This window comes from Brevibacterium sp. FAM 27836 (assembly GCF_051351055.1).
Lineage (GTDB): Bacteria > Actinomycetota > Actinomycetes > Actinomycetales > Brevibacteriaceae > Brevibacterium.
Window position 1 is genome coordinate 570,309 of the sequence record NZ_CP195711.1, and the last position, 57,671, is coordinate 627,979.

48 protein-coding genes, 1 tRNA gene and 3 rRNA genes (2 of these 52 cut by a window edge) are annotated in these 57,671 nt (G+C 64.0%); 14 read left to right on the forward strand and 38 right to left on the reverse strand.

The genetic code is table 11. The features are described 5' to 3' along the window. The 3 genes in view from ACSE4D_RS02660 to ACSE4D_RS02670 are tightly spaced (at most 9 nt apart) and all read right to left on the reverse strand, a layout consistent with a single transcriptional unit that may run on beyond the window. A protein-coding gene (locus tag ACSE4D_RS02660; protein ID WP_135542095.1) for a Ppx/GppA phosphatase family protein crosses the window boundary here: on the reverse strand, positions 1-75 show its 5' end (the start). 870 nt of this gene lie to the left of the window's left edge; 75 of the gene's 945 nt are visible here — the first part of the coding sequence; it begins with the start codon at positions 73-75; the stop codon falls past the left edge of the window. A gap of 9 nt (positions 76-84) precedes the next feature. After that, positions 85-711, reverse strand: a complete 627-nt coding sequence (locus ACSE4D_RS02665; RefSeq protein WP_436326635.1) for a DUF501 domain-containing protein — start codon at positions 709-711, stop codon at positions 85-87. After that, positions 711-1,199 (reverse strand): FtsB family cell division protein, encoded by a 489-nt coding sequence (locus ACSE4D_RS02670; protein ID WP_135542100.1) that lies wholly within the window; start codon positions 1,197-1,199, stop codon positions 711-713. Before ACSE4D_RS02670 ends, ACSE4D_RS02665 begins: the two co-directional genes overlap by 1 nt. Positions 1,200-1,615: 416 nt before the next feature. Between ACSE4D_RS02670 and ACSE4D_RS02675 the strand changes: the two genes are divergently transcribed. Beyond that, a complete protein-coding gene (locus ACSE4D_RS02675; protein WP_436326636.1) occupies positions 1,616-2,626 on the forward strand; it encodes a DUF559 domain-containing protein in 1,011 nt (336 codons plus the stop codon). Between the two features lie 312 nt (positions 2,627-2,938). On the opposite strand, the gene eno is transcribed toward ACSE4D_RS02675, so the two are convergent. From eno to mfd, 5 genes are all read right to left on the reverse strand, one after another. Beyond that, positions 2,939-4,219, reverse strand: coding sequence for a phosphopyruvate hydratase (eno, locus tag ACSE4D_RS02680; RefSeq protein WP_436326637.1), 1,281 nt, complete (start codon positions 4,217-4,219; stop codon positions 2,939-2,941). A gap of 139 nt (positions 4,220-4,358) precedes the next feature. Further along, the gene (locus ACSE4D_RS02685) at positions 4,359-5,258 is read right to left on the reverse strand and encodes a tyrosine-protein phosphatase (protein WP_436326638.1); all 900 of its coding nucleotides are present in this window, start codon (positions 5,256-5,258) and stop codon (positions 4,359-4,361) included. Then, a complete protein-coding gene (locus ACSE4D_RS02690; protein WP_240690064.1) occupies positions 5,255-5,713 on the reverse strand; it encodes a MazG nucleotide pyrophosphohydrolase domain-containing protein in 459 nt (152 codons plus the stop codon). Before ACSE4D_RS02690 ends, ACSE4D_RS02685 begins: the two co-directional genes overlap by 4 nt. A 63-nt stretch (positions 5,714-5,776) precedes the next feature. After that, a complete protein-coding gene (locus tag ACSE4D_RS02695) occupies positions 5,777-5,971 on the reverse strand; it encodes a CsbD family protein (protein WP_135542107.1) in 195 nt (64 codons plus the stop codon). A gap of 114 nt (positions 5,972-6,085) precedes the next feature. Next, positions 6,086-9,676, reverse strand: coding sequence for a transcription-repair coupling factor (gene mfd, locus ACSE4D_RS02700; protein ID WP_436326639.1), 3,591 nt, complete (start codon positions 9,674-9,676; stop codon positions 6,086-6,088). A 181-nt stretch (positions 9,677-9,857) separates the two neighbouring features. Between mfd and ACSE4D_RS02705 the strand changes: the two genes are divergently transcribed. After that, positions 9,858-11,336 carry an arylsulfotransferase family protein gene (locus ACSE4D_RS02705; protein WP_426936511.1) on the forward strand — a complete coding sequence of 493 codons (1,479 nt, stop codon included), beginning with the start codon at positions 9,858-9,860 and terminating at the stop codon, positions 11,334-11,336. Between the two features lie 119 nt (positions 11,337-11,455). Then, entirely contained in the window at positions 11,456-12,178 is a 723-nt protein-coding gene (locus ACSE4D_RS02710; protein WP_425120550.1) for a rhomboid family intramembrane serine protease, read from the forward strand. 92 nt (positions 12,179-12,270) lie between these two features. Here ACSE4D_RS02710 and pth read toward each other — a convergent pair whose 3' ends face one another. The 6 genes from pth to ACSE4D_RS02740 form a co-directional block, all read right to left on the reverse strand. Next, on the reverse strand, positions 12,271-12,870 hold the full coding sequence (pth, locus tag ACSE4D_RS02715; RefSeq protein ID WP_135542115.1) for an aminoacyl-tRNA hydrolase: 600 nt from the start codon (positions 12,868-12,870) through the stop codon (positions 12,271-12,273). Between the two features lie 265 nt (positions 12,871-13,135). Next, complete coding sequence (locus ACSE4D_RS02720; protein ID WP_135542117.1) at positions 13,136-13,783, reverse strand: 50S ribosomal protein L25/general stress protein Ctc; 648 nt, start codon at positions 13,781-13,783, stop codon at positions 13,136-13,138. 154 nt (positions 13,784-13,937) lie between these two features. Beyond that, positions 13,938-14,948 carry an alpha/beta fold hydrolase gene (locus ACSE4D_RS02725; RefSeq protein ID WP_135542119.1) on the reverse strand — a complete coding sequence of 337 codons (1,011 nt, stop codon included), beginning with the start codon at positions 14,946-14,948 and terminating at the stop codon, positions 13,938-13,940. A gap of 227 nt (positions 14,949-15,175) precedes the next feature. Beyond that, positions 15,176-16,147 carry a ribose-phosphate diphosphokinase gene (locus ACSE4D_RS02730; protein WP_135542121.1) on the reverse strand — a complete coding sequence of 324 codons (972 nt, stop codon included), beginning with the start codon at positions 16,145-16,147 and terminating at the stop codon, positions 15,176-15,178. After that, complete coding sequence (glmU, locus tag ACSE4D_RS02735) at positions 16,140-17,597, reverse strand: bifunctional UDP-N-acetylglucosamine diphosphorylase/glucosamine-1-phosphate N-acetyltransferase GlmU (protein WP_135542123.1); 1,458 nt, start codon at positions 17,595-17,597, stop codon at positions 16,140-16,142. The genes ACSE4D_RS02730 and glmU overlap by 8 nt, the downstream gene beginning before the upstream one ends. Positions 17,598-17,629: 32 nt before the next feature. After that, positions 17,630-17,701, reverse strand: a tRNA-Gln gene (locus ACSE4D_RS02740). A 64-nt stretch (positions 17,702-17,765) separates the two neighbouring features. Between ACSE4D_RS02740 and ACSE4D_RS02745 the strand changes: the two genes are divergently transcribed. Then, positions 17,766-18,158, forward strand: a complete 393-nt coding sequence (locus tag ACSE4D_RS02745; RefSeq protein ID WP_135542125.1) for a hypothetical protein — start codon at positions 17,766-17,768, stop codon at positions 18,156-18,158. A 171-nt stretch (positions 18,159-18,329) separates the two neighbouring features. Continuing rightward, entirely contained in the window at positions 18,330-20,828 is a 2,499-nt protein-coding gene (locus tag ACSE4D_RS02750; protein WP_426936512.1) for a UvrD-helicase domain-containing protein, read from the forward strand. A gap of 147 nt (positions 20,829-20,975) precedes the next feature. On the opposite strand, the gene ACSE4D_RS02755 is transcribed toward ACSE4D_RS02750, so the two are convergent. The 4 genes from ACSE4D_RS02755 to purN all read right to left on the reverse strand — a co-directional run bounded on the left by ACSE4D_RS02755 (position 20,976) and on the right by purN (position 23,876). After that, a complete protein-coding gene (locus ACSE4D_RS02755) occupies positions 20,976-21,158 on the reverse strand; it encodes an antitoxin (protein ID WP_426936513.1) in 183 nt (60 codons plus the stop codon). Positions 21,159-21,315: 157 nt separating this feature from the next. Continuing rightward, complete coding sequence (locus ACSE4D_RS02760) at positions 21,316-21,657, reverse strand: DUF3017 domain-containing protein (protein ID WP_135542132.1); 342 nt, start codon at positions 21,655-21,657, stop codon at positions 21,316-21,318. 1 nt (position 21,658) lies between these two features. Continuing rightward, positions 21,659-23,203 carry a bifunctional phosphoribosylaminoimidazolecarboxamide formyltransferase/IMP cyclohydrolase gene (gene purH / locus ACSE4D_RS02765; RefSeq protein WP_426936514.1) on the reverse strand — a complete coding sequence of 515 codons (1,545 nt, stop codon included), beginning with the start codon at positions 23,201-23,203 and terminating at the stop codon, positions 21,659-21,661. Positions 23,204-23,252: 49 nt separating this feature from the next. Next, a complete protein-coding gene (gene purN / locus ACSE4D_RS02770) occupies positions 23,253-23,876 on the reverse strand; it encodes a phosphoribosylglycinamide formyltransferase (protein WP_426936515.1) in 624 nt (207 codons plus the stop codon). Positions 23,877-23,978: 102 nt separating this feature from the next. On the opposite strand from purN, the gene ACSE4D_RS02775 reads away from it, so the two are divergent. Continuing rightward, positions 23,979-24,431, forward strand: a complete 453-nt coding sequence (locus ACSE4D_RS02775) for a hypothetical protein (RefSeq protein ID WP_135542138.1) — start codon at positions 23,979-23,981, stop codon at positions 24,429-24,431. 154 nt (positions 24,432-24,585) lie between these two features. Here the strand turns inward: ACSE4D_RS02775 and ACSE4D_RS02780 are convergent, their stop codons facing one another. Next, positions 24,586-25,905 carry a cell division protein PerM gene (locus tag ACSE4D_RS02780; RefSeq protein ID WP_426936516.1) on the reverse strand — a complete coding sequence of 440 codons (1,320 nt, stop codon included), beginning with the start codon at positions 25,903-25,905 and terminating at the stop codon, positions 24,586-24,588. 116 nt (positions 25,906-26,021) lie between these two features. On the opposite strand from ACSE4D_RS02780, the gene ACSE4D_RS02785 reads away from it, so the two are divergent. Beyond that, the gene (locus ACSE4D_RS02785; protein ID WP_426936517.1) at positions 26,022-27,719 is read left to right on the forward strand and encodes a hypothetical protein; all 1,698 of its coding nucleotides are present in this window, start codon (positions 26,022-26,024) and stop codon (positions 27,717-27,719) included. 105 nt (positions 27,720-27,824) lie between these two features. Here the strand turns inward: ACSE4D_RS02785 and ACSE4D_RS02790 are convergent, their stop codons facing one another. From ACSE4D_RS02790 to clpS, 10 genes are all read right to left on the reverse strand, one after another. Further along, positions 27,825-29,243 carry an amidase gene (locus tag ACSE4D_RS02790; RefSeq protein WP_135542142.1) on the reverse strand — a complete coding sequence of 473 codons (1,419 nt, stop codon included), beginning with the start codon at positions 29,241-29,243 and terminating at the stop codon, positions 27,825-27,827. A 124-nt stretch (positions 29,244-29,367) separates the two neighbouring features. Further along, a complete protein-coding gene (locus ACSE4D_RS02795; protein ID WP_426936518.1) occupies positions 29,368-31,134 on the reverse strand; it encodes a dipeptide ABC transporter ATP-binding protein in 1,767 nt (588 codons plus the stop codon). Further along, positions 31,127-32,062 (reverse strand): ABC transporter permease, encoded by a 936-nt coding sequence (locus ACSE4D_RS02800; protein WP_135542146.1) that lies wholly within the window; start codon positions 32,060-32,062, stop codon positions 31,127-31,129. Before ACSE4D_RS02800 ends, ACSE4D_RS02795 begins: the two co-directional genes overlap by 8 nt. Continuing rightward, entirely contained in the window at positions 32,059-33,006 is a 948-nt protein-coding gene (locus tag ACSE4D_RS02805) for an ABC transporter permease (protein ID WP_135542148.1), read from the reverse strand. The genes ACSE4D_RS02800 and ACSE4D_RS02805 overlap by 4 nt, the downstream gene beginning before the upstream one ends. Positions 33,007-33,018: 12 nt before the next feature. Continuing rightward, positions 33,019-34,524, reverse strand: coding sequence for an ABC transporter substrate-binding protein (locus ACSE4D_RS02810; protein ID WP_135542150.1), 1,506 nt, complete (start codon positions 34,522-34,524; stop codon positions 33,019-33,021). A 233-nt stretch (positions 34,525-34,757) separates the two neighbouring features. Then, complete coding sequence (rdgB, locus tag ACSE4D_RS02815; protein ID WP_135542151.1) at positions 34,758-35,363, reverse strand: RdgB/HAM1 family non-canonical purine NTP pyrophosphatase; 606 nt, start codon at positions 35,361-35,363, stop codon at positions 34,758-34,760. Then, on the reverse strand, positions 35,360-36,082 hold the full coding sequence (gene rph, locus ACSE4D_RS02820; protein ID WP_135542153.1) for a ribonuclease PH: 723 nt from the start codon (positions 36,080-36,082) through the stop codon (positions 35,360-35,362). Before rph ends, rdgB begins: the two co-directional genes overlap by 4 nt. Positions 36,083-36,147: 65 nt before the next feature. Beyond that, the gene (locus tag ACSE4D_RS02825) at positions 36,148-36,969 is read right to left on the reverse strand and encodes an MBL fold metallo-hydrolase (protein ID WP_135542155.1); all 822 of its coding nucleotides are present in this window, start codon (positions 36,967-36,969) and stop codon (positions 36,148-36,150) included. Then, positions 36,966-37,547 (reverse strand): DUF2017 family protein, encoded by a 582-nt coding sequence (locus tag ACSE4D_RS02830; RefSeq protein ID WP_135542157.1) that lies wholly within the window; start codon positions 37,545-37,547, stop codon positions 36,966-36,968. Before ACSE4D_RS02830 ends, ACSE4D_RS02825 begins: the two co-directional genes overlap by 4 nt. 3 nt (positions 37,548-37,550) lie before the next feature. Then, positions 37,551-37,856 (reverse strand): ATP-dependent Clp protease adapter ClpS, encoded by a 306-nt coding sequence (gene clpS / locus ACSE4D_RS02835; protein WP_135542159.1) that lies wholly within the window; start codon positions 37,854-37,856, stop codon positions 37,551-37,553. 52 nt (positions 37,857-37,908) lie between these two features. Between clpS and ACSE4D_RS02840 the strand changes: the two genes are divergently transcribed. Further along, the gene (locus ACSE4D_RS02840) at positions 37,909-39,228 is read left to right on the forward strand and encodes a nicotinate phosphoribosyltransferase (protein WP_135542161.1); all 1,320 of its coding nucleotides are present in this window, start codon (positions 37,909-37,911) and stop codon (positions 39,226-39,228) included. Between the two features lie 72 nt (positions 39,229-39,300). On the opposite strand, the gene ACSE4D_RS02845 is transcribed toward ACSE4D_RS02840, so the two are convergent. Further along, positions 39,301-41,094: a DEAD/DEAH box helicase gene (locus ACSE4D_RS02845; protein WP_135542163.1), complete on the reverse strand. Its 1,794-nt coding sequence runs from the start codon at positions 41,092-41,094 to the stop codon at positions 39,301-39,303. After that, positions 41,095-41,349 carry a DUF3039 domain-containing protein gene (locus ACSE4D_RS02850; RefSeq protein ID WP_135542165.1) on the reverse strand — a complete coding sequence of 85 codons (255 nt, stop codon included), beginning with the start codon at positions 41,347-41,349 and terminating at the stop codon, positions 41,095-41,097. It lies immediately after the preceding gene. Positions 41,350-41,380: 31 nt separating this feature from the next. Between ACSE4D_RS02850 and ACSE4D_RS02855 the strand changes: the two genes are divergently transcribed. After that, positions 41,381-41,896, forward strand: a complete 516-nt coding sequence (locus ACSE4D_RS02855) for a flavin reductase family protein (RefSeq protein WP_135542167.1) — start codon at positions 41,381-41,383, stop codon at positions 41,894-41,896. A 210-nt stretch (positions 41,897-42,106) separates the two neighbouring features. Here the strand turns inward: ACSE4D_RS02855 and gdhA are convergent, their stop codons facing one another. The 5 genes from gdhA to ACSE4D_RS02880 form a co-directional block, all read right to left on the reverse strand. After that, positions 42,107-43,453, reverse strand: coding sequence for an NADP-specific glutamate dehydrogenase (gene gdhA, locus ACSE4D_RS02860; protein ID WP_135542169.1), 1,347 nt, complete (start codon positions 43,451-43,453; stop codon positions 42,107-42,109). A gap of 377 nt (positions 43,454-43,830) precedes the next feature. Then, a 5S ribosomal RNA gene (rrf, locus tag ACSE4D_RS02865) occupies positions 43,831-43,949 on the reverse strand. A gap of 188 nt (positions 43,950-44,137) precedes the next feature. Further along, positions 44,138-47,258 (reverse strand): 23S ribosomal RNA (locus ACSE4D_RS02870). Positions 47,259-47,683: 425 nt separating this feature from the next. Continuing rightward, positions 47,684-49,209: ribosomal RNA gene (locus tag ACSE4D_RS02875) — 16S ribosomal RNA — on the reverse strand. Together the 16S, 23S and 5S rRNA genes form the textbook arrangement of a ribosomal RNA operon. A gap of 598 nt (positions 49,210-49,807) precedes the next feature. Further along, positions 49,808-50,500, reverse strand: coding sequence for an SOS response-associated peptidase (locus tag ACSE4D_RS02880; protein ID WP_135537087.1), 693 nt, complete (start codon positions 50,498-50,500; stop codon positions 49,808-49,810). A 34-nt stretch (positions 50,501-50,534) separates the two neighbouring features. Between ACSE4D_RS02880 and ACSE4D_RS02885 the strand changes: the two genes are divergently transcribed. The 5 genes from ACSE4D_RS02885 (at position 50,535) to ACSE4D_RS02905 (ending at position 55,459) form a co-directional block, all read left to right on the forward strand. Beyond that, the gene (locus tag ACSE4D_RS02885) at positions 50,535-51,050 is read left to right on the forward strand and encodes a MarR family winged helix-turn-helix transcriptional regulator (protein WP_135537088.1); all 516 of its coding nucleotides are present in this window, start codon (positions 50,535-50,537) and stop codon (positions 51,048-51,050) included. 172 nt (positions 51,051-51,222) lie between these two features. Beyond that, positions 51,223-52,389, forward strand: a complete 1,167-nt coding sequence (locus tag ACSE4D_RS02890; RefSeq protein ID WP_135537089.1) for an acyl-CoA dehydrogenase family protein — start codon at positions 51,223-51,225, stop codon at positions 52,387-52,389. A gap of 1 nt (position 52,390) precedes the next feature. Then, complete coding sequence (locus tag ACSE4D_RS02895) at positions 52,391-53,446, forward strand: enoyl-CoA hydratase/isomerase family protein (protein WP_135537090.1); 1,056 nt, start codon at positions 52,391-52,393, stop codon at positions 53,444-53,446. Beyond that, a complete protein-coding gene (locus ACSE4D_RS02900; RefSeq protein WP_135537091.1) occupies positions 53,443-54,219 on the forward strand; it encodes an enoyl-CoA hydratase in 777 nt (258 codons plus the stop codon). The genes ACSE4D_RS02895 and ACSE4D_RS02900 overlap by 4 nt, the downstream gene beginning before the upstream one ends. A gap of 268 nt (positions 54,220-54,487) precedes the next feature. Continuing rightward, on the forward strand, positions 54,488-55,459 hold the full coding sequence (locus tag ACSE4D_RS02905; protein ID WP_135537092.1) for an NAD(P)H-dependent flavin oxidoreductase: 972 nt from the start codon (positions 54,488-54,490) through the stop codon (positions 55,457-55,459). A gap of 296 nt (positions 55,460-55,755) precedes the next feature. Here the strand turns inward: ACSE4D_RS02905 and ACSE4D_RS02910 are convergent, their stop codons facing one another. Both ACSE4D_RS02910 and trpS read right to left on the reverse strand, forming a co-directional pair. Continuing rightward, positions 55,756-56,805 (reverse strand): App1 family protein, encoded by a 1,050-nt coding sequence (locus tag ACSE4D_RS02910; RefSeq protein WP_135537093.1) that lies wholly within the window; start codon positions 56,803-56,805, stop codon positions 55,756-55,758. Positions 56,806-56,807: 2 nt separating this feature from the next. Next, positions 56,808-57,671: the 3' portion of a tryptophan--tRNA ligase gene (trpS, locus tag ACSE4D_RS02915; RefSeq protein ID WP_135537094.1), read on the reverse strand. 135 nt of this gene lie beyond the right edge of the window; 864 of the gene's 999 nt are visible here — the last part of the coding sequence; its start codon lies off the right edge, out of view; its stop codon occupies positions 56,808-56,810.

Consider the following 57,671-nt stretch of genomic DNA (forward strand, 5'->3'; position numbering starts at 1 on the left):
GAGGGTGCCGTCGGCGACATCCGCGATGAGCAGGCGCAGAGAATTCGTCCCGCAGTCGAAGGCAGCAACTCGCATGGTCGGATCCTAGTCAGTCGGTTCGGTGGCGGCAATCGCCTCGGCGGTGTCAGTCGGAGCAGTCGCCTGCGCGGACGGTTCGGCAGCGTCCGAGGGGTCGGACGATCCGGCACCTGTGGCGGCGGGCTCGGGATCCGGTGCGGCGATCGGGGGCACATCGTTCATGAAGGACAGTGCACGGTCACCGATCGGGTTGACTCCGGGCCCGGCGGAGAGCGAATGGCCGACGAGGGCGTGGAGGCACTTGACGCGGGTGGGCATTCCCCCGGCCGAATAGTCCTTGATCTCCTCGACTTCGGCCAATCCGGCTGCAGCCCCGATCTCGGAGCGGACGGCCAGGTAGGCCCGGTGGGCGGCGGCGTAGTCAGCGGCGAGCTCTTCGTCCTCGCCGACCTCGGTCGTCCATTCGGCCATGATCCCGGAGGCCTCCAGGCGCGAGCACTCGGCGACATAGGCGGGATGGGTGAGGTAGAAGGTCGTCGGGAACGGGGTGCCGTCCTCGAGCCTGGGGGCCGTGGCGACGACGAGAGGTTCACCGGCGGTGCTGCGAGCGGCGATACCGACGACCCCGCGGGGAATGCGCCCGAGCTGGTCGTGAAGGGTTGCGAAATCCGCCTCGGTGCACTCTGTGATCATCAGCTCTTCTCCACGGTATTGCCGGTCTCCTGAATGGACTCCAGCAACTCAAGGTACCAGGCCTGCTTGGCAACCGGTCGATCTGCCTCGGAATCCTCCTCGACAGCGTCCTGGTTGGTCACGATGACCGCGTTCTTGCCCTTCTCCACGTAGTACTGGTCTTCGCGCGCTTTGCGCTTGATGTAGTCGGGATCCTTGAGGTTCTTGTTCTTCTCGTCGAGGCTCTTCACCTCGGATTTCGTTGTTTCGATCTCGTTGTTCAGAGCGGCGATCTGCTGGGCCTGCTTGAGTGCGGAGTTCAACGGAGAGAGGAATGCGAAGAGGACGATGGCGATGACGAGGAGGAACATTCCCGTGCGCCAGGACATGCGGCGGCTGCGCGCTTCGGCGCTGGCGTCGGCTTCGACGACGGGTTTCGACCGTCGACGAGGGGCGGCCTTACCTGGAGCCGACTTCGGGGCACTGCGTCTGGGCTTGCTCGGGACCATGCTTCTTTCCTCTGCGACTGGGGATCGGGGAAGGGTGTCGCAACATCTCCAAGTGTGCCGTGTCCGCTCACTTCGCGCGAGGATTTGGGCCCCGTGGCGTGTTCGATTCCGCACCCTGCCCGCTGACCCGGCCCGGCGCGCGCTGTCCCGTCCAGCACCGGAAGCGTCACGTTCTCCCGCTCGCGGCGCCTCCTACAGTCAGTGAGGCATCCAACACCGGAACCGACGCCACGCACCGGTCCGGCAGGAAGTTCTGTGACTACCGGTGACTGATACCGCGTGACCACCACCGCGCGACCAAAACATTGCCCACTCCACACCCACTCCCCCGAATCCACGCGCCTGCATCAACAGTGTTATCCACATATCAACAGCCCTCTATTGCCCTTTGCTCCCGTTTCATTCAATTTGAGTGCATGTACAAACTCATCGGCACAGAAGAACTCAACAGACTCGGTTTCAGCCACAGTGATATCAGGAGTGCCCGCACCTGCTGTCTGCGGCGGCTGTCGAGAGGCGTCTACCTCGTCAAACATGTCTGCGATCAAAAGGCCCATCAGCCGCTGTGGGCCAGCATCCATGAGAAGATCCACAAGACCTTCGTCGAACACGGCGATATCCGCGATCAGGTCGAAGACCTCAACGCCTCGGTGATGGCGCGGCACAACCAGCAGTCCGATCTTCGCACCGACGCCTCGAAGCCGAATCCGCCGCCCGAGGTCTTCTCCCACATCTCCGCAGCCCTCATCCACAACCTCCCGGTCGCCTACCCAGTCACCCACCAGGTCGAAGTCGTCCGCCCCGGCACCAACCGCCGGTTCAAGAGCATCCACGTTCGCGGGAATCTCATTCCGCCCAGCCACCGTGCCGTCACCGGCTGCGGCGCTGAAGTCACCACGCTCGAGCGCACCCTCATCGATGTTGCCCGCAGCTACAACCTCGACATCTCAGTGCCCATGCTCGACGATGCGCTGCACCGTGGACTGACCACGAAAGACCAGATCCGCACTGTCCTCGCCCAGTGCCTGGAGAAGCGCAATATCAGCAAGGTGAAGCTGGCGATCGAGCTCGCTGATTCCCGCCGCGAATCCCCCGCCGAGGCGATTGCCGCGGTCCGCTTCTTCCAGCACGGCATCACGGGACTGGAACCGCAGATCACCTTCCGCGCCGAGAATCTGCGCCGTGACATCCGTGTCGACTTCCGCCACAGCCAGGCGCGTCTCATCGTCGAGATCGACGGCATCGGCAAGCTCTATCTGGGCTCGGGAGTCCCGCGAACGGAGCTCGAAGAGGAGCGCCGCCGCGAGCAGTGGCTTCGCGATCGAGGCTGGCGGGTGATCAGGATCAGCTGGAAGGAGCTGTTTCGAGAGACGAAATTCGAGGAGATCCTTCGGGCGATCCGCCGCTCACAGCCACAGACGGCATGATCACCCACCTTTCGCGCTAGCTCCTCCCGGTGCACCGGTGCACTGTGTCGCCAGCTGGAGGGAGTGCAGCCGGCGGTGCCACGCGACGGCAACGGTGAGGGATGCCCCGAACCAACGCACCGAGGTGGTCTCGCCCGTCCTCAACGAGGCAGGCTCGCCCTCCCTCAGCCGTCCTCATCGAGGCAGTCTCGCCCGTCTGCACCAGAGCAACCCCGTCCGCACGCACCGAGGCGGGGTCGGACGACCGATGATCGTCCGACCCCGCCTCGGGGAGTTCCTCAGGAACCCGTGTCCGGTGATTGCCGGGTTCGCTCAGGCTTCGAAGCGCGGGAAGGCTCCGCGACCGGCGTAGCGTGCCGCATCGCCGAGCTGCTCTTCGATGCGCAGCAGCTGGTTGTACTTCGCAACGCGTTCGGACCGGGCCGGGGCACCGGCCTTGATCTGACCGGCGTTCGTGGCCACAGCCAGATCGGCGATCGTCGTGTCTTCGGTCTCGCCCGAACGGTGCGAGATCATCGTCGTGTACCCGTGCGTCTGCGCCAGGGACACAGCGTCGAGGGTTTCGGTGAGGGTGCCGATCTGGTTGACCTTGACCAGCAGCGAGTTCGCGGTGGCGCTGTCGATTCCGCGCTGCAGGCGCTCCGGGTTGGTCACGAACAGGTCGTCGCCGACGAGCTGGACCTTCGCACCGATCGCTTCGGTCAGGGTCGCCCAGCCCTCCCAGTCGTTCTCGTCGAGGGGGTCCTCGATGGACACGAGCGGGTACTTCGCGAGCAGCTCCTCGTAGTAGGCGGCCATCTCTTCGGCCGTCTTCTTGCCGCCTTCGAATTCGTAGACTCCATCGTTGTAGAACTCCGAGGAGGCCACGTCGAGGGCGACGGCGATGTCCCGTCCGGGACGGTGTCCGGCGAGGTCGATGGCTTCGAGGATGAGGTCGAGTGCCGCGGCGTTCGAGTCGAGGTTCGGGGCGAACCCGCCCTCATCGCCGAGTCCGGTCGACAGACCGCGTTCCTTGAGCACGCCCTTGAGCGCGTGGTAGACCTCGACGCTCCACTGCAGCGCTTCGTGGAAGCTTGCGGCACCGATCGGGGCGATCATGAATTCCTGGATGTCGACGTTCGAGTCCGCGTGTGACCCGCCGTTGAGGATGTTCATCATCGGCACGGGCATGACGTGTGCGTTCGGGCCACCGAGGTAGCGGTAGAGGGGCAGGTCCGCCGAAACCGCTGCCGCCCGAGCCACGGCCAGCGAGGTTCCGAGCATCGCATTCGCGCCGATGCGGGACTTGTTGTCGGTGCCGTCGAGCTCGATGAGCGCCTGGTCGACCAGTCGCTGATCGTCGCTCTCGAGCCCGGCGATGACTTCGTGGATCTCGTCGACGACGGCGTCGACGGCCTGGGTGACTCCCTTGCCCAGGTAGCGTTCGGGATCTCCGTCGCGCAGTTCGACGGCTTCGAACTCTCCCGTGGAGGCGCCGGACGGGACTCCGGCACGACCGACGGACTCGTCGGCCAACAGCACTTCCACCTCAACGGTGGGGTTTCCCCGGGAATCCAGGATTTCGCGGGCATTTGCGGCAACGATCTCAGCCACTGAGTACTCCTTAGCTTTTGGTTTCACATGGGGAACATGTGCCTGCAGGACAGCTTAATGCAACGCGCGACGGGGCTCACTCTCTGTTCGTCGCATGACACTGGCCGGCCCCGCCGCGGCGCCGACTGCCCGCGATCGTTCAGGCCTCGGCTGCGGGTTCGAGCAGACACTCGCGCAGCCGCTGCGGGGTGGACGGGTCCATCCCGTGGGCGAGCAGATACGCTTCCACTGCCCCGCCGGTGCCGATCCCGCCGGCGCCTGCCCTGTTGGCAGCGATCCTGCCGGTGTCGGAGCCTTTTCCTGCGCCGCCGACTCCGATTCCATTCGCCGAGGCGGCCCCGTAGTCGGTCTCGATCCGATCGAGGACCTCGTGCATGAGTTCGGGAGGGGCGGCCGTGGCGGTCGCGGCGAGGTTTCCGGAGATGCCGGCATCAGCGAAGTTCTTCGTGATCGAGTCGAGGAACCCGCCGGAGAGGTGAGTGGAGGTGATCGCGTATTCGTCGATGATCGCTTCCCTGCCCACGCCGAGGAGGTCGAGCAGGAACGCTCCGACCACACCGGTGCGATCCTTGCCCGCAGAGCAGTGGAAGACGACACCTGTTCCGCAGTGATCGGCGACGGTGTCGACGACCGCGGCCAGCCGGTGCCCGAAATGAGTGATCATGAGGTCGTAGATGCGCTCGAGCGAGCGATCGCTGAGATCCATTCCCGTCGCCTCGGCGGCGGCCCTCATCTCCTCGACGCTCATCGGTCGACTGGGGAAGAAATGATCCTCGAAGACAGGAAGTTCGATGTGGGCGACCTCGAGCCCGTCGAGGGTGTCGGGCAGCTTCGAACGCTCACCGATGTCCCGCATGTCGACGACGGCACCGATGCCGAGTTCGCGCATATCGGCGCGTGACCGGTCGGTCAGCCGTGCCAGGCCGTCGGCTCGAAACACCTTCCCGAGTCGCACCGCATTATCCCCGGACTGCGTGCGAGCGCCGCCGAGGTCACGGAAGTTGAAGGTGCCCTCGATCTCGAGACGCTCCAGACTCATCGATTTCCGTCCTCTCTGCGCCGCGCGGTCTTCTCTTCCGCTTTGATCCGGCGGTATTCGCGTTCCACATCTTCCAAAGCGGCCATCTCTTCCCCGGCGTCTTCGCCGAAGGCCAGCGGGTGGCGGCGGATGAGCTTCTCCTCGAGACCGTCGATGATGGTCCCGAGGCTGTGCCCGTATTCGTGTCCGCCGCTCTCGTCGAGCAGAGCGGAGTGGAACAGCACCTGGTAGAACACGTCGCCGAGCTCCTCGACCACTGCCGCACGGTGGGCCGATGTCGGTGCAGCGGTGAAGTCCTCGAGAGCTTCTATGAGCTCCTCGGTCTCTTCGCGAGCGTATTTCTCAAGGCTGCGGTGGTCCTGTCGGCTCGACCAAGGGCACCGTCTGCGCAGGGTCGCCATCGCCGCCACCACGTGCCGAGTTGAGGTGTCCTCTTCGGCTGCGGGCTCATCCACGCGCTGTCCTCCTGCCGACGCGAAAGGCCCCCACCACCGAGGCAGTGGGGGCCGTTGCGATGGTCACTTCGAGAATTTGTCCTTGACCGATGCGCCGAGGTCCTTGACGGATTCGCCGACGTCCTTGGCCTTGGCCTTGAGCTGATCGGTTGCGCCTTCGGCCTTGAGTTCGTCGTCACCGGTGACGTCTCCGATGGATTCCTTGGCACGTCCGCCGAGGTCTTCGGCCTTGTTCTCGAACTTGTCGTCAACGCCCATGGCGATTCTCCTTCGTCGAATGGTGTATCGCTTACTGCGGAGTGCTCCGCTCTTCGCACTCTACGCCACCGCTGCCGCTGGTGAGCGGAAGCTTGGAGAACAGTCGGGGAATTCTCACGTGTTCTTGACCGTCTCCTGGGTGGCCTCGGACTCGACGACGGGCAGGATCGCGTCGAGGAACTGATGGGCCCAGCGCAGGATGTCAGAATCGGTCATCTCATTCGCATCGAACCCCGTTCCGGCCATCGGCTTGGGCACGAGGACGGAGCGCAGTGCCGGTTTGAGCAGCGCCTTCGGGTACAGGCGTTTGAGCCTGACCACCTGCGAGTCGGCGAGTTCGACCGGGCCGAAGCGGATGAAGTTGCCCTGCGCGACGATGTCGCTGACGCCGGAGGCGCGGGCACGGATGCGCAGCCTGGCGACGTCGGCGAGCACACCGACCGGTGCCGGATAGGGGCCGTAGCGGTCGACGAGCTCATCGAGGACTTCCTGGAGTTCGTCTTCGTTCGCTGCCGCCGCCAGCTTCCGGTACGCCTCGAGGCGCAGCCGTTCGTGGTCGACGTACTCGGCCGGCAGGTGCGCGTCGACGGGCAGTTCGAGGCGCATATCGGCCTCGGGTTCGGTCTCCTCACCGCGGAACTTCGCGACGGCTTCGCCGACGAGTCGGACGTAGAGGTCGAACCCGACGCCCTCGATGTGACCGGACTGCTGACCCCCGAGGAGGTTGCCGGCACCGCGGATCTCCAGGTCCTTCATCGCCACCTGCATGCCGGCACCCAGTTCGGTGTGCGCAGCCAGCGTCGTCAGTCGGTCGTGGGCGGTTTCGGTCAGCTGGGTGTCCGGCGGGTAGAGGAAATAGGCATAGGCGCGTTCCCGGCCGCGACCGACTCGCCCGCGCAGCTGGTGGAGCTGGGAGAGCCCGTAGCGGTCGGCGTTGTCGATGATGAGTGTGTTCGCATTGGCGATGTCGATGCCGGTCTCGACGATCGTCGTGCACACGAGCACGTCGTACTTCTTCTCCCAGAAGTCGACGATGACCTGCTCGAGTCGGGTTTCGTTCATCTTGCCGTGGGCGATGGCGATCCGGGCCTCGGGCACCATCTCGGCGATGTGCCCGGCCACGGCCTCGATGTCTCGGACCCGGTTGTGGATGTAGAAGACCTGACCTTCGCGCATGAGCTCACGGCGGATCGCGGCCCTGATCTGCTTGTCCTCGCGCCTGCCCACATAGGTCAGGACCGGGTGCCTCTCCTCCGGAGGCGTGGCCAGGGTCGACATCTCGCGGATGCCGGTGACGGCCATCTCGAGGGTGCGGGGAATCGGTGTCGCGGACATTGCGAGCACATCGACATTGGTCCGCAGGGCCTTGAGCGTCTCCTTGTGCTCGACACCGAAGCGCTGCTCCTCATCGATGATGACCAGTCCGAGGTCCTTGAATCGCACCTCGCCGCTGAGCAGCCGGTGGGTGCCGATGACGAGGTCGAGTTTGCCTGCCCCCAAGTCCTCTTTGACCTTCTCCGACTCCTGCTTCGACTGGAACCGGGAGAGCGCGCCGATCGTGACGGGGAATCCCGAATACCGTTCGGCGAAGGTCTCATAGTGCTGTTGGACGAGCAGCGTGGTCGGCACGAGCACCGCGACCTGCTTGCCCTCCTGGATCGCTTTGAACGCGGCACGAACCGCGATCTCCGTCTTTCCGTAGCCCACGTCGCCGCAGATCAGACGGTCCATCGGCACCGTCTTTTCCATGTCTGATTTGACCTCGTCGATGGTCGTGAGCTGGTCGGCGGTCTCGACATAGTGGAAGGCGTCTTCGAGTTCGCGCTGCCATGGTGTGTCGGGCCCATAGGAGTGACCGACTGTGGCCTGCCGAGCCGAGTAGAGCCGGATGAGTTCGCCTGCGATCTCCTTGACTGCCTTGCGCGCCTTGGCCTTCGTCGTCTGCCAGTCCGCCCCGCCCATCTTGTTGAGGCTCGGGCTCTCGCCGCCGACATAGCGGGTGACCTGATCGAGCGCGTCGCTGGGGACGTAGAGACGGTCACCGGGCTGGCCGCGTTTGGCGGCAGCGTATTCGATGATGAGGTACTCGCGGGTGTGCTTGTTCGCACCGCGTCCGGTCGTCCGCTGTGTCATCTCGACGAAGCGTCCCACACCGTGCTGATCGTGGACGACGTAGTCGCCGGGGGCCAGGTTGAGCGGGTCCACCTGGTTGCGCCGACGTCGGGTGGGCAGCCGCCGCATGTCCCTCGTCGAGGTGGCCGCCGCCCGCCCGAGCACATCGGCTTCGGTGAGAACGGCGAGTTTGAGATCGTCGAAGACGAATCCGCCGAACGAGGCAGCCGTCGTCACAGTCACGAGCGCTTCGGGCAGGTCCGTGGGATCGTCGACGAAGGTGGCGGGCACTCCGGCTTCGGAGAAGACTTCGACCATCCGGTGGCCCGGTCCCGGTCCTTCGGTGAGGACAAGGATCCGCCACTTGTCGTGGATGAGGTCCCTGACATCGGCGAGGATCGCTTCGACGTCACCGGCATAGCCCTTGGGGATGCGGGCCGGAACGGCGAAGATGTTCTCCTCCGGGTCGGCGAGCTCCTCATCGTGGGCGAAACCCCCGATCTCCCACCAGGCCAGCCCGATGAGGCGAGCGCCCTCTGCCATTTCGGCGACGGTGCGGAAGCTCGCCGCGGACAGGTCGATCGGGGACTCTCCCCCGGCGGCGGCTCCGGCCCACGCGGCTTCGAGGAATTCGTTCGTCGTCTCCACGAGGTCTGCGGCGCGGGCTTCGACTCGCTCGGGTTCGGTGATGATGATCTTCGACTCCGCAGGCAGCAGCGCGATGATCGGCTCCATCCCGTCGGCGAGGACGGCGGACAGCGATTCCATGCCTTCGACGGCGACTCCGCCGGCGATCCTCTCAAGCATGTCCGCAGCACCGGGCACATCCTCGGCGAGTTTCGCCGCGCGTTCGCGCACCGAATCGGTCAGGAGCAGCTCCCGGCACGGCGGTGCGGACAGGGTCAGCGGTTCCTCCCCTTCGGCGGCGGGGATGGAGCGTTGGTCGCTGACGGAGAATTCGCGGATCTCATCGACCTCGTCGCCGAAGAACTCCACGCGCAGCGCCCGCTCAGCGGTGGCCGGGAAGATGTCGACGATGCCGCCGCGCACGGCGAATTCGCCCCGTCGCGAGACCATGTCGACGCGAGAGTAGGCGAGTTCCGTCAGTCGTGCGGCGAGGTCGTCGATCTCGGATTCGTCGCCGACGGCGAGCTCGGCCGGCGCGATGTCCCCCAGCCCCTTCGCCACGGGCTGGAGGAATGCGCGCACGGGCGCAAGGATGAAACTCAGCTCCCGACCCGGGCTGGGGTGGGCCAGGCGGCGGAGCACCTCGAGGCGTTGGCCGACGGTGTCCGAGCGTGGGGACAGCTTTTCGTGCGGCAGCGTCTCCCAGCTGGGGAAGATCGCGATGGAGGAGGCCGGAACCCAGTCGGCGAGCGCTTGGGCGAGGTCTTCGGCCTCACGGGTCGTGGCGGTGACGATGAGCTGCGGCGCCGAGGCTGCTCCCGCGGCGCCGACCGTCCGACGCAGGATCGACGGCCACAGTCCCTTGATCGCATCGATCGTGCCCCCACCCGAGTCCGGGTCGTTGAAGGCGGCGACGAGTCCGTTGACGGCGGGGTTCTGGCGGGTGAGATCAAGTCCGTTGAGCACCCGAACAGTCTAGGCCACGCACCTGACACGGCCCATCCGGTGTCTGCGCTCACGACCGGTGTCCCGGACAGAGGACCTGTGCGTCCCCGGTGCGAGGACAAGGTTCCCGCGCCCGCGCCGTAGGGGCGCTCGAGGCGGGCGGACAGCGGCGGAATTCATCGAAACGTGTGAGGATGAGTACATGGCCAAGTTGAGAACCGTCCTGGCAGGACTGGCCGCGACCGCGCTCCTGCTCACGGGCTGCACCGGCGATGCCGACGACGACATCGCAGTCGCCGAACGATGGGACTTCCACTCCCGTCCCGATCTCGCCCCTCCGAAAGTCGAGATCGACTCGGCAGCGTTCCCCACCGACGATGGGGACCTGTCGACCCTCCTCGCGCCGAAGGGCCAGACGAAGACCGACGAGAAGTCGTGGGTCGGCGGACTCATCCTCGATGCCGCCGGCGACCCGCTGTGGATCCGTGAGGGCGGCGATGCGCTGTGGGACCTGCGGGTACAGGAGTATCGTGGAGAACCGGTTCTCACTTGGTGGGAGGGTCTGGCGGAGACTCCGCACACCGCCGGCGAGGTCGTCATCCTCGACGCCTCGTACCAGGAGATCGCCCGCGTGGGCATGGGCGGCGAACTGCCCCAGGACACCTCGGATCTGCACGAGACGACGATCACCGATGACGACACCATGTTCCTCCTCTCCTACGTCAAGACCCAGACCGATCTCAGCTCCGTCGGCGGAGGCGCCGATGGCTGGGTGTGGGAGGGCATCGTCCAGGAGGTCGACATCGCCACCGGCGAGCCCCTCTTCGAATGGCACTCCCTCGACGCCGTTCCCGTCGACCAGTCCGAAGCCGAACTCAAGGACGGCGAAGGCACGAAGGACGAACCCTTCGACTACATCCACCTCAACTCCGTGGACGAGGACGACGACGGTGAGTCCCTCCTTGTGTCCGCCCGCAATACGCATGCGATCTACCAGCTCGACCGGAAGACGGCGGATCTCAACTGGGTCCTCGGCGGCAAAGCTTCGGACTTCGAGATGGGTCAGGGGGCGACGTTCGCCTGGCAGCACGATGCCCGCCGCCGCTCCGATGGGACGCTGACGCTCTTCGACAACCATGCCGCGCCCCGCCTCGGCGACACTCGCGGGCTGCGTCTCGACGTCGATGAGAAGAAGAAGCGCGCCGAGGTGGTCACCGAGTATCCCGCCCCCGACGACCGCTCGTCGGGCAGTCAGGGGAACCTGCAGGAACTCGACAACGGCAATGTCGTCGTCGGATGGGGTTCTGAACCCTATGTCTCGGAGTTCACGAAGGACGGGAAGCTGCTCACCGACCTCACCTTCGTCGGCGGGTCGAACTACCGCGCGTACCGCTCCGATTGGCATGCCCAGCCGGTCGCCCCGCCGACGGCCACGAAGACCGAACCGCAGCCCGATGTCACCCGCATCCACATGAGCTGGAACGGCGCCACCGAGGTGGAGTCGTGGCGGGTGCTCAGCGGAGATGACGACGACCATCTCAGCGAGAACACGGTCGTCGAACGCACCGGGTTCGAAACCGCCGTGGATATCACCCCGAACGGGTCGAAGATCATCGTCGAAGCCCTCGATGACGATGGCAAGACGCTCGCGTCGGCGCGAGTGGCACCGCGAGTGCACTGAAGTCAGACTCCGTCACCGGGAACATGTCGAGGCGATAACGGGCCTAACGGAACGGTCACGATTGCACCAGAGCCCCGGTTTTTCGGGGTTCTCCAATCTTCATCACTCACAATTGGGTTATGAGCTCCGACCACTCCCCTCGTTTCACCCCCGAAGAATCCCGCATGCTCTTCGGCTCCGAATCCGCCGGTTCCGGATCCCCTCACCCCGGCCGCTCCGCGAACCCGCCGGTGGCCCACCTGACCACCAGCGTCGACCGCAATCATCACTTCTCGAGGTTCGTCCCGGTCCTCGTCCTGCTGGCGGCGATGTGGGTCGTCGAGATCGTCGATGCTCTCCTCCCCCTCGACCTCGATGCCTTCAGCCTGCAGTCGTGGAATCCGCTCTCGCTCTACGGGCTGGTCACCTCACCGCTGCTGCACTCGGGATTCGGCCACCTCATGGCCAATACGTTCCCGTTCCTCGTCCTCGGCATCGTCATCGCGTTCGAAGGTTCGCGCCGATTCTGGCAGGTCACCGCGATCACTGCGCTCGCTTCGGGTCTCGGCGCCTGGCTGACCACCTGGCCGGGTCAGCACATCATCGGCGCCTCGGGAATTGTCTTCGGCTTCTTCGGATACCTCGCGGTGCGCACCTGGTTCACCGATGACGTGCTGCGCAAGATCGTCTACTTTGCGATCGGGCTCTTCATCTTCGTCACCTACGGGGCCTCGATGATCTTCGGCATGCTGCCGCAGACCAATGACATCTCCTGGCAGGGTCACCTCTTCGGATTCGCCGGCGGCATCTTCGCCGCGTGGCTGCTTCACCGCCGGCGCCAGGACGGCCGACACAGCCGCTGACCGCTGCGTGCTCTCGCGTTCAGGTCCCGGCCGCCTCGGGCAGGGCCGTTCGGCACCGTCGGGCGGAGGTGACTGTTCGCTCGGTGCTGCGTTCAGCGGGAGTGGAACTTCTGCTGCACGGCGTCCAAACCGTCATTGATGAGAGCTTCGACGGCGTCGGCGAGGTCGGAGACGAAGATCGGCAGTGTGGTCCGTTCGTCTTTGGAGAACGGACGCAGCACATGATCGGCGGTGTCCTGCCGGCCGGGAGGCCGTCCGACTCCGGCCCGTACCCGCAGATAGTCCTTCGTCCCCAGCACCGAGGTCATCGAACGCAGGCCGTTGTGGCCGCCTTCTCCCCCACCCCGTTTGGCTCTGATCGCGTCGAAGGGAAGGTCCACATCGTCATGAACGGCGATGATCCGTTCGGTGGCGATGCCGTAGAAATCGGCCAGCTGCCTGACCGGCCCGCCGGATTCGTTCATGTATCCGGTCGAAGTTCCCAGCACCACACGGGGCCCGGGCACTCCCGGCACGCGGCCGGTGGGCAGGCGGCCGGTGCCGACATTGGATCTCAGCTTCGTCCGGGTGAGGCCCGTGCCGATACGTGAAGCGAGTTCGGCAATGACCATCTGTCCGATGTTGTGACGGGTCGCTTCGTATTTGGGGCCGGGATTGCCCAGCCCGAAGACCAACCAGGCTTCGTTCGTCATTGCCGTCCTTCGTCTGTCTGTTCTCCGCCGATCCGGCGCAAGCCTACCCCGTGAGGCACTTGTGGCGTGCACGCGGGTCGGTGCTGGTCCAAGCGCGTCAGGGCTGGCCGCCTGCCCGAGAGTCAGGGGGTGTCACTGTGCGCGATTGCCGTCGGCGATGGCCCGGGGCTGAGACGAATTCGGTGGGCCGCCTTGTAGGCGACCCACCGAATCGAGTGTTCAGTCTGCACTCACCTCAGCACCGAGGTGCCGTGGTGTGAAAAGATCACTCCTCCTCGGAGGAGCCTTCTGCACTTGCGGACTCTTCGGTCGACTCTTCGCCGGTCGACTCTTCGGCAGCCTCGTCCTCTGCGTCCGACTCGGTGTCCATCTCAGCCTCTTCCGAGACGTTGACGATGAGCAGCTCTTCGTCGGCGATGAGTTCGACGCCGGCGGGCAGCTCGACCTGACCGGCGAGGACGTGCTCGCCTGCAGGACGGCCGTCGACGGAGATCTCGATGAGTTCGGGCAGACGGGTCGCATCGGCCTTGACGGCGATGGTCGACTCCTCCTGCGAGACCATGGTTCCGGGTGCGGCCTCTCCGATGATGTGGACGGGCACGTCGACCTCGATCTTCTCACCGCGCTTGACGATGATGAGATCGAGGTGCTCGATCTCGCGACGGACGGGTTCGATCTGCACATCGCGGGCGATGGCGAGGACGTTCTTGGATCCGTCGGTGCTTTCGATCTCGAGCAGCGCGTTGGCGTGCTTGAGTGCCAGCATGGTGGCGTGGCCCTCGAGCGAGATGTGCACGGGATCGCCGCCGTGTCCGTAGACGACCGCGGGGATACGTCCGGCGCGGCGGATGCGGCGCGCTGCGCCCTTGCCGAACTCGTTGCGAGCTTCGGCCAGAAGTTTGAAGTCAGCCATTTTCTCTCCTTCGTGGTGAACTTATCTTCGAGCACCACGGCGAAACAGCCTGGATCCGCTGCAAATCTCGAGAAACCGGTCCTCAGGGATTCGTGGGATGCCGACCGCGTCGATCACGGAGACGAGATCCGTCTCCCTCGCCGAGGCAACCTGATCATTCTACGGCACTGTCCGCGACGGCACCAAGTCGGCTGTTCACGGCATCGGCACAGGCGTCGATTCCCACCTCGGTGAGCAGGATGTCGTAGTGATTCGTGCCTTGGACGTCGATGACGCTCATGTGCGGCCACTTCCGCGCATAGTCGGCGGTGAGTTCGGGCGGGTAGAGGCCCGGTTCCGCCGCGACGAGATCCCGTTCGGCGAAGAGGAAGACGACCTCGGCCTGGGCCCGGTCGTCGCCCATGATCGTTTCGAGTGCACTCTGGTATGCCGACCCGGTGTACATATCGGCCGAATCGGCCTGCATCGCTTCGATCGACGTCGACGGTTGGAAGGAATCGTCGTCCTTGGCCGCAAGGTCGTAGACGAAGCTCTCGGTGGCTACCGTGTCGAGTCCGTCGACGAAGGCCGGATGTGCGGCGAAGAACGCCAGGTACTCCTCGATGGAGCCGAAGCTCATCGACAGACGCTCGGCGGCAGGCCCGAGCACGGCGGCGATGAGATCGTCGGTGTCGAGGTCTTCGTCATTGAGGTCATCGACCGGCGCTCCGCCGCTGGGCTGCCCCTCGGGCAGGGGAAGTCCCCCGTCGATGAGGACGGGGCCGCGGAAGCGGTCGGCCGCCTCGGTGCCGGCAGCGGTGCTCTTGGTGGTTCCGGCAAGAGTCATCGCAACGAACCCGCCCATCGAATGTCCGACGAGCGTCACGGAGCCGTCCGGGGCGAAGGCATCGATGGCGGCGCGGACGTCGGCGGCATGGACGGCCATTCCGTAGGGGCCGGGCAGGGTCCGGGAATCGGCACGTCCGCGCAGGTCAGGGCCGATGACGCGGACCCCAGGCAGGGCGGAGACGAGCCCGGCGAAGAAGAGATGATTCGAGGTGATCCCGTGGATGACGCAGACGGTGGGCACGTGCCCGGGACCGGCAGCGACCGGCTCCCACACCCCCACGGACAGCTGCCCGCCTTCCACGTCCACGCGGTAACGGTTGTAATCGTGTGACGACATCGTCGCGGATCCCTTCGCTTTGGCGTTGCTACCAGTGTAGATCGTCCGGGGCGCGGAAACGATGGGCCTGGGTCGGCACGAAGACCACGGGCCATCGCGGCAGCGGAGACCACGGGCGCGAAGGACACGGGTCATTGCGGCTGCGGAGACGAAGGAACCCCGAGCCGGTGACGACTCGGGGTTCCTGTGCGCGTCGCGGGATTCGCGGCGAGCGGATTCGGTCGGTCTCAGACCTCGAAGAGGCTGGTGACCGATCCGTCTTCGAAGACCTCGTGCACGGCCCGGGCGATGAGCGGGGCGATCGAGAGCACGGTGAGCTTGTCGAAGATCTTGTCTTCGCTCAGCGGCAGCGTGTTGGTGACGATGACCTCTTCGGCCACGGAGTTCGACAGACGTTCGACGGCGGGGCCGGAGAACACGGCGTGGGTGGACACGACGATGACGCCCTTCGCGCCGGCGGCCATGCAGGCGTCGGCGGCCTGGACGATGGTGCCGCCGGTGTCGATCATGTCGTCGACGAGCACGCAGGTGCGGCCTTCGACCTCTCCGACGACACGGTTGGCCTTCGTCTCGTTCGGGCGGGTGATGTCGCGGGTCTTGTGGATGAACGCCAGCGGCACGCCGCCGAGCGAGTTCGACCAGTTCTCCGCGACCTTGATGCGTCCGGCATCGGGCGAGACGACAGCAAGCTCACCGGGGTACTTGTCCTTGACGTAGCCGGCGAGGATCGGCATTGCGATGAGGTGGTCGACGGGGCCGTCGAAGTAGCCCTGGATCTGCGCGGTGTGCAGGTCGACGGCGATGATGCGGTCGGCACCGGCGGTCTTGTACAGGTCGGCCACGAGGCGGGCGGAGATCGGTTCGCGTCCGCGGTGCTTCTTGTCCTGCCGAGCGTACGGGAAGAACGGTGCGATGACGGTGATCCGCTTGGCCGAGGCGCGCTTGAGGGCATCGACCATAATCAGCTGCTCCATCAGCCATTCGTTGATGGGAGCGCAGTGCGACTGCAGGACGAAGACGTCGCTGCCGCGCACGGACTCGGAATAGCGGACGTAGATCTCACCGTTCGCGAAGTTGTAGATGTCGGTGGGGAGGAGTTCGGTCCCCAGGTTCTCCGCGACTTGTTCGGCGAGTTCGGGGTTCGCCCGACCGCTGACCAGGACGAGCTTCTTATCGCCCGTCGTCGTTATCTCATTCACTAATCCGTTCCCCTTCGGATGCGTTTTCGGCCGCCTGCGCTGCAGGTGTGCCGGGACGGTTTGTCTGGACCCAGCCCTCCAGGTTGCGCTGTGGGGCCACCGAGATGGCCAACGCTCCTGCAGGGACATCCTTGCGCACCGTCGTGCTTGCACCCGAATAGGCGCCGTCGCCCACGGTGACAGGGGCGACGTACATATTGTCCGAGCCCATGCGTGCATGCTTGCCGATGACGGTGCGGTGCTTGTTGACGCCGTCATAGTTGACGAACACCGAGGCGGCGCCGATGTTCGTGCCTTCCCCGATCTCGGCGTCGCCGACGTAGGAGAGGTGGGGGATCTTGGCGTCCTTGCCGATTTCGGCGTTCTTCGTCTCCACGAAGGTGCCGATCTTTCCGGATTCGCCGAGCTTGGTCCCCGGACGCAGGTAGGCGAAGGGTCCGACGTTGGCGCCGGCACCGATGACGGCGAGCTCCCCGTGGGTGCGCACGACGTGTGCTCCCGATCCCACCTCGGTGTCCTTGAGCGTGGTGTCGGGGCCGACGACGGCGTCGGCGCCGATGTCCGTGGCACCGAGCAGCTGGGTGCCCGGCAGGATCGTCGCGTCGGCGGCGATCGAGACGTCGACGTCGATCCACGTGGTGTCGGGGTCGATGATGGACACGCCTGCACGCATGAACTTCTCGCACTGGCGGCGGTTGAGCTCCTTGCCCAGGTTCGCCAGCTGCACGCGGTCATTGGCTCCCTCGACCTGCCACAGATCGTCGGTGGCGGTGGCGGCGACGGACAGTCCGGACTGGCGGGAGTGGCCGATGACGTCGGTGAGGTACTTCTCGCCTTGGGCGTTGTCGGTCGTCAGCGAGGCCAGCCCCTCCTTCAGCGCAGCGGCGTCGAAGGCGTAGATGCCGGAGTTGATCTCACGGATGGAGCGCTCGTCATCGTCCGCGTCCTTCTGCTCGACGATGCGCAGCAGAGAGCCGTTGGCATCACGGACGATGCGTCCGTAGCCATTGGGGTCGTCCACCTCGGCGGACAGGACGGTCACGGCGTTGGCCGCGGATTCGTGGATCTCGACGAGACCGTTGATCGTCTCGGTCGTCAGCAGCGGCACATCGCCGTAGGTGACGACGACGGTGCCGGTGAGGTCTTCGGGCAGCTGGGTGAGCGCACATTCGGTGGCGCGGCCGGTGCCGGGCACTTCGTCCTGGTCGGCGATGAGCAGGGTGCGCTGGGAGGTCACCGGCAGGGAGTCGAGGTGAGCGACGAGCTGGTCGCGTTCGTGTCGGACGACGACGATGAGATGTTCCGGCGACGTTCCGGCGGCAGCGGAGACAGCATGGTGGAGCAGGGAGCGCCCGCCGATGGGATGCATCACCTTCGGAAGAGCCGACTTCATTCGGGTTCCCTGGCCCGCAGCCAGTACGATGACGGCGGTCGGACGAGTCTGCGACATTGTTGAATCCTTCGCATGTCGGTTGGGGCCAGCTCCGCCCATAGGATTCGAACCTATACTGCACGGCTCCAAAGGCCGGCGTGCTGCCATTACACCAGGGCGGAACAGCGTGCACCAGTTCAGGGGCCCGCGCTCACGAGACACCATCATGCCACTACGATTAACTCTATGGAAATTCTACGCGAGATTCTTCTGACCCTGCATCTGGTCGGAATGGCGATCATTGTCGGCGGTTATTTCACCGTCATCCGCTCCCCCAGAGTGCTTCCCGGAATGCTGCACGCCTCCTATCTTCAGCTCATCACCGGGCTTCTGCTCATGGGCCTGGCCGAGATGGGCGACGGCAGCGTCAACCACATGAAGATCGGCATCAAGCTGGTCGTGGCGATCCTCGTCACGGTCTTCGCCTTCATCGGCAACAAGAAGCAGAAGGCCTTCGCCGCGGCCGCCCCGGCCGAGGGCGCAACGGCGACGGCGGTGAAGAACCCCTCGGCGACGATGGCGCATCTGACGTTCGCATTCGCGATCATCAACGTCATCGTGGCAGTCTTCATCCACTGACCCACCCCTCTTGCTACCTGACGGCGGCGCAGCAACTTCGCGCGAGGTTGCTGCGCCGCCGTCAGGTAGTTCTGGGAGGGTGTGTTCGGCGTGCGCGTTGGACGAGGAGCTATTGCGGGTGCGGAGGGGAATCGCCCCGTGTCGGACCCGGGCGGTATCGTTATGGGCGACATGACTGCTGCAGCTGAACACACCGACCATGCCGCCGACGCCGACTCCCGAGCGGCCGAACTCCTCACCGGGCTCAATCCGCGACAGCGCGAGGCCGTGATCCACACCGGATCTCCGCTGCTCATCGTCGCCGGTGCCGGATCGGGCAAGACCACCGTCCTCACCCGTCGCATCGCCTATGCCCTGGCCACGGGACGCGCACATCCCGGTGAGGTCCTCGCGATCACGTTCACGAACAAGGCCGCCAAAGAGATGGCCGAACGCGTGTCCTCCATCGTCGGCCCGGCCTCCCGATCCATGTGGGTCTCGACGTTCCACTCCTCCTGCGTGCGGATCCTGCGCCGGGAGGCGAAGATCCTGGGCATGAAGTCGAACTTCACCATCTATGACGCCCAGGACGCGCAGCGACTCGTCGCACAGATCCTCAAGGAACTCGGCCTCGATACGAAGAAGTACGCACCGCGGGCGATCCTCCATCGGATCTCGAACCTCAAGAACGAGCTGCAGACTCCGGACGATTTCATCCCCCGTCCGAACAATCCCGCCGACGAGGTGCTCGCCGACGTCTTCCGGCGATACACCGCTCGTCTGCGCTTGGCCAATGCCTTCGACTTCGACGACCTCATCGCCGAGACCGTCCACCTCTTCGGGGCCTTCCCCGAGGTGGCCGATTCCTACCGTCGTCGCTTCCGCCACATCCTCGTCGACGAATATCAGGACACGAACCCGGCCCAGTATGCGCTCATCAAGGCACTGGCCGGGGACGGTGCCGGTGGCGCGACCGGGGCCGAACTCACCGTCGTCGGTGACGCCGACCAGTCGATCTATGCCTTCCGCGGCGCCACGGTCCGCAACATCGTCGAATTCGAGAAGGACTTCCCGACCGCGGACACCATTCTGCTCGAGCAGAACTATCGGTCGACGCAGAACATCCTCGACGCGGCGAACGCCGTGATCGCCAACAACGACGACCGCAGAGAGAAGAAGCTGTGGACCTCGGAGGGCTCGGGCGAGCAGATCGTCGGCTGGGTCGCCGAGAACGAGCAGGGTGAGGCCCGCTTCATCGTCGACCGCATCGACGACCTCATCGACGAAGAGAAGTACACCTACGGCGACTTCGCCGTGTTCTACCGCACGAACGCTCAGTCCCGCGCGATCGAGGATGCCCTGGTCCGCTCGGGCATTCCGTACAAGGTCGTCGGCGGCACTCGCTTCTACGAGCGCAAAGAGATCAAGGACGCCCTCGCCTACCTGCGCGTGATCGCCAACCCCGATGACGACGTCAATCTGCGCCGCATCCTCAACGTGCCCAAACGGTCCATCGGCGACCGCACCGAAGGTCTCATCGCGGACTTCGCCGACCGCGAGAACATCAGCTTCTACACCGCTCTGGGTCGGCTCGCTGAGATCCCCCACCTGAGTTCCCGCGCGCAGACTTCGGTGCAGAAGTTCTACGACCTCATGCAGGACCTCCGCTCCACTGCCGAATCCTCGCCGCTGTCGCGTGTCATCGAAGCGATCCTCGAACAGTCCGGTTATCTCGAATCGCTGCAGAAGAGCACGGATCCCCAGGATGAGTCCCGCGTCGACAACCTCGCCGAGCTCGTCGCCGTGGCCGAAGACTTCGTCGCCACCCGTGAGTCTGCCGCTGTCGCCGAGGCGGAAGAGACCGACACCCCCACCGAGGCGGCCGCGCCCGCAGACGACATCCCCGCCGAGGCGGCCGCTGCCATCGATGAGACCGGCACCGCGGGTGCCGCGCCCGGTGTCGGGCCGGCCGCGATCGACCAGTTCCTCGAACAGGTCGCTCTGGCCTCCGACACCGATCAGATCCCCGACGCGGAACTGGGACAGGTCACGCTGATGACGCTGCACACGGCTAAGGGGCTGGAGTTCCCCGTCGTCTTCCTCACCGGTCTCGAGGACGGCGGCTTCCCTCATTCGCGGTCGTTCGAGAATCCGCAGGAGCTGTCCGAGGAACGTCGTCTGGCGTATGTCGGGCTCACTCGTGCCCGGCAGCGGCTGCTCGTCACCCGAGCCGAGACCCGCAGCATGTGGGGCCAGCCGCAGTACAATCCGCCGAGCCGGTTCCTGGCAGAGATCCCGGAGACCCTCATCAGCTGGGAGAACACGGGCAGCTTCTCGGGCGGGTTCTCCGGGGGATTCGGTTCAGGCGGCTACGGCTCCGGAGGGGCACCGTCCGGGTATTCGGGAGGCTCCCGCAGCTTCGGCTCGACCCGGTATTCGGGAGGTTCGTCGCGTTCCCGTTCGAACGCAAGTTCCTCGTCGCCGGTGGCAGGATTCCCCAACCGAATCCGTCCCAATCGTGAGGTCATCTCGGTCGAGGTCGGTGAGAAGGTCTCCCACGAGTCCTTCGGTCTCGGCACCGTCACCGAGGTCAACGGTGTCGGAGACAAGACCGTGGCCGTCGTCGATTTCGGTTCGGCCGGGTCGAAGCGCCTGCTGCTGCGCTACGCCCCGATCGAAAAGCTCGGCTGAGACGGCCTGCCGGGCCTCACTCCCGGTCGAATACGTCGAGGGCGACTGCGGAAACCGCAGCGAAGCCGGGCAGAAGACGAAAGCGCCGAGGAGAACTAGAGTTCTCCTCGGCGCTCTTCCATGCCGGACGCGGCTATGGATCAAAGATCATTCGTTGCCAAGCTTGCCATCGACTCCGTCGCGACCCTTGTTGATCTGGTCATCGAACTTACCACCGGTGGCGTTGTTAGCGGCGTCAGCAGCCTTACCCAGGCCCTGGTCGCTGATCTTCTCACCCTTATCGCTATTCAAGGCGTCCTTGGCTTTGTTTGTCAGATCGTCCAGTCCCATGCTGTCTCCCTTCCTCGGAAAGGGTTCTCAGCGAACCCCTTGACGCCTTTCACCCTGCCACCGATTCCGTCGGCACGACACCGAGGAGCCCCGTTTCTCAGCGAATGCACATAAACCTTGTCTTCTGGTCTTCAGCGTGCCTTCGAGGCCCTCACGGTCATCGCGAGGTGGGGACGATGAAGGCCAGACTGACGAGGAGCACCGCGAAGAGGAGACATGTCGCGATGTCGACGGTTTTCGAACGGTTGGTCCACACATCGGTCCACGGCTCGGGCATCGCCCGCAGCGCGGCCAGAGCAGTGGGAACGACCGCCAGAACCACGGCGCCGACCCGGAAGTCGATGAACGTACAGGCCGCGGCGGCGATCGCGCCCACGAGGCACCCGAGGAGCACCCAGTCGCGTCTGGTGGGATGGGCGTACCGGCGTTTCCAGTAGATCCACCGTTTCGCGATCGGGCCTCTCCCCCGCCGTGCGTGGCGGGGGTGAGGACGCTTCATCTCAGTGGAAGAAATGGCGGCTCCCGGTCAGGTACATGGTGATGCCGGCTTCTTCCGCAGCCGCGATGACCTCCTCGTCGCGGATCGACCCGCCGGGCTGGACGACGGCGCTCACACCGGCATCGATGAGGATCTGGAGACCATCGGGGAACGGGAAGAAGGCATCGGAGGAGGCGACAGCACCGGTGGCACGTTCGGCACCGGCGCGCTCGACGGCCAGCTTCGCGGAGTCGACGCGGTTGACCTGCCCCATGCCCACACCGACGGATGCGCCGCTCTTGGCCAGCAGGATCGCATTGGACTTCACGGCCCGTCCGGCCTTCCACGCGAACTCGAGGTCGGCGAGGATCTCCGGGCTGGCTGCCGGTCCGGCCGCCAGAGTCCAGTACTGCGAAGAATCGCCTTCGGCCTGGAAAGCGTCCCGGTCCTGGACGAGGAAGCCGCCGCTGATCGGTTTGATCTCTGCGGTGGGAGCATCGATGTCTCCGAGTGCGAGCAGACGCAGGTTCTTCTTCGTCGAGAGAATCTCGAGCGCCTCGGCGCTGAAGGACGGCGCGGCCAGGCATTCGGTGAAGATCGGCTTGATCGAAGCCGCCAGATCGGCATCGACTTCCCGGTTCGTGGCGATCACGCCGCCGTAGGCCGAGAGCGGATCGCATTCGTGGGCGGCGCTGTGGGCGGCGGCGGCGGTCTCGGCAACGGCGATGCCGCACGGATTCGCGTGCTTGATGATGGCCACGGCCGGCTGGTCGAAGTCGAATGCGGCACGGATCGCGGCATCGGTGTCGGTGTAGTTGTTGTATGACATCGCCTTACCACCGAGCAGTTCGGCGCCGGCGATTCCGCGAGTGCCGTCGGAATAGACCGCGGCCGCCTGGTGCGGATTCTCCCCGTAGCGCAGGTCGGCGATCTTCTCACCGGTGAGTCCGGCGAACGCGGCTTTGTCGTCTCCGGCGAGTTCGGAGGCGAACCAGGAGGCCACGGCGGAGTCGTAGGCGGCGGTGTGGGCGAAGGCGCGGGCGGCGAAGGAACGCCGAGCCTCGAGGTCGAAACCGTCTCCGGCAGCGGCTTCGAGCACCGATGAATAATCGGCCGGGTCGGTGACGACGGCGACGGTGGGATGGTTCTTCGCCGCCGCCCGCACCATCGACGGTCCGCCGATGTCGATCTGTTCGATGCAGTCATCGAATCCGGCGCCGCTGGCGACCGTGTCGGCAAAGGGGTAGAGGTTGACGACGACGAGGTCGAAGGGTTCGATCTTGAGTTCGCTGAGCTGCTCGAAATGCTCAGGTTTGCGGGAATCGGCGAGGATTCCGGCGTGCACACGTGGGTGGAGGGTCTTGACGCGGCCCTCGAGGCATTCGGGGAACCCTGTGAGCTCTTCGACCTTCGTCACCTCGGCTCCCGCCTCGGCGATCTTGCCGGCAGTGGAGCCGGTCGACACGATCTGGACTCCGGCCGCGTGGAGTCCGCGGGCCAGCTCGTCCAACCCGGTCTTGTCATAGACGCTGATGAGCGCCCTCTTGATCGTGCGGGTTCCTGTCACTGATCCTCCTTGAGGTTCGGTCGCCGGTCGGTTCTTCTCACGGCTGGGGTCAATTGGCGGTCATCGCCGAGGCGGCATATCCGCGGACATGCCGACCGTCGACGACGAGGTCGGAGTGGGCCAGGTGCGCGAGCAGACGCACCAGCTCTTCGCGTTCTCGGGCCTTGATGAGTTCGTGCACGGTCTCTTCGGTGTCGTCATCAGCGATCGGCACTGCGTATTGGGTGATGATCGGACCGGTGTCGACGCCGGCGTCGACGAGGTGGATGGTTCCGCCGGTCAGCTTCACTCCATGGGCGAGAGCATCGCGGACGCCGTGTGCGCCGGGAAACGACGGCAGCAGCGCCGGGTGCGTATTGATGATCCGCGACGGGAACGCTGCGACGAAGCTCTCGCCGAGGATGCGCATGAACCCGGCCGAGACGACCCAGTCGGGTGCGAGTTCGGCGACGACGTCGCGCAGCTCTTCGTTCCATGCGGCACGGTCGGCGAAGTCCTTGGGGCGGACGACGAAGGTGGGGATGTCATGCTTCTGGGCCCGGTCCAGCACTCCGGCCGTAGGCGAGTCCGAACCGACGGCGAGGATGTCGATGCCGTGCTTCCCATCGGCGAAGGCGTCGATGACCGCCTGGGTGAGGGTACCGGATCCTGAGGCCAGAAGAACGATGTGCACCCGACCAGTCTAACGTCTGTGGCCGGGCTCGGTCGCCGCCCCACCATCACCGGCAGGCATCCTGCCGAGGCATTTGTCAGGCGACTATGACAAACTGGCGGGGTGACGTCACCACACAGCACTGAAGAGAAGAAGGCGCCGACTCCCGAAGAGGAGAAGCAGGCTGCTCCGGCACGACACGGGCTCGTCCTGATCCTGCTCATCCTCGCGTCCGTTCTGACGTTCACCTATCAGCTTCCGTTCAAGCTTGCCGCGATCGGCTTCTCCATCGCCGCGATCGTGTGGTCGGTGAAGTACATCGTCGCCGTGGTCAAGACCAAGCAGCGTCGGAACATGTCGTTGGGCATCCTCGGTGGACTTCTCAGCCTCTATCTCATCTTCTCGACGGCCTCGTCGATCATCCTCTGGCCGGTGCAGTCGAACTACGAGGAGTGCCTGCGTGATGCGATCACGCAGCAGGCTCAGCTCTCATGCACCAGCGAGTACCAATCCGGGCTCGGAGACTGGTTCAAGCAGCTCACCGGGCAGGAACTCGACCTGCCGGGCACCAAGTGATCTTCGCCCGTCCGGGCTCGCCCAGCCGAGACTGAGCCGTTCAGCACAACGACCGGCGGCACGGCGAGCGGCAGCACGACGGCGACCGCCGAGCAGTCGTTGCGTTCGATCAGGCCTCGCGCCACGCCGCCTCTGACCGCAGCTGGTCCAACTCTTACCGCGGCTCATCCTCGTCGGATGCTGGATCATCGAGATCCGCGGCCTCCGGCTCAACATCGCTCTGCTGCGCGTCTTCGCGGTCGACGCCCGCAGATCCATCGGAAGTGAACTCATCTCCATCGGTCTCGCTGTTCTCCTGCTGCAGGCTCGACAGTCGGATGAGGAGCAGTCCGACGGCCAGTCCCACTCCGATCCACACCGTGATGGCAACGGCCGACAGCAGCGCCGACGGGCCGAAGCCGGCGAGACCGAACGGTCCCAGCGCTCCGCGCGAGAAGACGCCGAGGACTGCAGAACCGACGAACAAAATGCCGGAGGCGACACCGAGGCCCGGCCATGAACTCTCAGCGACTTCGCGAGCCCGGACCCGCCCCAGGATCGTGCCCAGCAGCCCCAAGAGGACCAAGATCACCGGGGCGGCCATCGTCCACGCGGGGTATTCGCCGCTGAGCAGCTGCAGCACCGGGACATCGGGCACCGGCGAGGAAGTCGACCGGAACGCCGAACTGACGTCCGCTCCGCCGACGACGACTCCCGTCCCGGCGCTCCACGACAGGGCCGAGTAGAGGATGCCCGGAGCGAAGAGGAACTGGACGATGAACAGTCCGACGCCCGCGGCCAGCGGCGCGCTGTAGACCTGCAGGGACTCGGTCACTGCCTGCCAACGGAAGACGAAGCCGACAGCGAGCTCGAGCACAGCCGCCGCCAACGCGCCCCACAGCAGACGACGAGCCAAACGGGTCCCGACGTTCCACGTCTCGTCATCGACAGTGCGCAATCCGGGGATGTCGCCGATGCCGCGGACCCTGAGGAAACCGCAGGCCACGGCAGTGACGAGGAAGAGGAGAAGGCGGAGGATCCCGGACGGGGAGACGCCGGCGTGACCGACGACGATGGCGAGCACGAGAAGAGGCCCGGCGTAGCCGACGACGAAGGTGCCGAGAGCAGCGGCCATCACCGTCCACCACTGGCCGGGTGCGTCCTCTCCGGTATCCGAGGTGTCAGCTGCTGCACCTTCGACCAGCCGCTTCGCAGCGCCGGCCACGAGGAACCACAGTCCGAGGGTGACCAGGCTGGGAGCGATGGAGAATTCGAATCCGAGCGTCGACACGCTCAGGCCCGAGACCGCCGCCCACAGCGCGAATGCCCATTCGGGAATCGCGGAGTAGGGAAGCTGCGAGCCGAGTCCGACGATCCAGAAGACGATCGCCGCCACGAAGCCGGCAGGCACGATGATGAGGTCGATCTTCACGACCTCGAGCAGAGCTGCGAGGATCGGGCGACGATAGGGCTGGGGGTGAGGAGAAGTGTGCATCACGACCATTTTCGCTGACTACGGGGCGGCTTCCTGGTATTGACAACGCGATTCCCTGCTCTGGGACGTACAATTGCGCCAGGACAGGCTTGTACACGCAAAGGATGAACCCAACGATGAGCAACGGGAACGATCACCCCCATTTCCCGCCACCACCCAGCGAGCCTCCGGAGGCCGGCCGATCGAAGCCGAACTCGGAACCGCAAACGGACGCAGGCATCGAGGGTTCGGCAGCACCCGACGATGTGAAGAAGCCGCCGGAAGCCTCGGCAGACTCGGATTCCTCCGGGTCCGCGGTTCCCGACGACCTGGCGCCCCCGCTGGGACAGTCCGGAGACGGCTCCGCGGCGCGCCCCACCGTGGCCCCGGCCTCATCGCAGCCGAATCAGGCGCCTCAGTACTCGGGTCCCGGAGCACAGAACGCGCAGAGCGGTCCGAATGTGCCCTACCAGAACTCTCAGTATCAGAGTGCGCAGGGCTCTGCTGGTCAACACCCCGGAAGCCAGCCCCAGGGCGGTCAGCATCAAGGCGGCGCCCCGTACCCCGGAGCACAGAATCAAGCCGGACCCAATCAGCCCAGACCCGACCAGCCGAGCCAGTACTCGTCGAACCCGTATCAGACCGGTTCGGGACCGGACAGCCAGCGGACCGGTTCCGGTCCCGGACAGTCGCAGGCCATCCCGCAGCCGGCGCCGGCTCCGGGCTTCGCCGGTTCGCAGGCGACCGCAACACGGGCCGACTCCCGCCCCGAGAAGAAGAAGAGCAGGCTTCCGCTCTTCATCACACTCGGTGCCGTCGCCCTCGTCATCATCCTCGTCCTCGCCGGCATCTTCGTCATCGGCAGCGTCAACAAGAACAAGTACGGGCCCGACAAGGTGGCAGAAGACTACATCGCCGCGCTGAACAAGGGCGATTTCGCGGCTGCGGAGAAGATCGCGCCGTCACCGCGTCCTGAAGGGACGAACCTCGACCTGCTGTCGAAGAACTTCACCGAATCCTCCTCGGCGAAGATCGAGAAGGCCAAGGTCGAGTCCTCCAAGGTCGATGGGGACAGCGGCAAGGTCCTCGTGTCCTATGAACTCGACGGCAGCGAGTACAACGTCGAGCTGGCAGCGAAGAAGGATGGCAAACAGGACCTGTTCTTCGACAAATGGACGCTGACCGGGCCCGAGCTCAATGTCATCTCCCTCGACGTTCCCGCCGCTGACGGTCTCACCGTCAACGGTCAGGACTACACGGCGAAGTCGGGAACCACGTCGTTCGCCGTCTACCCCGGCAAATACGACTTCAAGATCCCCAAGAGCAAATGGGTCTCGGAGGCCTCGGATTCCGCCGGAGTGAACTTCCCGAAGGCTTTCGCCCCGGGCGGTCAGCCGAACCAGGGTCAGGTCTCCCCCACGACTCTCAACCTCGATCTGGCACCGACGGGCGCGTTCGAGAAAGAAGTGCAGAAGCAGGTCGAAAAGGAACTCAAGAAGTGCTTCGACAATAAGAGCATCAAGCCGAAGTGCAAGTTCATCAAGTACGACCCGACCGAGATCCCTGTCGGAGGTTCGGACAAGAAGCTCGATGATCTGGCGAAGGACGGCACCGCGAAGTGGGACATGAAGAACATGCCCAAGGTGAAGGCCAGCTTCGGTACGGCAGATACGAACACCGGTTCGTTCTTCACCGACAAGCCCGGCAAGTTCAACTTCTCCGTCGACGGCAAGAAGTCCGGTTCCTCATACTTCTCCAACGGCAACGCACTGTCGGTGTCGGGAAGCGTGAAGATCGACGGAGACAAACTCAAGGTCGAATTCTTCGACTTCTGATCCTGCGCAGCTTGACCACCTCGCCGAGGCGGTGAGAGCACGAAGGCGGGCCCGCAGCGACCGATACCGGTCACTGCGGGCCCGCCTTCTTCGTTGCGAATCCGCTCAGCCCATCGCCGTCCGGGTCGGGCGCTCGACTCCGGCGACGTCTTCGAACCAGGAACCTGCGGCCATGACCGATTCGTCGGCGAAGCGCTTCCCGGCGATCTGCACTCCGATGGTGCGCCCATCGGCCGTGAACCCGCCCAGCACGGTCGCGGCAGGCTGTTCGGACATGTTGAAGGGCATGGTGAACCCGATGTGTCCCATCGGCTCGTGCACTCTCGGGTAGGGCATCGGCTGCTCGGCCGGGAACGCCGCGCCCGGTGCTGTCGGCGAAATGATGAGGTCGAACTCGGCCGTGGCGGTGATTGTGCGACGGCGGATCTCCTGCACGCTGTGATAGCAGCTCATGAGCTCGACACCGCTGACGTCGGCCCCGCCCTGAGCCCACTGTCGGATATAGGGCAGGATGAGCTCCTGCTCCTCCACGGGCAGGGCCTTGAGGTCGCCCCAGGACCGGACCCTCCAGAACAGGTCCATGTCATGGAGCAGATCGTCGTCGATGAACGGGTCGAGGGGGACGAGCTCGGCGCCGGCGGCAGCGAACCGTTCGGCCGCCTCGGTGATCGTCGACAGCACCTGCGCGTCGGGGGCGACCCCGCACCCGGCATCGAGCTGCAGTCCGATACGCAGTCCGCGCGGGTCGAAAGCCGGCGAATCGTGTCCGGGAAGAGCCTGCGTCTCGTCGGCGGCGAATCGCGGCAGCCTCGAATAGTCCCGGTCATCGGGGGCGGAGATGATGTCCATGGCGGCCTTGACGTCAGCCATCGATCGGGTGAGGGGCCCGGCGCATCGACCGAGGTACGGGCCGTCGAGCGGGACCCGACCGAAGCTGGGCTTGAGTCCGGTCAGTCCGAGCCAGGTGCACGGCAGGCGGATGGATCCGCCGATGTCCGAACCGATGTGGATCGGTCCGTACCCGGCTGCCGCGGCCGCTCCGGCTCCGGCGCTCGAACCACCGGTGGTGAGCGCGGGGTCGAGCGGTGACCGGGTGATGCCGTGCAGCGAGGAGACGCCCGAGGACAGCATGCCCCAGTCGGGCATCGTCGTGGAGCCGAGGATGACGGCACCGGCCTCTTCGAGTCGCTGTGTGATCGGCGCATCGTGGTCGGACACCGGCATGTCCACCCAGGCGTGCCCGCTGGGCAGCGGCACGCCGCGGCGGGCGATGTTCTCCTTGATCGTGACCGGCACCCCGTCGAGGTCGCTCAGCGGTCGGCCCTCTCGCCATCGGGCGGCGCTGGCCACGGCCGCGGTTCGAGAGCGTTCGTCATCGCGGTGGAAGAGTGCGTTGATCGTCGATTCGCATTCGTCCATGCGGTTCACGACCGCGCTGTGCACCTCAATCGGGTCGAAGTCTCCCTTGGCGAATCCGACGACCATGTCGGATGCGCTGTGATCGGCAAGCGTCGTGTTGCCCATGTCCTGCCCTTTCTCTCGATGATGAAAACCGTGTTGCCCGGCCCCGAGTGCGTGCCTCCGGCCCCGAGTGCGCACGCCCGCGCCGCGTCGCCGCCGACCGGAGTCGGTGCCGTTCCGGCGTTGTTCAGCCGCTGGCGGCGAGCGCGTCCGTCAGGCTCGGGGTCGCCGCGATGAGTCGCCGCGTGTACGCCTGCCGCGGGTTCGCGTAGATGTCCTCGGTCGCACCGGATTCGACGATCCGGCCGTCTTTCATGACGATGATCTGCGAGCACAGGTGTTGGACGACGCCGAGGTCGTGGGAGACGAAGAGGAGGGTGAGCGCATAGTCCTCGACGAGGTCGGTGAGCAGGTTGAGCACCTGCGCGCGCACCGACACGTCGAGGGCGGAGACGGGTTCGTCGGCGACGAGGATCTGCGGCCGTGTCACCAGGGCTCGAGCGATCGAGATCCGCTGTCGCTGCCCGCCGGAGAATTGGTGCGGGTAGCGGCGCAGGGAGCGCGCGTCGAGGTCAACTGCCTCGAGCATCTCCTCGACCCGTGCGATGCGTTCGTCCTTCTCGATTCCTGCGGCGATGAGCGGTTCGGCGACGATGTCGGCCACACGCATGCGCGGGTCGAGTGAGGCGAAGGGGTCCTGGAACACGATCTGCAGATTCTCCCGCAGGGCGCGCAGGGACCGTGAGCTCGCCGCCTCGACGCGGATGTCGCCGACGCGCACGTGCCCGGTGGTGGGCCGGTCGAGTCCCGAGAGGATGCCCAGCAGCGTCGACTTCCCCGATCCCGATTCGCCGACGATGCCCAATCGCTCCCCCGCCGCAACGCTGAAGTCGATGCCGCCGAGCGCGGTGACATCCGAACGGCGCCGACCGAACAGTCCCCGTCCCTTGAACACTCGGGTCACGTCTGCGACCTCGATCAGCGGCGCAGAGTCCCTCGCCGAGGCGGCCGCACCGACATCGTCGACCGCGATGTTCCCTCCCGCCGGGTCGTCTGCCTCGACGGTCTCGGTGCCGACCGGGTCCGGGGTGTCCTCCCCCGCCGAGGTCTGCGGGCCGGTGTAGGCGAGCGCGGTCTTGAGGGTGAAGAGGCGTCCGTTCCCATCGGTGGCTTCCAGGTCGGACGAGGCCAGGAGTCCGCGAGTGTAGTCGTGCTGCGGATCGGTGAAGATCTCGGTCACGGTGCCGGTTTCGACGATGCGGCCGCGGTACATGACGATGACTCGGTCGCAGACACCGGCGACGACGGCAAGGTCGTGGGTGATGAACAGGAGCCCGGCTTCCACGGCCGAGACCCGCTCGGCGATGAGGTCGAGCATGTGTCGCTGCACGGTGACGTCGAGGGCCGTGGTCGGCTCGTCGCAGATGAGCAGCTTCGGCAAGTTCGCCAGCGCGATTGCGAGCATGACTCGCTGTCGCTGTCCGCCGGACATCTGGTGGGGATAGGCGAAGCGGGCGCTGTCCGGGTCGGGCATGCGCACATCCTCGAGCAGCTCTTTCACCCGTGCCGGGATCTGGGCTCGTGGGATCTTGCCGTGGATGCGCAGCACTTCAGCGATCTGGTCGCCGATGCGCATGAGCGGGTTGAGTGCGCTCATGGGTTCCTGGAACACCATGGACACGATGTCCGAGCGCAGGCTCGCCAGTGTCTTCTCGTTCGCTTCGAGGAGGTTCCCGTGATGGCCCTGCAGGTGCACTCGGCCTTCGGCGTGCAGCTCTTCGGGCAGCAGCCCCATCACGGATTGGGCGGTCAGGGACTTGCCCGAACCGGATTCCCCGATGAGTCCGACCCGCTCGCCCGGCTCCAGGTTCAGACTGACATCGTGGAGCACGGCGGCGTCGGCACCGGAGGGGGTGATGGTGAGGTCGCGGACCTCGAGCAGATTCTCAGCCACGACGAGCCTCCATCTTCGGATCGAATCGGTCACGCAGCCCATCGCCGAGGAGGTTGAACCCGAGCACGGCCAATGCGATGAACATGCCCGGCCACAACGCAAGTTCGGGGTGGGTGGACAGGAACTGCTGGGACTCCTGGAGCATCCGTCCCCAGGAGGGCACCGGAGCCTGGGTGCCGAGGCCGAGGAAGGACAGCCCCGCCTCGGCGAGGACGGAGATCGCGAACGCCACGGAGGCTTGGACGATGACCATGCCGGCGATGTTCGGCAGCACATGGACGACGGCGATCGCCGAGACCCGGCGGTTCGATGCCCGCGCCGCGCGCACGTATTCGGATCCGAGCACCTGCAGCGTTCCGGATCTCGCCACGCGGGCGAAGCCGGGGATCGCTGCGATGCCGACGGCGATCATGGCCGGCCCCGTTCCCGGTGAGAACACGGCGGCGAAGATGATCGCCAGCAGCAGGGCTGGGAACGCCAGCAGGATGTCGTTGGCGCGCATGATCACCGCGTCGATCCATATGCCCCACGACTGTTTCGCGAACAGGGCCGCGATGATCCCGATCGGGGTGCCGATGAGCAGAGCGATGCCGACGGCGACGACTCCGACGAGGAGGGTGATCCGGGCTCCGAACATCACCCAGGTCAGTGTGTCCCGCCCGAATTTGTCCGTGCCGAACGGGTGGGCGAGGCTGGCGGACTGCAGACGGGCGACCGGGTCGATCTCGCTCGGGGCGTAGGGCGTCCAGATGAAGGACACGAGCGCCAGACCGACGATGAGGGTGACGAAGCAGGTGCCGATGATCATCGAAGCGTTGAGACGCAGCGACTGTCGCGAACTGGTCGCCGGTCCCCTCGCACGAGCGGTCGCGGCGTCGACTGCGACGTCATCGCGGGGGTCGGTGGCACCGGTGGGGGTCTGGCTCATGCGGCGTTCCTGATCCGAGGGTCGACTACGGGCACGAGGATGTCGACGATGAGGTTGATGATGAGCACCAGCAGGACGAGCACCATGACGATGCCCTGGACGGCGACGAGGTCGCGGTTGGCGACGGCGCGCACGAGTTCGGAGCCGATGCCGGGCAGGACGAAGATCTGTTCGATGATCACGGCCCCGACCAACAGGGTGGCCAATTGGACGCCGGCGACGGTGATGACGGGGATCGCCGCATTGCGCAGTCCGTGCACGAACAGCGCCCTCGTCTTGGTCAGCCCTTTCGCCCGGGCGGTGCGGATGAAGTCTTCGCGCATGACGTCGAGCACGGCTGAACGCACATAACGGGTGAGGATCGCCGCCTGCACGAGAGCCAACGACACCACCGGCAGGACGAGACGCAGAACGAACCCGCCGAATCCTTCGACCGGAGCCATCCACCCTTGGGAGGGGAACCAGCCGAGGCGGAGTGAGAAGACGATGACGAGGATGATCGCGGCAAGGAAGTTCGGGATCGCGATGCCGACCTGGCTGGCGGCCGAGATCGTCACGCCGATCCAGTTGCGCTGTCCGAGGGCGGCGAAGGTGCCCAAGGGCACGGCGATGAGGATCGACAGGACGATCGCGGCGATGACGAGGATCGCGGTGACTTGGACGCTGTCGATGATGACCGGAGTGATCTCGGCACCGGTGACATAGGACGTGCCGAAGTCCCCGCCGAGCATGCCGCCCACCCAGTCGAAGTACCGGATCACGGGCGGACGGTCGAGGCCGTACTGTGCTTCGAGAGCCGCCACGGCCTCAGGCGTGGCATTCGTCCCCAATGCCACCTGTGCCGCATTGCCCGGCAGCAGGCTCATCAGGGCGAAGACCACCACCGAGGCGACGAGGAGGGACAGCGCGAACTGGATCGCGCGGTTGATCGCATAGGTGAGCATCGAACCGGTGGGTCAGTTCCAGCTCAGGTCGGCGATCTTGAACGCATCGGAGACCCGGTTGGCGGGGATCCCTCCGATGTCGGACTTGGCGATCACGAGGTTCGGGAAGAGGAACAGGAAGTCCGATGCGGCATCCTCGGTGATCGTCTTCGCGATCTCCTTCATTCCGGAGATGTATTCCTCTTCCGTGCCGGTGTCGGCCTTCTCGGCGATCTTCTCGATCTTCGCATCGTCGTAGCCGATGTAGTAGTCGTCGGAGAACACAGTGAGGATATCGCGCGGTTCGGCGTGGTTGATCACCGACATGTCGAAGTCGTGTTCGGTGAACGTCTTGTCCAACCACACGGCCGGGAATTCCTGGGTCTCGATGTTCGCTTTGAGACCGACCTCTTCGAGCTGGGCGGACACGATTTCGGAGATCGCCTTCGCGTACGGCAGGTTCGGCACGGTGAAGGAGAATTCCTCGCCCTTGATTCCGGCGTCGCTGACGAGCTGCTTGGCCTTCTGCGGGTCGTGCTTCCACACCCCGGTGAGATCTTCGTAGTACGGGTCGGTCGGCGGGACCATGGATCCGATGAGTTCACCGTAACCGGCCCAGGCGGTGTCGAGGACGGCCTTGCGGTCGATGGCGTACATGACGGCTTCACGGGCCTTCTTGTCCTTGAAGATGCCGTCCGCGTTGTTCATCGACAGCACGACTTCGCCGTTCGTGGTGCCGGAGACGATCTGGTAGTCGTCGCTTTGGAACTCTCCGGCCAGTTCGGGGGCCTGCAGGTTGGAGACGAGGTCGATCTCTCCGGACTTCAGTGCGTTCGACGCCGAGACCGCGTCCTTGAAGTATTTGAACTGGACCTTCTCCAGGGCCGGCTTCTCACCCCAATAGTCATCCCGGGCGGCGAAGTCGATTGACTGTCCCCGAGTGAACTTCTCGATCTCGAAGGGCCCGGTGCCGATCGCTTCGTTGGCCAGGTCCTCAGTGCCTTCGGTGTCGAACACGGCTCCGACGAGGCTGGTGAGGTTGAACAGCCACGTATTTGAGGGCTTCTTCAGTTCGATCTCGACGGTGTTGTCGTCGGGAGTGTCGATGGACTTGACGATGTCCATCTTCGCCTTGAGTGCGTTCTTCCAGTCCTTCTGCACCCGCTCATAGGAGAATTTCACGTCTTCGCTGGTCAAGTCGGCGCCGTTGGAGAACTTCACGCCTTCCTGCAGTTCGAAGGTGTAGGTCTTGCGGTCGTCGGAGAGACTCCAGTCCTTCGCCAGTGCCGGTTGGATCTCGCCCTCTTCGTCGAGGCGGACGAGGGATTCGTAGACGTTCTCCATCAGTGCCTCGGGGATGGCGACTCCCGAAGTGGAGGTGAAGTCGAGGTTGACCGGTTCGGCGGTGAAGGCGATGCTCATCGAATCCTTCTTCTCCCCGTCGTCGCCGGAGTCCGAAGCTCCCGCCGAACAGCCGGTCAGCAGCATGCTTGCGGCCGCCGCTGCCGCCACCCACTTCATGATGCGCGGAGTCTTCATTGTTCTCCTCGATTTCGCCGACCGCAGAGAGGGTCGTTCGCCAACACTCAAGCACCGTCAGTGTATCCGAAATTCTCACTAGTCGAAGCGCTCAGGTTCACATGTTGGATCAGGTGAGCTGGCCTGTCGGACTCACCGGACGAGAGCATGCGAACCGGTTCTTCGGGCCTCACGGACGGGGCGATGCGCAGCGTCCGGTCGAACTCCCGAACCCGAGCAGGTGACGTGAGACTTCAGAGATTCGTTTCGGCGGCGAGGACCTCGGCGAGAGCATCGAAGGCGATGCGGCGATGTGACCGCGAGTTCTTCTCCTCGGAGCTCATCTGCGCGGTGCTCAGCGTCGACCCGTCGGGGACGAAGATCGGATCGTAGCCGAAGCCGTTCTCCCCCATCGGCTCCGTAGCCAGGCGCCCGGGCATGACGCCTTCGGTGGTGAATTCGCGACCGTCGGCGGTCACCGCGGCCGCTGCGCAGCGAAACTGCGCACCCCGGTGTTCGGCGGCGATGTCGCTCAGCTGCGCGAGCAGGAGCTCGAGGTTGGCTCTGTCGTCGCCGTGGCGTCCCGACCAGCGGGCGGAGAAGATCCCCGGCGCCCCGCCGAGCACGTCGACGCTGATGCCCGAGTCATCGGCGATCGCGGTGCGACCGGTCGCCGCAGCGGCGGCGCGAGCCTTGATGAGGGCATTGTCGGTGAATGTCACCCCGGTTTCGGCGACATCGGCCAGGCCCGCCTCGGCGGCGGTGAGCACCTGGGTGTCGGCGCCGAGGACAGGGCCGAGGATGGCCAGCAGCTCCCGCTTCTTGCCCTCATTGTGGGTGGCGAGGACGAACGTCGTCATCGCGTCAGCACTTCGGACTGGAGGCGAGTGAGTTCGCTGCAGCCGTGCGCGGCCAGGTCGAGGAGTTTGCCGAGCTCGTCGCGATCGAAGGGTGCGCCCTCAGCGGTGCCTTGGACCTCGACGAACTTGCCCGAACCGGTCATCACCACGTTCATATCGGTTTCGGCTCGGGAATCCTCGACATAGGGCAGGTCGAGCAGAGGCTCACCGTCGATGATGCCGACGCTGATGGCGGCGATGGAGTCGATGAGCGGATTGTGGGCTGCGGGGATGAGACCGGTCGAGCGGCCCTTGTCGATGGCATTCGCCAGGGCGACATAGGCGCCGGTGATCGAAGCCGTGCGTGTGCCCCCATCGGCTTGGAGGACGTCGCAGTCGAGGACGAGGGTGTTCTCGCCGAGCTTCTCCATGTCGATGACCGCGCGCAGGCTGCGGCCGATGAGGCGGGAGATCTCGTGGGTGCGTCCGCCCAGCTTGCCCTTGACGGATTCGCGGGTGTTCCTGGAGTCCGTGGCCCGGGGCAGCATCGCGTATTCGGCGGTCACCCAGCCGCGACCCTGGCCCTTGAGCCAGCGAGGCACGCCTTCGGTCAGAGATGCCGCGCAGAGGACACGGGTATTGCCGAACTCGATGAGCGCCGAACCCTCGGCAGTGTTGATCCAGTCGGGGGTGATCCGGACTTCACGGAGTTCGTCTGCCTGACGGCCGTCTGCTCGCACGGTGTGCCTCTTTCATGTTTCGGTTGCGGGTTGGTCTGATGTGCCTTCGCCCCTGCGGCTCCGGCTCACACGGTCCAGGTGGCTCCGGGTTTCGCCAGCTCGATGGGACCGCGGTATTCACCGGCTGCCTCACCGCGGACGATGGAGCAGTCGGTCCAGATCGGAATGTGGGTGAGCACGAGCGCGGACACCTCGGCGTTCTGTGCCACGCGTCCGGCGCGTTTGCCGGTGAGGTGGATCCCGCGAGCGGTGTCGCGGTCTTCCTGGAAAGCCGCTTCGCAGAGGAAGAGGTCGGCATCCTTCGCCGCGGCGACGAGGTTGTCGCATTCGTCGCTGTCACCGGAGTAGGTGATGACGCTGCCTTTCGCGTCGGTGATGCGCAGCGCGTAGGCCTCGACCGGGTGGTCGACGAGGAAGGACTCGACGGTCAGCGACCCGATCTGATTCCGAGTGCCGTGGTCGAGGTCGGAGAATTCGAAGGCATGGTCGAAGTCCGAGTCGTCTCCCCCGTTGGCGACCGGGGACTTTCCGGGATCCGTGTAATACGCCCTCATCAGTCGCTCCTTCGCGCCGGCGGGGGCGAAGACGGGGGTGCGGGTGCGGATCGTGCCGGTGTCGGAGATGTCGCCGTTGAAGAACTTCGGATCGAAGCAGTGTTTGACGTAGAGCCCGGTCATGTCCATGCAGTGGTCCGGGTGCAGGTGGCTGAGGACGATGCCGGAGAGCCGGTCGGTGTCTACGGTCTGCTGCAGGGGGCTCAGCGCCCCGGACCCGAGGTCGAGGATGATGCGAGTCGGCGTGTCCTCTTCCGTTTCGATGAGGTAGCAGCTGGCGAGAGCACCGCGTCCGGGAAAAGAGCCGGCGGTGCCGATGGCGGTGAGTCTCATGTCTCGTCATCCCCCTGCTTCCGGGTCAGCAAGGTCGTTGTCAGTCGGTCCTGAATCCAGGTCAGGAAGTCGTACAGGGTCAGCGTGAGGTCTTCGGACTCGGAGAGCTCCTCACGGCGCGCGTACTTCTCATCCTGCGCGTCCTCGGTGTCGATGCCGAGCCGGACGGCGAGCACGAGCCGCAGATCGTTCAGGCCCTTCATCCACGCCAGGGTCTCGTCGTGGGTCAGGGTGATGTCGTTGCCCTTGCTCAGGCCCAGCAGCACGATGCGCACATTGTGTGCCTTGGCCTGTTTGAGGTCGAATTCGGTCAGCCGCCGGAATTCCGTCGACCGCTCTTCGTCTTCCGGGTCGACATCCGGCAGCAGCCGCAGCAGCGCCGGATCCTCGGGGCGGGGACGGCCGACGAGCCCGAGGCGGGCATCCCAGTTCTCCGAATCCGGTCGGGAGCCGTCCTCGGACCCATCGTCTTCGGAGAGCAGGGCGGCGAGGTCGGTGAAGACCGTGAGCATGAGCGAGCGCTCGTTGTCTTCGAGGCGGAGGACGACATCATCCCCCCGTGCGTCGATGGCTGCCATAGGTCAGTCGGATCCTGAATCGGGTTGGCACGCGGCCCACAGACCGTATTCGTGCATCGCTTGGGTGTCTCTCTCCATGGCTTCGCGGCCTCCGGTGGCGACGACGGAGCGCCCGTTCTCGTGGACTTCGAGCATGAGTGCGTCGGCTTTGTCCTCGGAATATCCGAAGTAGGTCTGGAACACGTAGCTGACATAGCTCATGAGATTGACCGGGTCGTTGAAGACCACGGTTCGCCAGGGCTTAGCCAGGTCCTCGGCCGGTCGAACGTCGACCTCCGGCTCGAGAACTGGTGTCGTTGGGTTGCTCACGTTTCCAGCTTACGGCAGAACACTGACGCTGTCGTGACGTAAGATCGCGCCTATGAGTGATCTCACACGGACCGATTCGACGGCGTTCTTCACGGATCAGTACGAATTGACGATGGTGCAGGCTGCCTTGGAATCCGGCGCCGCCCATCGCAAGAGTCTCTTCGAGGTGTTCGGCCGCAGCCTTCCCGCTGGCCGCCGCTACGGTGTCGTCGCCGGCACCGGTCGGATCCTCGAGATGATCCGCGACTTCCGCTTCGATGATGCGGAGCTGTCTTTCCTCAGCCGCGAGGACATCGTCGACGCCCGCACGATCGACTGGTTGGCGAACTACCGGTTCACCGGCAATATCCGCGGCTATGCCGAAGGCGAGATCTACTTCCCCGGCTCCCCTCTGCTGACGATCGAATCGACCTTCGCCGAGGGGGTCATCCTCGAGACGCTCATCCTCTCCGCGATGAACTACGACTGTGCGGTCGCGTCGGCGGCGTCTCGGATGGCGCAGGCGGCTGGCGACCGCCCCTGCGCTGAGATGGGCGGACGACGCACGAACGAACACGCCGCTGTGGCGGCGGCGCGGGCCGCGGTGATCGGCGGATTCGCATCGACGTCGAATCTCGCCGCTGGACTGACCTATGGTCTGCGGACAATCGGCACCTCGGCCCATTCCTTCACTCTGCTCCACGATTCCGAACGTGAGGCCTTCGCCGCGCAGCTGAAGTCTTTGGGCACCGATACGACTCTGCTGCTCGACACCTACGACGTCGAAGAGGCCCTGGCGACCGCGGTCGAACTCGCCGGTACCGGGCTCGGCGGGGTGCGGATCGACTCGGGTGACCTCATCGAGCAGGCCGGCGAGGTGCGCGAGGGTCTTGACCGCCTCGGCGCTCATGACACGACGATCACCGTCACCAGCGATCTTGACGAGTATGCGATCGCCGCGCTGGCCGCGTCCCCGGTCGACTCCTATGGTGTCGGCACCCGCGTCGTCACCGGTTCCGGCGCTCCGGCAGCGGGACTGGTGTACAAGCTCGTCGCCCGCGCCGATGAAGCCGGTGAGTGGACCTCGGTGGCGAAGCACTCATCGGGCAAGCCCTCTCGCGGCGGGCACAAGGAGGCGCTGCGCCTCATCGACGGCGCGATTGCGGTCGAGGAAGCCGTCGGCATTCCGGCCCTGCCCGATGATCTCGGTGAGGGTCGTCGTCTCAGCGTCGATCTCGTACGCGACGGTGAGGTCGATGAGTCCTTCACCGGAGCCGCGGGTGTGAAGAAGGCCTGTGCCCGCCACGATGAGTCTTTGGCGGAGCTGCCGCGTTCGGCGCGTCGACTGCAGGACGGCGAGCCCGCCATTCCCACAGTCTTCTATTCCGCCTGATCTCCTGCGGCCGGACCGCCTCGGCGGCCGCACCGCCCTCCTCCGTCGGCTTCGGGGTCCGGCCCGGCGGCGTCACTTCTTGCCGATGAACCAGCCCTGGAGCTTCTTGATCCGGGCTTGGATCTGCTCACGCGTGGCCTGAGCGACCGCCGGTCCCCCGCACGCTTTGCGCAGTTCGACGTGCACGTTCTGGTGCGGTGTGCCGGTGCGCCTGGACCAGGCGCCCACGAGGCTCTGCAGCTGGTTGCGCTCTTCCTTCATCGCTCGGTGTTCGAGTTCGCTGGTCTCGACTTCCGGTGCCGGAGGGCCCGTGGCCGTCTTGCGTTTGGCCTGACGTGCCTGTTGGGTTCGCAGCAGTTCGTGGACCTGGTCGGGTTCGAGCAGGCCGGGGATCCCGATGAAATCGAGTTCGTCTTCGGAGCCGATGGCACCGCCGGTGCCGAATTCGCCGCCGTCGAAGAGCACTCGGTCGAACAGGGCTTCCGCGCCGAGGGCTTCGAACGAGCCGAGCTGGTCGGAGGAGGCGCCCTCATTCCGGTTCGCCTGCTCCATGGCCTGGTCGTCGAAGACGACGACATCATTCTCGTCCTCGGTCTTCGGCCGGTCGAGAGCGTGATCGCGTTCGGCTTCCATCGAGTTCGCCAGGGCCAGCAGCACCGGCACGGACGGTAAGAACACCGAGGCGGTCTCGCCACGTTTGCGGGCGCGGACGAAACGGCCGATCGCCTGGGCGAAGAACAGCGGAGTCGACGAGGAGGTCGCATAGACGCCGACGCACAGACGTGGAACGTCGACACCCTCGGAGACCATGCGCACGGCGACCATCCACCGGTCGGTGGAGTTCTGGAACTGTTCGATCCGTTCTGAGGCTCCGACTTCGTCGGAGAGGACCACGGTCGGTTTCTCTCCCGTGATCTCATGGAGGCGTTTGGCGTAGGCGCGGGCTGCGTCCTGATCGGTGGCGATGACGAGTCCGCCGGCGTCGTGGACGGTGCGGCGGACCTCGGTCAGCCGGATGTCGGCCGCCTTGAGCACGGCCGGGATCCAGTCGCCCTTCGGGTCCAACGCGGTGCGCCAGGCCTGGGAGTTGATGTCCTTGGTCGTCTCCTCACCGAGGACGTGCGACATCTCGTCGCCGGCCTTGGTCCGCCAGGTCATGGCGCCGGCGTAGGCGAGGAACAGTACGGGACGGACGACCGAGTCCTTCAGTGCCCGGCCGTAGCCGTAGGAGTAGTCCGCCACCGAGGTGCGGATGCCGTTCTCGTCGGGCGCGTACGTGACGAACGGAATCGGTGAGGTGTCCGAACGGAAAGGGGTTCCGGTCAGAGACAGCCTGCGCACGGCAGGACCGAACGCCTCGCGCACGGCATCACCCCACGACAGCGCGTCTCCGCCGTGGTGGACCTCGTCGAGGATGACGAGGGTGCGGCCGGCCGCTGTGCGGTTGTGATGGAGGACCGGTTTCGCGGCGACCTGCGCATAGGTCAGTGCGACACCGTGGTAGCCGGGTGCGTGCTTGCCCTGAGAGTTCTTGAAGTGGGGGTCGAGCTTGATCCCCACACGGGCTGCGGAATCGGCCCACTGCACCTTGAGGTGCTCGGTGGGTGCGACCACGGTCACGCGGTTGACGACCCGTCGGGCCAGGAGTTCGGCGGCCAAACGCAGAGCGAAGGTCGTCTTACCGGCCCCGGGGGTCGCGACAGCGAGGAAGTCCTTGGGTTCGGTCTTGAAGTAGAGCTCGAGAGCCTCCGCCTGCCAGGCACGCAACTTTCCGGCTGTTCCCCATGCCGCACGTTCGGGGAAAGCCGGTGGAAGCTGTTCTGCCGCGGAGGTCCCTGGAGCTCCAGGGAGCTGTTCCGCGGACATCTACTCCTGCGGTCCTTCGGACATCGTTTCGTAGATCTCTTTGCACTTGGGGCAGATCGGGAACCGCTCGGGATCGCGAGTGGGAACCCACACCTTTCCGCACAAGGCGATCAGCGGAGTCCCAGTCACCATGGACTCCATGATCTTGTCCTTGGGCGCGTAGTGGCTGAAGCGCTCGTGATCTCCGGGCTCGGCAAGCTGCTCGGTCTGCTCGCGCTCGATCGTTGCTGAACCGCCTGAAGCTGGAATGGTCATGGCTCCATTGTAGTTCCCTAGAATGAGAGTCATGGACCAGGCCTACGACGAATCCCTCACAGAACGCTACCGCGAGCTCAGCGATGACATCGCCGCGGCAGTCGCCATCGTGTCTGCCACCCGTGGCAGCGCTCTTCACGCCATCACCGTCGATTCGTTTCTCGACGTGTCCTACGATCCGCCGACCATGGCGGTGAGCATCTATTCCGGTTCAAGGATGATGGAGACCTTGGAGACGAGTTCGCATTTCGCGATCTCGCTGCTGAATTCGGATCAGCGGGATATCTCCGAACGCCTCGGAGCGTCGGGCCAACCGCTCTACGGGTCCCTCAAGGGGGTGGACACCTTCCCCGCCCCACAGGCGGGTCAGCCGGTGCTCACCGAGGCTCTCGCATGGTTCGAGCTCGAACTCACCGAGGTGCTCGACGTCGCCACGCACAATATCGTCGTCGGTCGGGTTGTTGCTTTGGGCGCGGGGACGAATGCCGGAACGAATCGTCCTCTGCTGCGCTGGCGCAAGGGATACGGCACCATCGGACAGCGCTGAGACTCGGCTGCGCCCAGCACACGAACGAGGCCCTGCCCACGGCCGACACTCTTCGCAGCGAAGGAAGTCGGCGGTGGGCAGGGCCGTCCAGTTGTGGCACCCGATGGCGCGCCTCAGGCTGTCGCCTGTCCCCCAGCTGCCATCGGCTCGGCCGTGGCTGCCCGGTTGCTGCCGCTCAGCCGTGGGCTGAGCGGTCGGCAGGGGAGGAGGTCAGACGACCCCTTGGGCGAGCATGGCTTCGGAGACGCGGATGAAACCGGCGATGTTGGCGCCGGAGACGTAGTCTCCGGGCTGACCGAACTCATCGGCCGCGGCCGCGCAGCTGTCATGGACATCGCCCATGATCTCGGCGAGCCGCGCCTCGGTGAAGTCGAAGTCCCACGAGTCGCGGCTGGCGTTCTGCTGCATCTCGAGGGCGCTGGTTCCCACGCCTCCGGCGTTGGCGGCCTTGCCGGGAGCGAAGAGCACTCCGGCTTCGGAGAAGATCTTCACGGCCTCCGGGGTGCACGGCATGTTCGCCCCCTCGGCGAGGGCGATGAGACCGTTCTTGACCAAGGTCGAGGCCGAATCCGCGTCGAGCTCGTTCTGCGTCGCACAGGGCAGTGCCACATCGACCTCAACATCCCAGACGTTTCCACCTTCATGGTAAGAGGAACGTCCGCCGTGCTCCACAACGTAGTCGGAGATCCGACCGCGCTCTTCGAACTTGATGCGCTTGACGAGTTCGGTGTCGATTCCGTCCGGGTCGTGGATGAAGCCGGATGAGTCGGACATCGTGATGACGGTGCCGCCGAATGCGGTGACCTTCTCAGCGGCGAACACAGCGACGTTGCCCGACCCGGAAATCGAAACCGTACGTCCGTCGATGTTCTTCTTCGCCGCGGCGAGCATGTCCTTGAGGAAGTAGACGACACCGAAGCCGGTGGCTTCCGTGCGGACCATGGACCCTCCGTAGGACAGACCCTTACCGGTGAGGACACCGGCTTCGTAGGAGTTCGTCATACGCTTGTACTGTCCGAACAGATAGCCGATCTCACGGCCGCCGACGCCGATGTCACCGGCGGGAACATCGCGGTATTCGCCGATGTGGCGTGAGAGCTCGGTCATCAGCGACTGGCAGAAGCGCATCACTTCCTGGTCGCTGCGGCCCTTGGGGTCGAAGTCTGCTCCGCCCTTGCCGCCGCCGATGGGCAGCCCGGTGATCGCGTTTTTGAAGATCTGTTCGAAACCGAGGAACTTGACGATACCGAGGTTGACCGAGGGGTGGAATCGCAGACCGCCCTTGTAGGGTCCGAGAGCCGAGTTGAACTGCACGCGGAAGGCACGGTTGATCTGAACATCGCCGGCGTCGTCGATCCATGGAACCCGGAAGATGATCTGACGTTCGGGTTCGCACAGACGTTCGAGTGCGGAAAGCTCCAGGTACTCGGGATGCTTATCCACGACGGGGCCCAGGGAATAGAGGACTTCCTGTACCGCTTGGTGGAACTCCGACTCTCCAGGATTACGTTGGAGTACCGTGTCCAAGATTGGCTGCAGTGATGGATGTAGGCTCATACGCCCAAACATACCGTGACACTCATAACATGACTCCGACCGCCCGGATTATGGACACGACTGTCTGGCAACGTCGATTGAGATATAGAACTCGACGGCCTCATATCAGTGTGAGAATGCGCCGAAAGGACGATTCCTCTGATCCGATCGAACGCCATCTCGATGCCCTTAGGAGTTCAATTACGAAAGACAAATACAAAAGGACGGCGGTCCGTCGGTTCCTCGGAATCGACTGAACACCACCACGCCACACTGCCCACAAACCACCAAGAAACACGGTTGTGGTCAGCAGCAACAACGCACCATGAATACGAGGAAGGCCCCGCCCAACCCCCACACAAACAGGAATCAGACGAGGCCACCCCCACCAAAAAATATTGCGGCAGTCACTTACTCTCCCACAACCACCAAGTTGCAGTACCATCAGCGCGCATGGGCTTAGCTACCGGGATCGGAACGGTTAACCGGGCGTTTCCCCACCACTATCACCACCGCAAAACCACACAGACCACCACACCCAACCCACAAACAGGTCAGGCGGTAATGGTCCAAGAACCGCACAGCGAACGCGAACACCAACAACAGTCACATAACATGCACCCCACAAAACGGGGGTGACTTCTCAAGCCAACACCACGTGCAACCCAAAAAGACTCTCACGCACACACCAACCCCAACAAAAGAGTTGATGAGTGATCGGTGTATTAGTACCAGTCAACTCCACACCTCACAGTGCTTCCATACCCGGCCTATCAACCCCATCATCTATAGGACACCTCTCCCACACAAAATGTATGGATGGAAATCTCATCTCGGAGCAGGCTTCCCGCTTAGATGCTTTCAGCGGTTATCCATCCCGAACGTAGCCAACCAGCCATGCTCCTGGCGGAACAACTGGCACACCAGAGGTTCGTCCGTCCCGGTCCTCTCGTACTAAGGACAGACCTCCACAAATTTCCTACGCACGCAGCGGATAGGGACCGAACTGTCTCACGACGTTCTAAACCCAGCTCGCGTACCGCTTTAATGGGCGAACAGCCCAACCCTTGGGACCGACTCCAGCCCCAGGATGCGACGAGCCGACATCGAGGTGCCAAACCATGCCGTCGATATGGACTCTTGGGCAAGATCAGCCTGTTATCCCCGAGGTACCTTTTATCCGTTGAGCGACCACGCTTCCACAAGCCATGGCCGGGTCACTAGTCCCAGCTTTCGCTCCTGCTCGACACGTCCGTCTCACAGTCAAGCTCCCTTGTGCACTTACACTCGACACCTGATTGCCAACCAGGCTGAGGGAACCTTTGGGCGCCTCCGTTACTCTTTAGGAGGCAACCGCCCCAGTTAAACTACCCATCAGGCACTGTCCCTGAACCCGATCAGGGTCCGAAGTTAAGGAATCCACTATGGTCAGAGTGGTATTTCACCGATCGACTCCACCTGATCTAGCGACCAAGCCTCATAGTCTCCCACCTATCCTACACAAACCACACCGAACACCAATACCAAACTATAGTGAAGGTCTCGGGGTCTTTCCGTCCTGCTGCGCGTAACGAGCATCTTTACTCGTAATGCAATTTCGCCGAGTTCGTGGTTGAGACAGCAGAGAAGTCGTTACGCCATTCGTGCAGGTCGGAACTTACCCGACAAGGAATTTCGCTACCTTAGGATGGTTATAGTTACCACCGCCGTTTACTGGGGCTTAAATTCTCCGCTTCACAGTAACCTGTTAACGAGTCCTCTTAACCTTCCAGCACCGGGCAGGCGTCAGTCCGTATACATCGACTTACATCTTCGCACGGACCTGTGTTTTTAATAAACAGTCGCTTCTCTCTGGCCTCTGCGACCACCACCAGCACATCCCGCAGCAAGTGCGGTTCACCAGGATGGTCCCCCTTCTCCCGAAGTTACGGGGGCATTTTGCCGAGTTCCTTAACCACGATTCTCTCGATCACCTTAGTATTCTCTACTCGACCACCTGTGTCGGTTATAGGGTACGGGCAACACACACCCTCACGTCGATGCTTTTCTCGGCAGCAGAGGATCACCAGATCACCCCACCACAGTGGGGCGCCCATCAGCTCTCACACACAAAGCGGGGACGGATTTACCTACCCCCGCGTGCTACAACCTTAGACCGTGACTACCATCGCACGGCCTGGCTACCTTTCTGCGTCACACCACACGCTTACCGACTCCACACTCAGGTCCCACATACCTCGCCAAACCCTCCTACCGAAGTACGAGAGGGCGAGGGACATGGTTAGTTTCATGTGTTTTGGTACTGTCGGTTGTGTGTCGGTACCAGAATATCAACTGGTTGTCCATCGACTACGCCTGTCGGCCTCGCCTTAGGTCCCGACTTACCCAGGGCGGATTAGCCTAGCCCTGGAACCCTTGGTCATCCGGTGGACGGGTTTCTCACCCGTCTTTCGCTACTCATGCCTGCATTCTCACTCGAACCGCTTCCACCACTCGTTCACACGGCAGCTTCACCAGCGACTCGACGCTCCCCTACCCAACACCACACCATTACGGATACACGTGGTGCTGCCACAACTTCGGCGGTGTACTTAGCCCCGCTACATTATCGGCGCTCAATCACTTGACCAGTGAGCTATTACGCACTCTTTCAAGGGTGGCTGCTTCTAAGCCAACCTCCTGGTTGTCTTCGCAACTGAACATCCTTTCCCACTGAGCACACGCTTAGGGGCCTTAGTTGATGGTCTGGGCTGTTTCCCTCTCGACAATGAAGCTTATCCCCCACTGTCTCACTGCCACGCTGAACCTTGACTGGCATTCGGAGTTTAGTTGACGTCAGTAACCCGGTGGGGCCCATCAGCCATCCAGTAGCTCTACCTCCAGCAAGAACCACGCAACGCTGCACCTAAATGCATTTCGGGGAGAACCAGCTATCACAGAGTTTGATTGGCCTTTCACCCCTAACCACAGGTCATCCCCTCCATTTTCAACTGAAGTGGGTGCGGGCCTCCACGCGCTCTTACACACGCTTCACCCTGCCCATGGCTAGATCACTCCGCTTCGGGTCTAGGACACGCGACTGACAACGCCCTGTTCGGACTCGCTTTCGCTACGGCTACCCCACACGGGTTAACCTCGCCACGCACCGCTAACTCGCAGGCTCATTCTTCAAAAGGCACGCCATCACAGTCATCTAGATACTGCTCTGACGGATTGTAAGCACATGGTTTCAGGTACTCTTTCACTCCCCTCCCGGGGTACTTTTCACCATTCCCTCACGGTACTTATCCGCTATCGGTCATCAGGAAGTATTTAGCCTTACCAGGTGGTCCTGGCAGATTCACACGAAATTCCACGAGTTCCGTGCTACTCGGGCACACGTACACTACGCCGGCGTCACTGTTTCGTCTACGGGACTCTCACCCACTCCGGTCCTGTTTCCCACCAGGTTCGACTACACCAACACCAACACAGACTGGCCATGCTGGACCAGACCGTACATACCCCACAACACCGTGCACGCAACACCAGCACGCTTGACACGCACACGGTTTAGGCTCATCCAGTTTCGCTCGCCACTACTCCCGGAATCATTGTTATTTTCTCTTCCTGCGGGTACTGAGATGTTTCACTTCCCCGCGTTCCCCCCACGTACCCTATATATTCAGGCACGGGTCACTACCCTCACAGGCAGCGGGGTTTCCCCATTCGGACATCCTCGGATCAACGCCCGTTTATCGGCTCCCCGAGGCTTATCGCAGATTTCCACGTCCTTCATCGGCTCCTGATGCCAAGGCATCCACCATGCGCTCTTACACACTCACCACACCCCCAAAAGGGTTGGCGGCGTGTACGCGAAATATTGTCTTTCAATCACACAAGATGATGACAAGAAAAATCACATTACATAACACCACAACCCCACAAGGGCTGCAGCATTGATGCTCGCGTCCACTATACGATTCTCAAACCACTACCAAACACCACCCACAAACCAGACCACTGCCGTGGCTGCCCGTGAAGCGGGTCGGTCCTGCTGGTTGAAACCACACCCAACCACTGTCGGGGTTTGTGATTCCAGGACCCAATAACGTGCCTGTTCTAGCCCATCCTCATACCCATACATCGACGAGGCACTCACCCCGACAACGCTGAGTGGACGAGCGAAAGTTGTGATGTTCCACCCATGAGCAACCCACCCAGGAACACGAACGGTTCCTGACGGTGGGGATCTGAATGTGTGCTCCTTAGAAAGGAGGTGATCCAGCCGCACCTTCCGGTACGGCTACCTTGTTACGACTTAGTCCCAATTGCCAGTCCCACCTTAGACGGCCCCCTCCCAAAAGGGTTGGGCCACCGGCTTCGGGTGTTACCGACTTTCGTGACTTGACGGGCGGTGTGTACAAGGCCCGGGAACGTATTCACCGCAGCGTTGCTGATCTGCGATTACTAGCGACTCCGACTTCACGTAGTCGAATTGCAGACTACGATCCGAACTGAGACTGGCTTTAAGGGATTCGCTCACCCTCACGGGCTCGCCTCTCTCTGTACCAGCCATTGTAGCATGCGTGAAGCCCAAGACATAAAGGGCATGATGATTTGACGTCATCCCCACCTTCCTCCGAGTTGACCCCGGCAGTCTCCTATGAGTTCCCACCATCACGTGCTGGCAACATAGAACGAGGGTTGCGCTCGTTGCGGGACTTAACCCAACATCTCACGACACGAGCTGACGACAACCATGCACCACCTGTACACCAGCTCCAAAGAGAAGAACTGTTTCCAGAACGGTCCAGTGTATGTCAAGCCTTGGTAAGGTTCTTCGCGTTGCATCGAATTAATCCGCATGCTCCGCCGCTTGTGCGGGCCCCCGTCAATTCCTTTGAGTTTTAGCCTTGCGACCGTACTCCCCAGGCGGGGCACTTAATGCGTTAGCTACGGCGCGGAGAACGTGGAATGTCCCCCACACCTAGTGCCCAACGTTTACGGCATGGACTACCAGGGTATCTAATCCTGTTCGCTCCCCATGCTTTCGCTCCTCAGTGTCAGTTACAGCCCAGAGTCCCGCCTTCGCCACCGGTGTTCCTCCTGATATCTGCGCATTTCACCGCTACACCAGGAATTCCAGACTCCCCTACTGCACTCTAGTCAGCCCGTACCCACTGCCCGCGCAACGTTAAGCGTTGCGTTTCCACAGCAGACGTGACCAACCACCTACGAGCTCTTTACGCCCAATAATTCCGGACAACGCTCGTACCCTACGTATTACCGCGGCTGCTGGCACGTAGTTAGCCGGTACTTCTTCTGCAGGTACCGTCACTTTCGCTTCTTCCCTGCTGAAAGCGGTTTACAACCCGAAGGCCGTCATCCCGCACGCTGCGTCGCTGCATCAGGGTTTCCCCCATTGTGCAATATTCCCCACTGCTGCCTCCCGTAGGAGTCTGGGCCGTGTCTCAGTCCCAGTGTGGCCGGTCGCCCTCTCAGGCCGGCTACCCGTCGTCGCCTTGGTAGGCCATTACCCCACCAACAAGCTGATAGGCCGCGAGCCCATCCCCGATCGAAAAACTTTCCACCATCCCACATGCGTGGAACGGTCATATCCGGTATTAGACCCAGTTTCCCAGGCTTATCCCGAAATCAGGGGCAGGTTACTCACGTGTTACTCACCCGTTCGCCACTCATCCACCAGGTGCAAGCACCCGGCTTCAGCGTTCGACTTGCATGTGTTAAGCACGCAGCCAGCGTTCGTCCTGAGCCAGGATCAAACTCTCCATAAAAAAATTATGTTGCAGTATGAATCCCAGCAAGACAGCCAAACCAGTCACGGGGTGACCAGCCGGCTTCAAAAAATACGATCAAACACCCCAACCGCCACCACAGTGAACGATTCAACAAAGAACCACCCACCTCAAGGAGGCGAACCAGACTGTTCGACCGTGTGATTGTCTCACCAGAAAAATAATGTTTCTGGCATCACAACTTGTTCAAACAAACACGCTATTGGATTCTCAAACCACAAACACTCACCCATCACCACAACCCAACAAAAAGGGCGTGTTCACTGGGGGCATCAGTTTCTGTTTGCACTTTTCATCTTGCGATTCGCTGTGCCAGCGGATGTCTACTCTACCTGGTTGTTCGGATCCGTGCAACTCGAAGTTCATCTTCGTTTCACCCGAATCACTCCCGGTGAGAGCGACTGCTGCTGTTCCTTGCGGCCCGGCAGCTGGATCAACATTACACACATCTTCGACCGTGTGCAAAACGGCCTCGCTCAGCGCCTCCAGACCGGTGTCGCCGGCGCCGAGTCCGAGCCGAATCCTCCGCGCTCAGACGCCGAGCGCTCACCGACTCGGATCGTCGGCGGCTACGGCCTCAGGCGACCGGCTGAACGAGTTCCGGGGAGTCATTGCGGACATTGCCGACGGCCTTGCCGACCTTGTGCCGGGTCACGCTCGCCGGGTCCACCTGATCAAGAGTTGCGCTCAGCAGGTTCGGGACCGCGCTGCTGAGAACGCCGGGATCGATCCAGTCATCGATCTGATCGCGGCCGAGGAAGACCGGCATCCGGTGGTGGACATCACTGAGATGTCCGGCCGACTCCATCGTGAGGATCGTCGTCGAGACCAACCACGTCTGGTCAGGCTGCTTCCAGAACTCGAAGAGTCCCGCCATGAACAGAGGATCCTCGCCGGCGGCGCTCATCATCCACGGCTGTTTGCCGTCCTCGGTGGTCTCCCACTCGTAATAGCCCGGGATCGGCAGCGCACAGCGACGGCGCCTGATCGCCTGGCGGAACATCGGCTTGTCGAGCACGGTCTCCGAACGAGCATTGAAGGCCTTGAAGCCGATCTTCACGTCCTTGGCCCAGCCGGGAACCAAGCCCCATGAAGCCGTTTCGAGACGGCGGTGCAGCTGCCCCTCCTCATCGAGGCGTTCGACGACGATCGGCACGAAGGCCCCCGGGGGTACGTTGTAGCGCGGGGTGAAGTCATAGGACACAACGTCCAACCGCAGCTCGTCGGCGAGATCAGCCGGATCGAGGGACATATTGAGTCGACCGCACATGCGCCCATCTTCTCACTTCACTACACTGTCGACAATGGCGGCAGAAGAGAATACAGGCAGCAGACTCGACCCGATCGAAGAGTCCCGTCGGCAATGGCTGGCCCACGGGTGGCACGATGCCGCCGACGGCATGACGACGGTGATCTCGGTGATGAGGATCCACCAGCTGTTCCTCGCCCGGGTCGACGCCGCGCTCAAACCCTTCGCACTCACCTTCTCCCGCTACGAAGTCCTCGCTCTCCTGTCCTTCACTCGAGCCGGAACACTGCCGATGTCGAAGATCTCGGCGCGCATGCAGGTGCATGCGACGTCGACGACGAACTCGGTCGACCGTCTCGAGAAAGCCGGCCTCGTGGCCAGACGCAGCCATCCCGATGACCGCCGCACGACACTGGTCGACCTCACCGAGGCGGGCCGGGAGCTCGCCGCCCAGGCAACCGCGGCCCTCAACGTCGAAGTCTTCGCCTCCCCCGACTTCGCCGGGAGCGACCTCGACTCGCTCCTGCCTCATCTGAAGAGCCTGCGTTCAGGACTCGAGAACCGAAGCTGACCTCGGATCCGGACTCGACCTGTCCCGGTCCGACCTGCACCCGGCCACGGCCGGTCACCTCTTCTGCCCGACCCTGTCCAGGGTCACCTCGGCGAAATTAGTTGGATGTCCAAGTAATTTGGACGTATCGTGGTGCCCATCACCACAAACCTGTCCGACCACTGGAGGAATCATGTCCCACAGTACAGCCGCTGCACTCCCCTTCGGTCTCACCGACGAACAGCAGACCGTCTCCGGGATGGTCCGCGAGTTCGCCGATACCGAGATCGCTCCGCACGCCCTCGAATGGGACGCCGATCACTTCTTCCCCGTCGACGTCATCAAGAAGTCTGCTGACCTCGGGATGGGCGGAATCTACGTCAGCGAAGAAGCCGGCGGAACCGGAATGGGACGGATGGACGCGGCGCTGATCTTCGAAGCGATGTCGACCGGGTGCCCGTCCGTGGCCGCCTACATCTCCATCCACAACATGGTCGCGTGGATGATCGACCAGTTCGGCAACGACGAGCAGAAGGCCAAGTACCTCGCTCCCCTCGTCTCCATGGAGCACCTCGGCAGCTACTGCCTGACCGAACCCAACGCCGGCTCCGATGCCGCGGCCCTGCGCACCTCCGCCCGCGAAGACGGCGACCACTACGTCCTCAACGGTGCCAAGCAGTTCATCTCCGGCGCCGGCACCTCCGAAACCTACCTCGTCATGGCCCGCAGCGGTCAGGAAGGGGCTCGTGGAATCTCCGCCTTCATCCTCGAGAAGGACATGGAGGGACTGAGCTTCGGCCCCAACGAGCAGAAGATGGGCTGGCGCGCGCAGCCGACTCGTCAGGTGATCATGGAAAACGTCCGAGTGCCCAAGGAGAACATGCTCGGCGAACCGGGTCAGGGCTTCAAGATCGCTATGTCCGGCCTCGACGGCGGACGCCTGAATATCGGTGCCTGCTCGCTCGGCGGCGGACAGGCCGCACTCGAGAAGGCCATCGCCTACATGGGTGAGCGTCAGGCTTTCGGCACCGAGCTCTCGGGATTCCAGGCGCTGCGCTTCGAAGTCGCTCAGATGCAGGCCGATCTGGAAGGGGCACGCTCCCTCCTGTGGCGCGCGGCCAACGCCTACGATGCAGGCGATGCCAACACCTCCCTCCTGTCCGCCATGGCGAAACTCAAAGCCACCGACACCGGCTTCGAAGTCGCGAACAGGGCACTGCAGTTGCACGGCGGCTACGGCTATCTGACAGAGTATGGAATTGAGAAGCTGGTGCGTGACCTGCGCGTCCACCAGATTCTGGAAGGCACCAACGAAATCATGCGCGTGATCATCTCGCGCAAGAGCACAGGAGTGGGCTGATATGACAGAACCTTCGACAGAGCAGGCGGACGATTCCGTCATCACCTCGGTGTCCAATGGGGTGGGCCGCATCGAACTCAACCGACCGAAGCTGATCAATGCGCTCAGCCAGGACATGGTCACACGCATCGATGACGCGCTCCAAGCCTGGCGCGATGACGACACGGTCTCCCTCGTCCTCGTCACCGGACGCGGCGAACGCGGACTGTGCGCCGGCGGAGACATCAAGGCCGTATACAACGACATCGTGGCCGGCAGCGACGAGAACGCGAAGTTCTGGAACCGCGAATACAAGATGAACTTCGCGATCTCCGAATTCCCCAAACCCTATGTCGTGATCATGAACGGCATCACGATGGGCGGCGGGGTCGGCATCTCCGGTCACGGTTCGCACCGCATCGTCACCGATTCGACGAAGGTCGGCATGCCCGAAACCGGAATCGGACTCTTCCCCGATGTCGGCGGCACGCATCTTCTCGCCAACGCTCCGGGAGAGCTCGGCACCCATCTAGCGCTGACCGGACAGCCCGTCGGCGCCGGTTCGGCGATCGCCCTGGGACTGGCCGACCACTACGTTCCCGACGCGCAGATCCCCGACCTCATCGCCGATCTCACCGCAGGGGGCGACCTCGACACCGTCATCGGCAAGTACACCGCTGAAGCGCCGGCCGATGAACTCGCCGAGGCAGCCGACTGGATCAACGAATGCTACGCCGGCGATGAGGCCGAAGCCATCGTCGCGGCTCTCGCCGCACACGAGAACCCCGACGCACAGGCCGCCGCAGAGCTCATCGCAACCAAGGCCCCCACCTCGGTGAAGGTGACCTTGGCCGCCGTCCGCAATGCGGAGACGATGACGCTGGCAGAGGTCCTGGAGCAGGACTACCGGGTGGCCGTGACCCTGACCGAGCTGCCCGACCTCAAGGAGGGCATCCGCGCCCAGGTCATCGACAAGGACCGGAACCCGAAATGGAGCCCGGCTTCCCTGGCCGAAGTCAGCGACGCACAGGTCCAGTCCATCCTCACCACCGATCACGCAGAGAAGGTGTTCTCATGAACGATTTCGAAACCATCCTCACCGATGTCACCGACGGTGTCGCCACCATCACCATCAACCGGCCCAAAGCGCTGAATGCACTCAACCTGCAGGTGCTCACGGACATCACCGAGGCCGCCACCGCATTCGACTCCGACGACGCCGTCAAAGCGATCATCATCACCGGCAGCGAGAAGGCCTTCGCCGCCGGAGCCGACATCAAGGAGATGTCGAGCCTCGACTTCTCCACCGCGTACAAGGCCGACTGGTTCGCCGGCTGGACGCGACTGACCGATGTGCGCAAGCCGGTCATCACCGCCGTCGGCGGCTATGCCCTCGGCGGCGGCTGCGAACTGGCGATGATGGGCGACATCCTCATCGCCTCGACGAAGGCGAAGTTCGGTCAGCCCGAGATCAACCTCGGCGTGCTGCCGGGCATGGGCGGATCCCAGCGTCTGACCCGCGCCGTCGGCAAGGCCAAATCGATGGACATGTGCCTGACCGGTCGGATGATGGGCGCCGAGGAGGCCGAGCGTTCCGGTCTCGTCGCTCGCGTCGTCGAGCCCGAAGAGCTGCTGACCACGGCCAATGAGATCGCGCAGACGATCGCGTCGAAGTCCCGCATCGCCTCGGCGATGGTCAAGGAAGCGGTGAACACCGCTTTCGAGACGACGCTCGAGCAGGGACTGCGCTACGAGCGCCGGCTCTTCCACTCCTCCCTGGCCACGAACGACCAGTCCGAGGGCATGGCCGCCTTCGTCGAGAAGCGGGACCCGAACTTCACGGATTCCTGAGCTTCACGAGCCCGACTGTCATGGCGCAGACTCTTCCGGGGTCTGCGCCATCGTCGTCTCCGCGCCCCGTCGACGGCACGGTGCGCCACCTCGGCGAGACGGGTTCCACGTGCCCTCGGCGATCGATTTCGACACCACCTCGGCCTTCTGGGGCGGGCGCTTTCGGGACATCTCTGTGCCGTCGAGTGAGGACAGATGTGCCCTGTATCGCATTTAACAATCGTTCAGTTAAAGTGAGGATATGCATTCAACCACTCAAGGAGGCACCATGACCTCACTCAGCGATCTGTGTTCCCAGCTGCGCCTGCCTGCCATCGGCTCCCCCATGTTCATCGCCTCCGGGCCCGAACTGGTCAAGGCCCAGTGCCAGGCCGGCATCGTCGGAGCCTTCCCCACCCTCAACGCCCGTCCGGCAGCGATGCTCACCGATTGGCTCGACGAGATCACAGAATCGAACGCGGCCCACACCTCGGCCAATCCCGACCGTCCGGCCGCACCTTTCGCGGTCAACCTCATCGTCCATCGGTCGAACAATCGTCTCGAGGCCGACCTCGCCGAGGTGGTCCGCCACCAGGTGCCGATCGTGATCACCTCGCTGGGTGCCCGGGAAGAGGTCAATGAGGCCGTCCATTCCTACGGCGGCATCGTCCTCCACGACGTCATCAACAACAAATTCGCCCACAAAGCCGTCGAGAAGGGCGCCGACGGCGTCATCGCGGTTGCGGCCGGCGCCGGCGGGCACGCCGGAGCGCTCTCTCCCTTCGCGCTGGTCCAGGAGATCCGGTCCTGGTTCGACGGTCCTCTGCTGCTCTCGGGCGCCATCGCCCACGGCCGTTCGATCCTGGCGGCACTGGCGGCCGGAGCGGACTTCGCCTATATCGGATCGGCATTCCTGTCCACGCCCGAGGCCAGTGTCGTCGAGGACTACCGGAAGATGATCGTCGAATCAGCGGCCGAGGACGTCGTCTACTCGAACTATTTCACCGGGGTCAAGGGCAACTACCTGCGCGGCTCGATCGTCGCCTCCGGCCTCGACCCGGACAATCTTCCCGAATCCGATCCGACGAAGATGGACTTCGGTTCCGATCCGGATTCGGATGCCAAGGCCTGGCGCGACATCTGGGGCTCCGGGCAGGGCATCGGGGCGCTCGGAACCCAGCAGACGACCGCGGAGCTCGTCGAGACCTTCGCTGCCCAGTTCGAGGCTGCGAAGCAGGACCTGCGGAGCAAGCTGAGCTGAACCGACCGACCACGTGCCCTCCCTGCAGACCCCATCGCCGCGGACCTGCAGGGAGGGCTTCGTCATTGCGGGTTCGGGCTCAGACTGACGCGCCGAGCGTGCCGGAATCCGCACCGATCAGTCCACAGACGCAGAACACGGCGGGCTCAACCAACAGTTGAGCCCGCCGTGCGTTTCTCGATCGTCACCAGAGTCTTTTCAATCCTCACGACCATCTAGCGCGAAGGCTGCCGACACAACCTCACCTCCGAAGACCAAAACTCGACACGATCCAAAACAACAACGAGTCATGTCGATCAGATCGTCGAGATGATCCCGCGCTCGGTCAGGCGGGAGGCCAGCCCTGCCCCGTCCGGAGCATAGATCCACGGTACGCCCTGGCCGCGACCGTGCCGCTTCGAGCGGCCGCCCGCCCATACGGCCTCACCGACGGTGAGCTGGCGGATGGCCACGGCGGCGACATTCTCCGGATGGTTCTCGACGAACTCTCCGTACACCTCTTCGTCCTTCTGCCCGTCGTCGCCGATGAGCAGCCATTTCATCCACGGGAACTCCCGGGACAGGCGTTCGAGTGTATTGCGCTTGTGCTCCTTGCCCGACCGGAACACCCGCGTCGTCGTCGGACCCCAGTCTGTGAGCAGCAGAGGACCCATCGGATAGAGGTTGCGGGAGAGGAAGCGTTTGATCGTCAGCGCCGAGTTCCAGGCCCCCGTCGACAGGTAGATCATCGGAGTGGCCGGACGCATGAACGTGATCCGGTCGTAGAGGACAGCCATGCCGGCAACAGGCGAGCGAGCATGCTCGCTGAGCACGAAGGTGTTCCACGCGGCGAGGAAGGGACGCGGCAGCGAGGTGACCATGACGGTGTCATCGATATCGGAGATGATGCCGAACGTCGAGTCTTCGCCGATGATCCGCACGGCCGCGGAGTCGACGAGGGAACCGTCGGTCCACAGTTCGATCTCCGTCTCCCCCGGTTCGAAATCGCCGGGGATCACGGTGTCGATGATGCCGCCTCGGTCCGAGGTGACCATGTGCTCTTCGTCATTCACCCGCACCCACGCCGTGTCATTGGCCAGGGGGACGCTGACGAAGGACTTCCAGCCGCGGATGCTGGCATGGACGTCGGCAGCCGGCTGCCCGTTGGGCGTGAGCACGAGGCGTCCGAGGACGCGCACCCAGCCGGTGCCGCCGTACGTGTCGTAGGCGATGACCGTGCGCTGGTAGCTGTGGTCGGTGGCCCGGTTCTGGATCCACCCGTTGAAACGATCCTCCACTCGCGCAGCGGTGTGGAGCATGTCGGGGGTGAGGTTGAGCGGACCCTCCTCGGGCTTCTTCTTCGCCACGATCAGATGAAGCCGATCTTGTCGTAGACCTCGCGCAGGGTCGCCTCGGCGATGGTGCTCGCCTTCTCCGCCCCACGGTCGAGGATGGTCTGCAGCTGAGCCCGGTCCTCGAGCAGCTCGAGCGTACGTTCCCGCACCGGTGTGAGCGTCTCCACGGCCACCTCGGCGAGGTCGACCTTGAGGTGTCCGTACATCTTGCCCTCATACTCGGCGACGATGTCGTCGACCGGGCGGGAGGTCAGGGAGGAGTAGATGGTCAGCAGATTCGAAACGCCGGGTTTGTTCTCCGGGTCGAAGGCGATCGTGGTGCCGTCGTCGGTCACGGCGGATTTGATCTTCTTCGTCAGCGCCTTCGCATCGTCGAGGAGGTCGATGCGGCCCTGCGGGCTCGGCTGGGACTTCGACATCTTCGCGCCCGGGTTCTGCAGATCATAGATCTTCGCAGTCGCCTTGAGGATCTGCGCGTCGGGGACGGTGAAGGTCTCGCCGAACCGGTAGTTGAAGCGTTCGGCGAGGTTGCGGGTCAGCTCGAGGTGCTGCCTCTGGTCCTCACCGACGGGGACGAGCTGCGGGTTGTAGAGCAGGATGTCCGCGGCCATGAGCGCCGGATAGGTGAGCAGGCCCAGGGACACATGCTGCTGCTTCGTCGACTTGTCCTTGAACTGGGTCATCCGGCTCGCCTCCCCCATCGAGGTCGTGCATTCGAGGACCCACGACAGCTGCGGATGGGCCGGCACCTGCGACTGGACGAAGACCGTCGACTTCTCCGGATCGATGCCGGCGGCTATGAATTGGGCGGCGGTGCGCAGCGTCCGCTCCCGCAGATCGGCCGGATCCTGTTCGACGGTGATCGCGTGCATGTTCGC

What these genes read in the sequence shown, in the direction of transcription:
- ACSE4D_RS02880 (WP_135537087.1), bottom strand. Translation starts at nt 50,500, where the DNA reads ATGTGCGGTCGACTCAATATGTCCCTCGATCCGGCTGATCTCGCCGAC.
- ACSE4D_RS02670 (WP_135542100.1), bottom strand. Translation starts at nt 1,199, where the DNA reads ATGGTCCCGAGCAAGCCCAGACGCAGTGCCCCGAAGTCGGCTCCAGGT.
- ACSE4D_RS02780 (WP_426936516.1), bottom strand. Translation starts at nt 25,905, where the DNA reads ATGCACACTTCTCCTCACCCCCAGCCCTATCGTCGCCCGATCCTCGCA.
- ACSE4D_RS02710 (WP_425120550.1), top strand. Translation starts at nt 11,456, where the DNA reads ATGAGCTCCGACCACTCCCCTCGTTTCACCCCCGAAGAATCCCGCATG.
- ACSE4D_RS02830 (WP_135542157.1), bottom strand. Translation starts at nt 37,547, where the DNA reads ATGGCAGCCATCGACGCACGGGGGGATGATGTCGTCCTCCGCCTCGAA.
- ACSE4D_RS02885 (WP_135537088.1), top strand. Translation starts at nt 50,535, where the DNA reads ATGGCGGCAGAAGAGAATACAGGCAGCAGACTCGACCCGATCGAAGAG.
- ACSE4D_RS02895 (WP_135537090.1), top strand. Translation starts at nt 52,391, where the DNA reads ATGACAGAACCTTCGACAGAGCAGGCGGACGATTCCGTCATCACCTCG.
- ACSE4D_RS02705 (WP_426936511.1), top strand. Translation starts at nt 9,858, where the DNA reads ATGGCCAAGTTGAGAACCGTCCTGGCAGGACTGGCCGCGACCGCGCTC.
- gdhA (WP_135542169.1), bottom strand. Translation starts at nt 43,453, where the DNA reads ATGAGCCTACATCCATCACTGCAGCCAATCTTGGACACGGTACTCCAA.
- ACSE4D_RS02805 (WP_135542148.1), bottom strand. Translation starts at nt 33,006, where the DNA reads ATGCTCACCTATGCGATCAACCGCGCGATCCAGTTCGCGCTGTCCCTC.
- ACSE4D_RS02900 (WP_135537091.1), top strand. Translation starts at nt 53,443, where the DNA reads ATGAACGATTTCGAAACCATCCTCACCGATGTCACCGACGGTGTCGCC.
- ACSE4D_RS02845 (WP_135542163.1), bottom strand. Translation starts at nt 41,094, where the DNA reads ATGTCCGCGGAACAGCTCCCTGGAGCTCCAGGGACCTCCGCGGCAGAA.
- ACSE4D_RS02800 (WP_135542146.1), bottom strand. Translation starts at nt 32,062, where the DNA reads ATGAGCCAGACCCCCACCGGTGCCACCGACCCCCGCGATGACGTCGCA.
- ACSE4D_RS02825 (WP_135542155.1), bottom strand. Translation starts at nt 36,969, where the DNA reads ATGAGACTCACCGCCATCGGCACCGCCGGCTCTTTTCCCGGACGCGGT.
- glmU (WP_135542123.1), bottom strand. Translation starts at nt 17,597, where the DNA reads ATGTCGCAGACTCGTCCGACCGCCGTCATCGTACTGGCTGCGGGCCAG.
- ACSE4D_RS02665 (WP_436326635.1), bottom strand. Translation starts at nt 711, where the DNA reads ATGATCACAGAGTGCACCGAGGCGGATTTCGCAACCCTTCACGACCAG.
- ACSE4D_RS02720 (WP_135542117.1), bottom strand. Translation starts at nt 13,783, where the DNA reads ATGGCTGACTTCAAACTTCTGGCCGAAGCTCGCAACGAGTTCGGCAAG.
- ACSE4D_RS02745 (WP_135542125.1), top strand. Translation starts at nt 17,766, where the DNA reads ATGGAAATTCTACGCGAGATTCTTCTGACCCTGCATCTGGTCGGAATG.
- ACSE4D_RS02725 (WP_135542119.1), bottom strand. Translation starts at nt 14,948, where the DNA reads ATGTCGTCACACGATTACAACCGTTACCGCGTGGACGTGGAAGGCGGG.
- ACSE4D_RS02695 (WP_135542107.1), bottom strand. Translation starts at nt 5,971, where the DNA reads ATGGGCGTTGACGACAAGTTCGAGAACAAGGCCGAAGACCTCGGCGGA.
- ACSE4D_RS02790 (WP_135542142.1), bottom strand. Translation starts at nt 29,243, where the DNA reads ATGGGCAACACGACGCTTGCCGATCACAGCGCATCCGACATGGTCGTC.
- ACSE4D_RS02855 (WP_135542167.1), top strand. Translation starts at nt 41,381, where the DNA reads ATGGACCAGGCCTACGACGAATCCCTCACAGAACGCTACCGCGAGCTC.
- pth (WP_135542115.1), bottom strand. Translation starts at nt 12,870, where the DNA reads ATGACGAACGAAGCCTGGTTGGTCTTCGGGCTGGGCAATCCCGGCCCC.
- ACSE4D_RS02750 (WP_426936512.1), top strand. Translation starts at nt 18,330, where the DNA reads ATGACTGCTGCAGCTGAACACACCGACCATGCCGCCGACGCCGACTCC.
- ACSE4D_RS02785 (WP_426936517.1), top strand. Translation starts at nt 26,022, where the DNA reads ATGAGCAACGGGAACGATCACCCCCATTTCCCGCCACCACCCAGCGAG.
- ACSE4D_RS02755 (WP_426936513.1), bottom strand. Translation starts at nt 21,158, where the DNA reads ATGGGACTGGACGATCTGACAAACAAAGCCAAGGACGCCTTGAATAGC.
- ACSE4D_RS02840 (WP_135542161.1), top strand. Translation starts at nt 37,909, where the DNA reads ATGAGTGATCTCACACGGACCGATTCGACGGCGTTCTTCACGGATCAG.
- ACSE4D_RS02905 (WP_135537092.1), top strand. Translation starts at nt 54,488, where the DNA reads ATGACCTCACTCAGCGATCTGTGTTCCCAGCTGCGCCTGCCTGCCATC.
- ACSE4D_RS02890 (WP_135537089.1), top strand. Translation starts at nt 51,223, where the DNA reads ATGTCCCACAGTACAGCCGCTGCACTCCCCTTCGGTCTCACCGACGAA.
- ACSE4D_RS02675 (WP_436326636.1), top strand. Translation starts at nt 1,616, where the DNA reads ATGTACAAACTCATCGGCACAGAAGAACTCAACAGACTCGGTTTCAGC.
- rdgB (WP_135542151.1), bottom strand. Translation starts at nt 35,363, where the DNA reads ATGACGACGTTCGTCCTCGCCACCCACAATGAGGGCAAGAAGCGGGAG.
- ACSE4D_RS02810 (WP_135542150.1), bottom strand. Translation starts at nt 34,524, where the DNA reads ATGAAGACTCCGCGCATCATGAAGTGGGTGGCGGCAGCGGCGGCCGCA.
- ACSE4D_RS02760 (WP_135542132.1), bottom strand. Translation starts at nt 21,657, where the DNA reads ATGAAGCGTCCTCACCCCCGCCACGCACGGCGGGGGAGAGGCCCGATC.
- ACSE4D_RS02850 (WP_135542165.1), bottom strand. Translation starts at nt 41,349, where the DNA reads ATGACCATTCCAGCTTCAGGCGGTTCAGCAACGATCGAGCGCGAGCAG.
- ACSE4D_RS02685 (WP_436326638.1), bottom strand. Translation starts at nt 5,258, where the DNA reads ATGAGTCTGGAGCGTCTCGAGATCGAGGGCACCTTCAACTTCCGTGAC.